Annotated in this window: 51 protein-coding genes and 2 pseudogenes (1 of these 53 running past the window's edge); 29 read left to right on the forward strand and 24 right to left on the reverse strand. The window is 59.8% G+C overall.

The features are described 5' to 3' along the window. A pseudogene (gene rnhA / locus AK821_RS31505) lies at nucleotides 1-138 on the reverse strand (ribonuclease HI); the annotation flags it as partial. 54 nt (nucleotides 139-192) lie between these two features. Continuing rightward, nucleotides 193-447, reverse strand: a pseudogene (locus AK821_RS26795) (type II secretion system protein N); the annotation flags it as partial. A 118-nt stretch (nucleotides 448-565) separates the two neighbouring features. Here AK821_RS26795 and gspH point away from each other — a divergent pair. Next, nucleotides 566-1,012, forward strand: coding sequence for a type II secretion system minor pseudopilin GspH (gspH, locus tag AK821_RS26800; RefSeq protein WP_064392940.1), 447 nt, complete (start codon nucleotides 566-568; stop codon nucleotides 1,010-1,012). Further along, nucleotides 1,009-1,617 (forward strand): prepilin-type N-terminal cleavage/methylation domain-containing protein, encoded by a 609-nt coding sequence (locus AK821_RS26805; RefSeq protein WP_064392941.1) that lies wholly within the window; start codon nucleotides 1,009-1,011, stop codon nucleotides 1,615-1,617. Before gspH ends, AK821_RS26805 begins: the two co-directional genes overlap by 4 nt. Before the next feature lie 195 nt (nucleotides 1,618-1,812). Here AK821_RS26805 and AK821_RS26810 read toward each other — a convergent pair whose 3' ends face one another. The 3 genes from AK821_RS26810 to AK821_RS26820 all read right to left on the reverse strand — a co-directional run bounded on the left by AK821_RS26810 (nucleotide 1,813) and on the right by AK821_RS26820 (nucleotide 5,183). Beyond that, entirely contained in the window at nucleotides 1,813-3,054 is a 1,242-nt protein-coding gene (locus AK821_RS26810) for an MFS transporter (RefSeq protein WP_064392942.1), read from the reverse strand. 111 nt (nucleotides 3,055-3,165) lie between these two features. After that, nucleotides 3,166-4,026, reverse strand: coding sequence for an SDR family NAD(P)-dependent oxidoreductase (locus AK821_RS26815; RefSeq protein WP_064392943.1), 861 nt, complete (start codon nucleotides 4,024-4,026; stop codon nucleotides 3,166-3,168). Further along, on the reverse strand, nucleotides 4,023-5,183 hold the full coding sequence (locus AK821_RS26820; RefSeq protein WP_064392944.1) for a metallophosphoesterase: 1,161 nt from the start codon (nucleotides 5,181-5,183) through the stop codon (nucleotides 4,023-4,025). The genes AK821_RS26815 and AK821_RS26820 overlap by 4 nt, the downstream gene beginning before the upstream one ends. Nucleotides 5,184-5,311: 128 nt before the next feature. On the opposite strand from AK821_RS26820, the gene AK821_RS26825 reads away from it, so the two are divergent. Further along, a complete protein-coding gene (locus AK821_RS26825) occupies nucleotides 5,312-6,232 on the forward strand; it encodes a LysR family transcriptional regulator (RefSeq protein WP_064392945.1) in 921 nt (306 codons plus the stop codon). 681 nt (nucleotides 6,233-6,913) lie between these two features. Here the strand turns inward: AK821_RS26825 and AK821_RS26830 are convergent. The 3 genes from AK821_RS26830 to AK821_RS26840 are packed head-to-tail and all read right to left on the reverse strand — an operon-like array spanning nucleotide 6,914 to nucleotide 9,097. Further along, nucleotides 6,914-7,852, reverse strand: coding sequence for a FecR family protein (locus AK821_RS26830; protein WP_064392946.1), 939 nt, complete (start codon nucleotides 7,850-7,852; stop codon nucleotides 6,914-6,916). A 31-nt stretch (nucleotides 7,853-7,883) separates the two neighbouring features. Continuing rightward, on the reverse strand, nucleotides 7,884-8,435 hold the full coding sequence (locus tag AK821_RS26835; RefSeq protein WP_007913935.1) for an RNA polymerase sigma factor: 552 nt from the start codon (nucleotides 8,433-8,435) through the stop codon (nucleotides 7,884-7,886). Beyond that, complete coding sequence (locus AK821_RS26840; protein WP_064392947.1) at nucleotides 8,432-9,097, reverse strand: secretin and TonB N-terminal domain-containing protein; 666 nt, start codon at nucleotides 9,095-9,097, stop codon at nucleotides 8,432-8,434. The genes AK821_RS26835 and AK821_RS26840 overlap by 4 nt, the downstream gene beginning before the upstream one ends. A 207-nt stretch (nucleotides 9,098-9,304) precedes the next feature. Here AK821_RS26840 and AK821_RS26845 point away from each other — a divergent pair, with 207 nt between their 5' ends. Beyond that, a complete protein-coding gene (locus AK821_RS26845) occupies nucleotides 9,305-9,619 on the forward strand; it encodes a hypothetical protein (RefSeq protein WP_064392948.1) in 315 nt (104 codons plus the stop codon). A gap of 262 nt (nucleotides 9,620-9,881) precedes the next feature. Here AK821_RS26845 and AK821_RS26850 read toward each other — a convergent pair whose 3' ends face one another. Next, nucleotides 9,882-10,322: a carboxymuconolactone decarboxylase family protein gene (locus AK821_RS26850; protein WP_008087990.1), complete on the reverse strand. Its 441-nt coding sequence runs from the start codon at nucleotides 10,320-10,322 to the stop codon at nucleotides 9,882-9,884. 311 nt (nucleotides 10,323-10,633) lie between these two features. Here AK821_RS26850 and pdxR point away from each other — a divergent pair, with 311 nt between their 5' ends. From pdxR to AK821_RS26870, 4 genes are all read left to right on the forward strand, one after another. Further along, the gene (gene pdxR / locus AK821_RS26855) at nucleotides 10,634-12,067 is read left to right on the forward strand and encodes a MocR-like pyridoxine biosynthesis transcription factor PdxR (protein WP_064392949.1); all 1,434 of its coding nucleotides are present in this window, start codon (nucleotides 10,634-10,636) and stop codon (nucleotides 12,065-12,067) included. 123 nt (nucleotides 12,068-12,190) lie between these two features. Next, entirely contained in the window at nucleotides 12,191-12,484 is a 294-nt protein-coding gene (locus AK821_RS26860) for a putative quinol monooxygenase (protein WP_016984406.1), read from the forward strand. Nucleotides 12,485-12,707: 223 nt separating this feature from the next. Beyond that, complete coding sequence (locus AK821_RS26865) at nucleotides 12,708-13,112, forward strand: cupin domain-containing protein (protein WP_064392950.1); 405 nt, start codon at nucleotides 12,708-12,710, stop codon at nucleotides 13,110-13,112. Between the two features lie 218 nt (nucleotides 13,113-13,330). Then, on the forward strand, nucleotides 13,331-14,044 hold the full coding sequence (locus AK821_RS26870; RefSeq protein WP_064392951.1) for a hypothetical protein: 714 nt from the start codon (nucleotides 13,331-13,333) through the stop codon (nucleotides 14,042-14,044). A 165-nt stretch (nucleotides 14,045-14,209) separates the two neighbouring features. Here the strand turns inward: AK821_RS26870 and AK821_RS26875 are convergent, their stop codons facing one another. Further along, on the reverse strand, nucleotides 14,210-19,105 hold the full coding sequence (locus AK821_RS26875; protein WP_064392952.1) for an NAD-glutamate dehydrogenase: 4,896 nt from the start codon (nucleotides 19,103-19,105) through the stop codon (nucleotides 14,210-14,212). A gap of 504 nt (nucleotides 19,106-19,609) precedes the next feature. Here AK821_RS26875 and AK821_RS26880 point away from each other — a divergent pair. The 7 genes from AK821_RS26880 (at nucleotide 19,610) to AK821_RS26910 (ending at nucleotide 27,126) form a co-directional block, all read left to right on the forward strand. Then, nucleotides 19,610-19,963: a hypothetical protein gene (locus AK821_RS26880; protein WP_064392953.1), complete on the forward strand. Its 354-nt coding sequence runs from the start codon at nucleotides 19,610-19,612 to the stop codon at nucleotides 19,961-19,963. A gap of 320 nt (nucleotides 19,964-20,283) precedes the next feature. Beyond that, complete coding sequence (locus AK821_RS26885) at nucleotides 20,284-21,243, forward strand: AAA family ATPase (RefSeq protein WP_003218556.1); 960 nt, start codon at nucleotides 20,284-20,286, stop codon at nucleotides 21,241-21,243. Between the two features lie 5 nt (nucleotides 21,244-21,248). Continuing rightward, on the forward strand, nucleotides 21,249-22,193 hold the full coding sequence (locus AK821_RS26890) for a DUF58 domain-containing protein (protein ID WP_064392954.1): 945 nt from the start codon (nucleotides 21,249-21,251) through the stop codon (nucleotides 22,191-22,193). Next, nucleotides 22,190-22,687 (forward strand): DUF4381 domain-containing protein, encoded by a 498-nt coding sequence (locus tag AK821_RS26895; protein WP_064392955.1) that lies wholly within the window; start codon nucleotides 22,190-22,192, stop codon nucleotides 22,685-22,687. Before AK821_RS26890 ends, AK821_RS26895 begins: the two co-directional genes overlap by 4 nt. Next, nucleotides 22,680-23,759, forward strand: coding sequence for a vWA domain-containing protein (locus AK821_RS26900; protein ID WP_064392956.1), 1,080 nt, complete (start codon nucleotides 22,680-22,682; stop codon nucleotides 23,757-23,759). Before AK821_RS26895 ends, AK821_RS26900 begins: the two co-directional genes overlap by 8 nt. Further along, nucleotides 23,756-25,492 (forward strand): tetratricopeptide repeat protein, encoded by a 1,737-nt coding sequence (locus AK821_RS26905; protein WP_064392957.1) that lies wholly within the window; start codon nucleotides 23,756-23,758, stop codon nucleotides 25,490-25,492. Before AK821_RS26900 ends, AK821_RS26905 begins: the two co-directional genes overlap by 4 nt. After that, nucleotides 25,489-27,126, forward strand: a complete 1,638-nt coding sequence (locus AK821_RS26910; protein ID WP_064392958.1) for a BatD family protein — start codon at nucleotides 25,489-25,491, stop codon at nucleotides 27,124-27,126. The genes AK821_RS26905 and AK821_RS26910 overlap by 4 nt, the downstream gene beginning before the upstream one ends. A gap of 180 nt (nucleotides 27,127-27,306) precedes the next feature. On the opposite strand, the gene AK821_RS30660 is transcribed toward AK821_RS26910, so the two are convergent. After that, on the reverse strand, nucleotides 27,307-27,699 hold the full coding sequence (locus tag AK821_RS30660; RefSeq protein ID WP_152974197.1) for a hypothetical protein: 393 nt from the start codon (nucleotides 27,697-27,699) through the stop codon (nucleotides 27,307-27,309). Between the two features lie 73 nt (nucleotides 27,700-27,772). Then, nucleotides 27,773-28,153 carry a hypothetical protein gene (locus tag AK821_RS26915; protein WP_064392959.1) on the reverse strand — a complete coding sequence of 127 codons (381 nt, stop codon included), beginning with the start codon at nucleotides 28,151-28,153 and terminating at the stop codon, nucleotides 27,773-27,775. Nucleotides 28,154-28,382: 229 nt separating this feature from the next. Between AK821_RS26915 and AK821_RS26920 the strand changes: the two genes are divergently transcribed. Genes AK821_RS26920 through AK821_RS26930 form a run of 3 tightly spaced genes read left to right on the forward strand, consistent with a single transcriptional unit; the run spans nucleotide 28,383 to nucleotide 33,846 of the window. Further along, nucleotides 28,383-29,627, forward strand: a complete 1,245-nt coding sequence (locus AK821_RS26920; protein ID WP_064392960.1) for an exonuclease SbcCD subunit D C-terminal domain-containing protein — start codon at nucleotides 28,383-28,385, stop codon at nucleotides 29,625-29,627. Further along, nucleotides 29,624-33,265 carry an AAA family ATPase gene (locus AK821_RS26925; RefSeq protein WP_064392961.1) on the forward strand — a complete coding sequence of 1,214 codons (3,642 nt, stop codon included), beginning with the start codon at nucleotides 29,624-29,626 and terminating at the stop codon, nucleotides 33,263-33,265. Before AK821_RS26920 ends, AK821_RS26925 begins: the two co-directional genes overlap by 4 nt. Further along, nucleotides 33,262-33,846, forward strand: coding sequence for a glutathione S-transferase (locus AK821_RS26930; protein ID WP_064392962.1), 585 nt, complete (start codon nucleotides 33,262-33,264; stop codon nucleotides 33,844-33,846). Before AK821_RS26925 ends, AK821_RS26930 begins: the two co-directional genes overlap by 4 nt. 134 nt (nucleotides 33,847-33,980) lie before the next feature. On the opposite strand, the gene AK821_RS26935 is transcribed toward AK821_RS26930, so the two are convergent. The 8 genes from AK821_RS26935 to AK821_RS26970 all read right to left on the reverse strand — a co-directional run bounded on the left by AK821_RS26935 (nucleotide 33,981) and on the right by AK821_RS26970 (nucleotide 40,857). Continuing rightward, nucleotides 33,981-34,238 (reverse strand): hypothetical protein, encoded by a 258-nt coding sequence (locus AK821_RS26935; protein ID WP_064392963.1) that lies wholly within the window; start codon nucleotides 34,236-34,238, stop codon nucleotides 33,981-33,983. Next, nucleotides 34,235-34,447: a hypothetical protein gene (locus AK821_RS26940; protein WP_064392964.1), complete on the reverse strand. Its 213-nt coding sequence runs from the start codon at nucleotides 34,445-34,447 to the stop codon at nucleotides 34,235-34,237. Before AK821_RS26940 ends, AK821_RS26935 begins: the two co-directional genes overlap by 4 nt. 369 nt (nucleotides 34,448-34,816) lie before the next feature. Then, nucleotides 34,817-34,996 (reverse strand): hypothetical protein, encoded by a 180-nt coding sequence (locus AK821_RS26945; protein ID WP_026000548.1) that lies wholly within the window; start codon nucleotides 34,994-34,996, stop codon nucleotides 34,817-34,819. A gap of 156 nt (nucleotides 34,997-35,152) precedes the next feature. Beyond that, entirely contained in the window at nucleotides 35,153-36,328 is a 1,176-nt protein-coding gene (locus AK821_RS26950) for a lactonase family protein (RefSeq protein ID WP_064392965.1), read from the reverse strand. Next, nucleotides 36,315-36,626 carry a DUF5629 family protein gene (locus tag AK821_RS26955; RefSeq protein WP_064392966.1) on the reverse strand — a complete coding sequence of 104 codons (312 nt, stop codon included), beginning with the start codon at nucleotides 36,624-36,626 and terminating at the stop codon, nucleotides 36,315-36,317. The genes AK821_RS26950 and AK821_RS26955 overlap by 14 nt, the downstream gene beginning before the upstream one ends. 166 nt (nucleotides 36,627-36,792) lie before the next feature. Beyond that, nucleotides 36,793-38,373, reverse strand: coding sequence for an aldehyde dehydrogenase (NADP(+)) (locus AK821_RS26960; RefSeq protein ID WP_064392967.1), 1,581 nt, complete (start codon nucleotides 38,371-38,373; stop codon nucleotides 36,793-36,795). A gap of 9 nt (nucleotides 38,374-38,382) precedes the next feature. After that, a complete protein-coding gene (gene araD1 / locus AK821_RS26965; protein ID WP_064392968.1) occupies nucleotides 38,383-39,375 on the reverse strand; it encodes an AraD1 family protein in 993 nt (330 codons plus the stop codon). Between the two features lie 159 nt (nucleotides 39,376-39,534). Continuing rightward, complete coding sequence (locus AK821_RS26970; protein WP_008088041.1) at nucleotides 39,535-40,857, reverse strand: MFS transporter; 1,323 nt, start codon at nucleotides 40,855-40,857, stop codon at nucleotides 39,535-39,537. Nucleotides 40,858-41,050: 193 nt separating this feature from the next. Between AK821_RS26970 and AK821_RS26975 the strand changes: the two genes are divergently transcribed. Together AK821_RS26975 and AK821_RS26980 are read left to right on the forward strand one after the other, a co-directional pair. Beyond that, entirely contained in the window at nucleotides 41,051-42,787 is a 1,737-nt protein-coding gene (locus AK821_RS26975; protein WP_007917984.1) for an IlvD/Edd family dehydratase, read from the forward strand. Nucleotides 42,788-42,972: 185 nt separating this feature from the next. Beyond that, on the forward strand, nucleotides 42,973-43,692 hold the full coding sequence (locus AK821_RS26980) for a FadR/GntR family transcriptional regulator (RefSeq protein ID WP_064392969.1): 720 nt from the start codon (nucleotides 42,973-42,975) through the stop codon (nucleotides 43,690-43,692). Between the two features lie 409 nt (nucleotides 43,693-44,101). On the opposite strand, the gene AK821_RS26985 is transcribed toward AK821_RS26980, so the two are convergent. From AK821_RS26985 to AK821_RS26995, 3 genes are all read right to left on the reverse strand, one after another. Continuing rightward, nucleotides 44,102-46,486 carry an efflux RND transporter permease subunit gene (locus tag AK821_RS26985; RefSeq protein WP_064392970.1) on the reverse strand — a complete coding sequence of 795 codons (2,385 nt, stop codon included), beginning with the start codon at nucleotides 46,484-46,486 and terminating at the stop codon, nucleotides 44,102-44,104. After that, nucleotides 46,483-47,526, reverse strand: a complete 1,044-nt coding sequence (locus tag AK821_RS26990) for a WD40/YVTN/BNR-like repeat-containing protein (protein ID WP_064392971.1) — start codon at nucleotides 47,524-47,526, stop codon at nucleotides 46,483-46,485. The genes AK821_RS26985 and AK821_RS26990 overlap by 4 nt, the downstream gene beginning before the upstream one ends. 267 nt (nucleotides 47,527-47,793) lie before the next feature. Next, on the reverse strand, nucleotides 47,794-48,762 hold the full coding sequence (locus AK821_RS26995) for a hypothetical protein (protein ID WP_064392972.1): 969 nt from the start codon (nucleotides 48,760-48,762) through the stop codon (nucleotides 47,794-47,796). 237 nt (nucleotides 48,763-48,999) lie between these two features. On the opposite strand from AK821_RS26995, the gene AK821_RS27000 reads away from it, so the two are divergent. The 7 genes from AK821_RS27000 to AK821_RS27030 all read left to right on the forward strand — a co-directional run bounded on the left by AK821_RS27000 (nucleotide 49,000) and on the right by AK821_RS27030 (nucleotide 54,331). After that, entirely contained in the window at nucleotides 49,000-49,590 is a 591-nt protein-coding gene (locus tag AK821_RS27000; protein WP_007917992.1) for an amino acid synthesis family protein, read from the forward strand. A 31-nt stretch (nucleotides 49,591-49,621) separates the two neighbouring features. Then, on the forward strand, nucleotides 49,622-50,455 hold the full coding sequence (locus AK821_RS27005; protein ID WP_008088048.1) for an alpha/beta fold hydrolase: 834 nt from the start codon (nucleotides 49,622-49,624) through the stop codon (nucleotides 50,453-50,455). Further along, on the forward strand, nucleotides 50,452-51,933 hold the full coding sequence (locus tag AK821_RS27010; RefSeq protein ID WP_008088056.1) for an aldehyde dehydrogenase: 1,482 nt from the start codon (nucleotides 50,452-50,454) through the stop codon (nucleotides 51,931-51,933). The genes AK821_RS27005 and AK821_RS27010 overlap by 4 nt, the downstream gene beginning before the upstream one ends. Before the next feature lie 12 nt (nucleotides 51,934-51,945). Continuing rightward, nucleotides 51,946-52,431, forward strand: a complete 486-nt coding sequence (locus AK821_RS27015; RefSeq protein ID WP_016984497.1) for a flavin reductase family protein — start codon at nucleotides 51,946-51,948, stop codon at nucleotides 52,429-52,431. 135 nt (nucleotides 52,432-52,566) lie between these two features. Further along, the gene (locus AK821_RS27020) at nucleotides 52,567-52,971 is read left to right on the forward strand and encodes a carboxymuconolactone decarboxylase family protein (protein WP_064392973.1); all 405 of its coding nucleotides are present in this window, start codon (nucleotides 52,567-52,569) and stop codon (nucleotides 52,969-52,971) included. Between the two features lie 42 nt (nucleotides 52,972-53,013). Further along, nucleotides 53,014-53,766, forward strand: coding sequence for a GntR family transcriptional regulator (locus AK821_RS27025; RefSeq protein WP_064392974.1), 753 nt, complete (start codon nucleotides 53,014-53,016; stop codon nucleotides 53,764-53,766). 1 nt (nucleotide 53,767) lies between these two features. Continuing rightward, entirely contained in the window at nucleotides 53,768-54,331 is a 564-nt protein-coding gene (locus AK821_RS27030; RefSeq protein ID WP_064392975.1) for an NUDIX hydrolase, read from the forward strand. A 144-nt stretch (nucleotides 54,332-54,475) separates the two neighbouring features. Here the strand turns inward: AK821_RS27030 and AK821_RS27035 are convergent, their stop codons facing one another. After that, on the reverse strand, nucleotides 54,476-54,772 hold the full coding sequence (locus AK821_RS27035; RefSeq protein WP_064392976.1) for a DUF1330 domain-containing protein: 297 nt from the start codon (nucleotides 54,770-54,772) through the stop codon (nucleotides 54,476-54,478). A gap of 68 nt (nucleotides 54,773-54,840) precedes the next feature. Between AK821_RS27035 and ribBA the strand changes: the two genes are divergently transcribed. Together ribBA and AK821_RS27045 are read left to right on the forward strand one after the other, a co-directional pair. Beyond that, nucleotides 54,841-55,950, forward strand: a complete 1,110-nt coding sequence (gene ribBA, locus AK821_RS27040) for a bifunctional 3,4-dihydroxy-2-butanone-4-phosphate synthase/GTP cyclohydrolase II (protein ID WP_064392977.1) — start codon at nucleotides 54,841-54,843, stop codon at nucleotides 55,948-55,950. 320 nt (nucleotides 55,951-56,270) lie between these two features. Continuing rightward, nucleotides 56,271-57,011 carry the 5' portion of an ABC transporter substrate-binding protein gene (locus AK821_RS27045; protein ID WP_064392978.1) on the forward strand. 285 nt of this gene lie beyond the right edge of the window, so 741 of the gene's 1,026 nt are visible here — the first part of the coding sequence; its start codon is at nucleotides 56,271-56,273; the stop codon falls past the right edge of the window.

The raw sequence follows: 57,011 nt of genomic DNA on the forward strand, positions 1-57,011 counted from the left end.
TTTCCAGGTGACCTTGTGGCGGTTGACCTGCTCAACCCGCTCCTTCCACAGAACCGCGGTTTTCCCCCGGTCTTTTGCCGCGGGTTTTCCGCCCCGTTTCTTCCTCCTGGCCATCCCCGCGGTGATGCCCTTCCTCACCTACCGCGGGGCGGTGCCCAGCAACCCCTCCCCCGGCCGCCTCCACGCCTCCCGCAATATAGCCACCGCCCCCCGACTCCCCGCCATCACCCCGCTCACCTTGATATCCATCGGCGCCGTTTGATTGGAAAACCACTGCAACGCCGGGCTATCACTGCGAGCGGCCAGCAACTGCGGGGCCGCTGCTGGGGTGTGGGATTCGGCGGAGGTCAGGAGCAGCGACGACCATGTCGCCACGCCGACCAGCGCGGCGAGCACTGCGAGGGCCTGGACCATATGGGGTGGGGAAATGCGTGCGGTGAAGGTCATGGGTTGAATCTCCTTTTTATCCCTGCTGTCAGCCTACGCGGCAATTCTCTCCGTTTTATTTCACACGCCTTACATGTTGGCCGTGCACGATGGCGCAGGACGCAAAGGAGCGCGCGCGATGAACAGGCAAGAGGGTTTTACGCTGATCGAGTTGATGGTGGTGCTGGTGATCATCGGCATCGCCAGTGCGGCGATCAGCTTGAGTATCAAGCCCGATCCGTTGCAGTTGCTGCGCAAGGATGCCGAGCGTGTGGCGCAGTTGCTGCAGGTCGCGCAGGCCGAGGCCCGGGCGGATGGCCGGCCGATTGTGTGGGTGAGTGATGCCAAGGGGTTTCGCTTTAGTCGACGCAGTGACAGTGGCAAGGGGTTTGATCATTTCGCGCAGGATCCGCAGTTGCGGCCGCGTGCCTGGCAGAGTCCGAAGATGGAGGTGCGGGTGGAGCCGAAACAGAGGGTCGTGCTGAACGCTGAGTGGATCAATCCGCCGCTGCAATTGACGTTGTCGGATGGCTTGAATCGCTTGAGTGTGCTGCGTGATGGCAGTGGAAGGATCAGCCTGCAATGAAGCGCCAGCAAGGGTTTACGTTGATTGAGGTGATGGTCGCGATTTTGTTGATGGCGGTGGTGAGTCTGATTGCCTGGCGGGGGCTGGACAGTGTGACGCGGGCGGACAGTCATTTGCAGGCGAGCAGTGAGCAGAGTGACGGTTTGTTGCGGGTGCTGAATCAGTTGCAGCGGGATGTGGAGATGCGGGCGGGGATTGAGTTGACGGAGCCGAAGAAGGTTGGCGTGGATGATGAGCCGCCGAGCGCCCCGCCCGCTTTGACTGTGCGCAGTAGCGACAGTAAGGGTTTTCGGCTGGACATTATTCGGAGTGCGGCGGATCAGCCGGGGGCGTTGCAGCGGGTGCGGTGGTGGGTCAAGGGCGACACTTTGTACCGCGCGGTGGCCCCGGCGCGCAGTCAATATCCACTGCCCGCGCCAACGGCTGGGGTGGCGGTGTTGAACGAAGTCAGCGATGCGCAAGTACGCGTTTGGGAAATCGATAAAGGCTGGCGACAACTGAGCGGCAACCGGCAGGAGGATCCACAAGGGCTGGAGATTCGGTTGACTCGGCAGACGCCACAGGGGGTGGAGAAATATCGGCAGGTGATTGGCCCACTTAATTGAGCCGTTCCGCCTACGGCAACTTCAACGAGATCTGTGCTCATCAGGACAAACTGCCCGGCTGTCAGGCCGCCATCGCTGGTAAACCAGTTCGCTGTGCGTCAGATAGTTGAATGGTCATCTGTGGCTTTACCGTGAATCAATCTCCTGTTCGGACGATGGCTCGACGCAATGGACTCACCGCATAAGATCCGGCCTTCACGTTGACGATGTTGCAGCGCTGGTCGCCATGGAACGCTTTTCAACACCAATCGAAACAGCGAAAAACATGATGCCGAGAACGGCCAGGCCTGCGCCAACCCAGCCCGTTGATGCCCAGCCGAGTCCGCCGGCAATGGCGAGGCCACCAAGCGAGGCACCGACCGCGTTGGATATGTTGAATGCGCTGTGGTTGAGGGCCGCGGCAAGTGTTTGAGCTTCACCGGCAACATTCATCAGACGTACCTGGAGTGCGGGTACCAGTGCGAAGCCGCATCCGATTAAAAACAGTACAGCCAGAGTGCCGATCCCAGAGGATGCGAAAACGGAGAAGCTCGCCAGGAACACCGCGTTCCAGATCATGATGTAGAAGATCGCAGGAACCAGCGCGCGGTCAGCCAGCCAGCCGCCAATCAGGTTGCCAACAATCATGCCTATGCCCCAGACCGCCAAGACCATTGGCACCTGGCCGGATGTAAAACCAGTCACTTCAGTCAAGGTCGGGGTAATGTAGCTATACACCGAAAACATCCCGCCGAAACCGATTGAAGCTGTAGCCAGCGTTAGCCAAAGCTGAGGCTTTTTGAGACCAGCGAGTTCGGATTTCGGACTCGCAGACTCGTCGCGGGGGATGGTCGGGATAAATATCCAAAACAGAACGATGGCAATGACTCCACCCGCAGCGAGCAGCGCAAACGCGCCCCGCCATCCGAAGAGCTGACCGATCCACGTGGCAGTTGGAACACCTACGACATTGGCCGCCGCCAATCCCGCCATAACATAGCCGGCAGCTTGAGCTTTTCGATTTTCAGCGACCATGGTCGCGGCAACCAGGCAGGCGACACCGTAGTAAGCGCCATGCGGCAGACCGGCCAGGAAACGCGCACCTAGCAAAGTTGCATGATTCCAGGCGACGGCGCTTGCCCCATATCCAATCGCAAAAAGCGCAAGTAATGCGATCAATAGAGCCTTGCGAGGGCAGCGTGCGGCGAGGATTGCAATGAGCGGCGCGCCGACCACAACGCCAAGGGCGTAGGCCGTGATGTAACCGCCTGCAACCGGTATGGAAACGTGCGTGCTCGACGCCAGACCGGGAAGCAAACTCATGGACGCAAACTCACCCGTACCGATGAATAGGCCGCCGAGGCCAAGTATGGCGATGGCCGTGCCTGTGCCGTGTGGGACGTCAATGGCCGGACGGGACTGTGAAGTGCTCGTATCGATACTGGATTGACTGGTCATGAACAATGCCTCCGATGAAGCGATACCGAAGGCACGCTTTAAAAATGCAACGCAGTGGCACCTGTCTGGATGAGGTGCCAAGAATGGGCTTACCGGGTCGTAGTCGCCGGCCTACTTGTGGACGATATCCGCGATGTAATCGGTGAATTCATCTGCGTAATCTTCGTGCCAGCGAGAAAGCGCTGGACGGTTCTGGATCATGTCATCTGCTGCCCACTGCATGCGGCGCTGATCCAGTTCCCAGCTGGCTTCGTTGTCTTCACAGAAAATATAGAAGTCGCCCTCAGCCATTTTCTCGACCATGCGATCTGCGACTTGATCGGCTGTCCATGGACTGTCCGGCTTTTGCGTATCACGGGTCATACCTGGGAAATTCATAGGTGTGAACGTGTATCCAGGTATCAGAAGGTGAGCGGTTACACGGTCACCCACCTTCTCGCGTAGCTCATGGGCTAACTGCTCGGTAAGGACTTTGACCGCAGCTTTTGAAAGCGAGTACGCCGCGTTTCCAGGACGAGTAGTGATGCCTTCCTTCGAGCCAAGGTTGACGATGGCGGCTGCGCCGCTTTGGGAAAACATCGTATCTACGAAAAGCTGCTGTAGCGTCAACACACTCCAGAAATTGATTTCCATCAACATTCGCCATTGGGCCAGGCCTTCCCATGGCCCCGCCCCCGTGTTGATGGCTGCGTTATTCACCAGTAGGGATACTTCACCGAATTCACATGACCTTTCGTAGAGATGGTGAAGATCGCTTTCGGACGTGACATCGCCCTTGATCACCAGCAGGTTCACGTCAGGAAATTGATTGCGTAATGTCTTGATCGCAACGTCCAATGCAGACGCATCGCGATCAAAAAGAACGACGTTCATTCCCTCGCTGGCAACCCGCCGCGCAATGGCGTAACCAATGCCAACTGCAGCCCCGGTAATGACCGCAACGGCACCGCTACGAATGGCTGGATGATTCACAAGAATGTTCTCCTGACTGGATGTTCGTTAAGCGTCGGACTGGCCCGCAGGACAATCTCAGTAATTTCGGCGGGCACACCGAGGCGGATTGGAAAACCGTTCCACAAGGCAGTGCCATTGCTGACGTAAAGCCTCATCTTGCCGACGTCATAATGGCCGGAGATAAAACCCTGATTGGCATATCCGGCTACCAAGTCCAAGCCGGTGATCATGCCCCCATGGGTGTGTCCGGACAGTTGCAAACCGACGCTAGCAGCCGCCGAATCCGGTGCACCTTGGGGGCGATGTTTTAGAAGAATCGTGGGCACATCTTTTGGAGCGCCGGCGAGGGCTTCAGCCAAGTCCGGGCCTTTATGGCCATAAGCTGGAGCAGCCTCGTCAGTTACGCCTGCGACGATTAACTGGTCTGCGCCTTTACGCAGGATGACGTGCTCATTCACCAGAACCTGCATGCCCAAACGCTTGAACTCCGCGATCCATTGGTCTGCGTCGAAGTAGTATTCGTGGTTGCCAGGAATGGCAATTACACCCAGTGGAGCAGTGAGCTTGCTCAGCGGTGCGACGTCGTTCTTACGAGCTTCGACGGTGCCGTCTATGAGATCACCGGTGATCAGAATGGCATCGGCATTCAGTGCATTGGCGCGAGACACGACTCCTTCAACCCAATCAGCCTGGAATAGGCGGCTGATGTGCAAGTCAGTCAACTGGACGATCCGTAAGCCATCCAGTGATCGAGGCAGGTGCTGCACCGTTACTTCAACGCGATGAACGCCAGGCACCTGCACTGCTTGATAAACACCCACGGCTGAAAGCAGCAGCGCTGCTAGTGCGATTGCGGAACGGAGTCGTCCATCAAACACGTCTTTCATAACCACCGTGCGCCTGATCGCAAGGGCTGCACAGATCAAATCGGTGACCAGCGTCAGCACCATCACCAGTACAAACGCACAGAACAGCCAGCCTGCAACCAAGACCGCTGCACGAGGCACCTCAGGGGAAAACATCGTTCCGTAAACGGCGATGAGAATAAGGTGGTACTTCGAAATGATGAGCAGCCCTACCGCCAACAGCGCACGCCAACCACGACCGACAGGTAGCGGGACGATGAAGCGCCAAAGAACATAGAGGTAAGCAACGGTCAGGTAGATATGGAACACAGTACGGACACCACCCTTAGGGTTGACGAAGCGATCGTTGAGTGAAATTAATAGTAACCGAGATGAATCGCGCAATTGATTAGCGAGATTGCATCAGCCTTTGAATTCAGCTCAACCATGGACACGTCATGCCTGTACTGCCTACCGCACGGCTTTCTCGTGCAGACCTCGCCGATCTGAATTCCTTTCTCGCCGTTGAAAGGATGCGAAGCTTTACCCATGCGGCGGTCGAACTCGGTATCACGACCTCAGCGCTGAGTCATGCCATCCGCAATCTGGAAAGTCGGCTCGGCGTTCGGCTGCTGAATCGGACGAGCAGGACGGTGTCTCCAACCGACGCAGGAGCCGCGCTTGCAAAGCGATTGACCGTGGGTTTTACCGAGATAAGCGGCGCTCTGGCAGCGCTGGATCGCCACAGAGACAGACCTTCCGGCCGACTTCGGCTCAACGTCTTGGCTGACGGCGCACGCCTACTGTTCACGAAGTTTCTTCCGTTATTTCTGGAGGCCTATCCTGAGGTCTCAGTAGAAGTCGCAGTTGACGACAGGATGGTGGACATCGTTTCGGCAGGCTTCGACGCCGGCATCCGTTTCGGCAACACGATTCCCGAAGACTACATTGCCGTGCGACTTAGCGAAGAGTTGCGATGGGTAGCGGTGGCCTCGCCTAGATACCTGAACGCTAATGCTCGTATCGTGATTCCCGAGGACTTGAAGAACCACAACTGCATCCAGATTCGAACGGGTAACGGTGTCATCTACCGGTGGGATTTTGAAAAGGATGGCGACCATCAGGCCATCGATGTTCCTGGACAGCTATGCGTGAACGAAACCACTTTCGGAATTGAGATGGCACTAGCCGATCGAGGCATCACCTACTGCCTCGACGAACGTGTCAGTGCTTACCTCGCTCGCGGCGAGCTACAAATTGTGCTCCCGGACTGGGCTCCCATCGAACCCGCATTTTATATTTACTACCCTGGACGTCGACAAATGCCGCCAGGTCTTCGAGAGCTGGTAGATCTGTTTCGGGCTAACCTGTCCTCCTGACCAGATTATCGAAGGCCGCGTCCATCACGCTGAATGACGACAGCCCCCAAGAGAGATGGGCTGGCTGGCCGCCATCGCTGGCAAGCCAGCTCCCGCAGGTATTCGGGGCAGGCAGTTGGGGATTGGTTAGCTGTTAGGCCGTCATCGCGAGCAGGCTCGCTCCTACAGGGATTGGGTGAGGTCAGTGGGGGATTGGTTGGTTGGCAGGCCGCCTTCGCGAGCAGGCTCGCTCCCACAGTGGGAATGGGTGGAGTCAGTTGGGGATAGGTTGGCTGGCAGGCCCCTTCGCGAGCAAGCTCGCTCCCACCGTTTTAATGTGCGTACAACCCAAGCGGCAAAGCCGCCCCACTCGACAGGATGAGCGTTAGCTCGGCTGCAGCTCTTGATCTTGATCCACGGGCGACGTCGGAAGGCTGAGTGGAGGGATTCATCCGGGGGTGGGAGCGCAGCGACCGTTTGGCGCAGCCAAATGCATCGAGAGGAGGTGCAGCGAAGCAAACCGTAGGCGATGCGCCCGGATGGATCCCGGAGCGAAGGAACCCCGAGCTTTAGCGAGCGGGCCGGACGTAGGAGCAAGCGTTTTTGGTTACTTTTGAGGCGTTTGTCAAAAGTGACCCGCCGTAAGGGCGGAACCCTAAGCCGCCGTTACCGCAGCAACGGATATGTACCCAATCAACCCCACTAACTCAAAACAACGACGCCACCCGGCAACTCAGTGCACTTAACGCCATAAGCATCCCGAATCAGCAATGCAACGCCAGCAAGTTGATCAAGGCTAAAGCGCGCCTGCACCCGCCGCTGCCCAAGCTCACGATTAAGCAGCAACAACATCCCCGGCCGATACCGATTGATCTCATCAATCATCTGGCTCAGCGTAGCGCCGTTAAACACCAACACTTGCTGACGCCAATTCATCACCGCCGCCGTGTCGACACTCTGCACACTGCCAACCTGCCGCGCGTCGTAAGTCACCTGCTGCCCCGGTTCAAGACGCAGACTACGCCCCTCAACATCCACTTCAACCGCACCATCAAGGCAAGTCACACAGACTTGCTGATCAGTGTTGCGCAAGTTGAACCGCCCCTGACTGGCCCGCAACCACCCTCCCCCAGCCTGCATCGCCAACGGCAACCGCGCGGTCTGCACTTCAACTTCACCACTGACCAGCTCAAAACCCTGCACACCCTCAGACACTGCACGCTGATTAATCCGCGTCTGAGTATTCAGCTCCAGGCTCACACCCTGCACCGGTTCGAAACGACGCTGCTGGCCAACTTCAGTGATGTAGTCAGCACCCAGCCCTTCAAAACCACCAGGAATCGTCCCGCGCACCAGCAAAAACCCCGCCGACGCAGCAATCGCCCCACCGAGAAAAGCACGACGGCCAAACCCACGCGGTGCTTGTATGCCTTGCGCGGCGGGTTGCAAGTTGTGCCACAACACCTTGGCCTCTTCGAACGCGCGGGCATGCTCGGCACTCCGGGCGCACCATTCGCGCAGGGCTCGGGCGTCGGCCACGGTAGCGCGGCCGGAGGTCAGCAGGACCAGCCAGTCGCGGGCTTCGCTGTGCAGATGGTCGGCCGCCGATGGCTCGGCAGGTGTCAGTCGAAAGATGTTCAAACGCGCAGATTCTCAACGAATTGATCGGGCACTATTCAGAAGACGGTTTTCCGGCCCCGCGACCGAACCGCTGAAACACTTTTCTTTCCAGTTTCGCGGCGCAGAAGCCCAACGCGGCTTTGATTTCCTTCTCGACCATGCGCGTGGAAATGCCGAAGCGCTGCGAGATTTCCAGATGCGGCGCCTCCTCCAGACGCGCCGCGATGAAGATCTTCCGGCGCCGTGCGGGCAGCTCGTACAACGCACTGAGCAGCGACTGGATTTCCTTCTGCCCACCGACTACTCGCGCGGGATCGAGGGCTTCGTCGCCGATTTGCAGCAGCTCTTCGACTTCCTCGCCGGTGAGCAGGCGCGCGTCGGCCTGACGGCGGTCGGCGGCGATGTTCAGGGCCATGCGATAGAGGTAGGCATTCGGCCGCAGGACGTTCGGCGGCGTCTCCATGCGATCGACGCGCAGATAGGTTTCGTGCAGCACGTCGTTGGCCAGATCTTCCGAACCGAGACGCCTGCGCAGGCGCACCCGAAAGTCCTCGTAGGACGTCAGGAACAGTTGGACCATCGAACCTTGTCCGGTGTCTTTCATCCCCCGGAAACTCCTTCCCATTTGGTGCATTCCATGCGTTTTCCTGACGACTCCGGTAACAACAGCAACGTGACCGGCTGACGCAAGGCGCTGGGCGTCGGCCGGTCGATTTTGAGGTTGCGAAAGCTTTCCACCAGCGCGTTGTCGCGCCGTACATCACCGGTCGAAGTGACCAACCGGTTGTGCTGCACCAAGCCGTCGCGGCCGACCCAGACCTGCAACACCGCGCGATAACTGCCCGGCCGGGTCAGCGGCGAGCGGCACAGATTGCGCTCGATCGCCGCTTGCACGGCCGTGGCGTAACTGCGGTTGACCGCGACGCTTTCCGGCGTCTGTTTTTGCGATGGTGCCGGTACGTCTTCGACCTGCGCCACTTGCAACGTAAACGCATCGTCGCGGGCATACCGCGCCATCAAACCGCTGCCGCCGAGCAATCGACGCAGGGCATCGGCGGCGGTGTATTCACCATCCACCGCCAGCGAGCGACGACCGCGACTCAACTGACTGTCGACCAGCACCGCAACGCCCGTGGCGTGGCTGTACTGATCCAGCGCGCGGGCCAGATCCTGTGCCGGAATGTGCAGCGTCATCCGCAGGTCCGCCGGCACCGCATCGGCCATGGCATGGCCCGCCGCACAGCCAAGCAGCCACCCCAGACACATCCGGCGCACAAGCCTCGTTGAACGCTGAAAACCGTCCGTGGAATTGCCTCGCTGCACGGCTGACGAATCCTTGGAAATCGTCATCCTGAGGGCTGTTTATGAATCTGGTGTGACGGGCGGTGCAAAAAAACCATCACGGGAATTGCGCACGGCTTGCACTAGACTCAAGCCATAGCGCGGCCCCATCGGGCCGGCCAGGAGGCGAGCATGAACACACTGTGGCGATTAAGCCTTGGCGGGCTGTTGTTGATGGCGCTGTCGAGCGCTTATGCCGAACAGCCGCTGGGCTGTGTGGAAGTGACGGTCGGCGGCTACAAGGCACCGAATTACGATTGTCTGAGCCAGCAGATGGGCAATAACCCGGAAGGCGCTGCGGCGGCGGAGAAGAATCAAGAGGCGCTGAATGTGCCGTTGAACAAGCGGCCGCCGAATCAGGTTGGCCTCGCGACGCCGGCGGCGACCAGTACGCGGATGGGCAATACCTTTGGCACCTCAGTGAAACCGCAACGCCCACCGCAATGACACGCCACCGATCGTTCCCACGCTCCGCGTGGGAATACAGCCCGGGACGCTCCGCGTCCCATCCAGAGCCGAACGCAGAGCGTCCGCTGAGGCATTCCCACGCAGAGCGTGGGAACGATCCTGTGGTCTTCAGTCGCTTACCGATCGTTCCTACGCTCCGCGTGGGAATGCAGCCCGGGACGCTCTGCGTCCCATCCAGAGCCGAACGCAGAGCGTCCGTTGAGGCATTCCCACGCAGAGCGTGGGAACGATCATCGGGGGCTCAATCGCTTGGCGTTTGGCGAAAGCTCACCGCGAGGCGGTTCCAGCTGTTGATGGTGGTGACGGCCATGGTCAGGTCGACCAGCTCCCCTTCGCTGAATTGCTCGCGCGCCTGCTGATACACCTCATCGGGCACACGGCTTTCCGCCAACAACGTCACCGCCTCGGCCCAAGCCAACGCCGCACGCTCGCGCGGGTTGAAGAAATTGCTATCGCGCCACACCGCAATCGCATACAAACGCCGATCACTCTCCCCGGCCCGTCGCGCATCCACCGAGTGCATGTCGGTGCAAAAGGCGCAGCCGTTGAGCTGTGAGGCGCGGATGCGGATCAGTTGCAGCAGCGGCTGCTCGATACTGAGGTTGGCGGTCAGCGCCTCCATGGCAATCATCGCTTTCATCGCCTTGGGCGAAGCGTTGTAGTAATCCAGGCGCGGGGACATGGGCGGGTCTCGGTAGACGGAATAATGAGTTCACCGTAAACCCCGGCAGCGGCGCATTACAGCCCCAATTGCACGGAAAACCGCTACACCACTGAATCCCCGCCAAACACAAATCCCTGTAGGAGTGAGCCTGCTCGCGATAGCGGTGTGTCAGGCAACATTGATGTCGGATGTGCCACCGTCATCGCGAGCAGGCTCACTCCTACAGGGATCTAGGCCAATTTTGGGTTTTTCGGGTAGGCAACTATTGCCGATCACGTAACAACGGTAATCTGGCGCGCACGCCAATTAGCCTCGGGAGCCTCGTCGGTATGGAACTTCACGTCGTGATCAACGGCCGCAAGGATCTTGCCGGTCAGTTGTATCAGCAGTTGCGCGGCGCCATCGAATCCGGGCGTCTGGCCGCTGGCACGCAATTGCCACCCAGCCGCCTGCTCGCCGAGCAACTGGGCATCTCGCGCAAGACCATTTCCGACACCTACGCGCAACTGACCTACGAAAACTTCCTCACCGGGGTGATCGGCAAAGGCACTTACGTCAACGCGCGCCCGGCGCAGGTCCAGCGCAAACAAAGTCACACCGAACTGGCCAGTGCCGAGGTGATCGAGAGCTGGCGCAATCTGCCGGTGTTTCTCCGTCACCCGACGCTGGAAGGCTCGTTGCGTTACGACTTTATCGGCGGCGCCACCAGCCAGGGCCAGTTTCCGCAGGATGACTGGCGCCGCTGCGTCGCCCATGCGATGCGCCAGATGAGTCAGTCCAAGGGTTTCTACAGCGTCGCCGAAGGCCTGCCGGCGCTGCGCAATGCGATTGCCCGGCACATCGCGTTTTCCCGGGGGATCAACTGTCAGGACGAAGACATCGTCGTGTGCAACGGCGCGCAACAGGCGCTGGACCTGATCACCCGCGTGCTGATCAGCCCCGGCAGTCGGGTGGCGATGGAGGATCCGGGTTATCCGCCGGCACGCCTGTTGTTCGGCACCCATGGCGCCGAGGTGGTCGGGATTCCGGTGGATGCCGAGGGCATTCAGGTCGAGCACATCCCCGATGGCACGCGCCTCATCTATGTCACGCCGTCGCATCAGTTTCCGCTGGGCATGCCGATGAGTCAGGCGCGCCGTGAAGCCTTGCTGGCCCGCGCTCATGAGTTGGGCGCGATTATCATTGAGGACGACTATGACAGCGAGTTTCGCTACGAAGGCCGGCCGACCGATTCGCTGTACAACCTCGATCAGCGCGGCATCGTCGCCTACGTCGGCACGTTCTCGAAAACCCTGCTGCCGGAGTTGCGCCTGGGTTATGCGATCCTGCCGCCGGCGATTCTCGAGGCGGTGATCCGCGCCAAGCAGCTCACCGATCTGCACGCCTCGACCCTGCCGCAATGGGCGCTGGCCAAGTTCATCGCCGAGGGCTGTCTGCTCAAGCATATCCGCCGCTGTCATGCGATTTATGCGCAGCGCCGTGAGCGGATTCTGGCGCGCATGGCGGATGATTTGTCGCCATGGCTTGAGGCGGTGCCGGCCAGCGCCGGGTTTCATATGGCGGTGTTCTGCAAGGTGCCGATCGACTTGCCGCTGGTGATCGAACTGGCGAAAAAGGTCGAAGTCGGGCTGTACTCGATCAACGGTTTCTATCATCAGCAACCGGCGAAGAACGGCCTGTATTTCGGCTTCGGCGCCATCGAAACGCTGGACATCGATATCGCTCTGGATCGCCTGCGTGACATCCTCGAACAGCTGTCATGAGCCTTTGGTATAACGCATTTACTGCCGATTGGTTATTGGTGATTCACGACGGCAGGCCTATCCTGCACAGGCGTTATCCCTCAATGAGCAGGATTCGTCCGGCCTGATTCAGGAGTGTGAGCAATGTCCAACGAAGTGATCAATACGGTCCAGGTGCAGGCTGCGGCCGGCCGCTCGGATGAGCTGGGCAGGCAACTGCAGAAGATCGTCGAAACCCTGCGCGAGACGCCGGGCTGCGATTCCTACCTGGTCGACCGCTGCCCCGAGGACAGCCACCGCTGGACGGTCAGTGCCCGCTGGCAGTCGGAAGCGGCGATGCAGGCGCATTTCAACCGGCCCGAGGCGCAGGGGTTTATTGACCTGATCGATAGCCGGTTGGCCAATAGCGTGGATTTCAACAGTTTCCCTATCGTCTGATCTGACGCTATCGCTGGCAAGCCAGCTCCCACAGGGTTCAGCGTCGTTCGATAATTTAATGAACGACACAAAACCTGTGGGAGCTGGCTTGCCAGCGATGGCGTACTCAAACACGCTGAATAACCGCCGATTGGTCACCTGATCTTCCTGAATATTGGCCGTTTGAATGCGCCACCCTGCGGACTACTGTGATTGCACCCCCAATCATCACAGGTAACCCGCCATGAAAGCCCTGCCCTGCTTCGCCGCCGCCCTCGCCTTCAGCCTTTGCACCTCGGCCGCCTTCGCTCACGATCCCTCGGAAAAAGTCACCGTCCTCCAAGACCAGATGCTGAAAAACGCCCCCGGCAAAAAAGCCATGATGATCGAGGTCGACTACAAACCCGGCCAGTCCTCCATCGCCCATAAACACGATGGCACGGCGATGGCTTATGTGCTGGAAGGCGAAGTGATTTCCCAGGTGAAGGGCGAACAGGCGATCACCTACAAAAAGGGCCAGTTCTGGTACGAACCGGCCGGCTCCGAGCATCTGGTGTCAAAAAATGCCAGCCAAAGCAAGCCGGCGAAGTTGCTGGTGTTCATGGTCCTGGCCCCGGATGAGCAAGTGCTGATCCCGCTGAAAAACTGATGGCTGTTTAACCAGCCATAAATAAAAAGGCGCAAATCATCGTTTCGCGCCTTTTTATTTCCCGGCGCAATTAACCGCGCCGGGTTACAGCAAATGAAACTATCTAACACGTTTTAACTCAGCAAATTGTCAGGTTGGCGGGTTTAGTCTGAATTAACTGTCGTCGCCGACGGCATTTCCAAACTTTCCGACTGATGTTGTTTCACGGGAGAAACACCATGAAACTTGCGCTCACCAGTGTACTGGCAATATCGGTTTTAGCTCTGTCAGCCTGTTCAGTCCCCACCGCGCCGAAAGCAGTTTCCTCGCTCGACACCTTGCTCCCTCATCCCACCGGCCGCAGCAGCGCCACCCAGGTAAAAAGCGGTCCCGGCGTGTCGTTGGGCGTGGTCTACAGCCCAAGCACCCAGACCAACCGAGAATACCTGCGCGACTACCAGGCCAACGCCGGCACCGGTTTCGGCCAGAGCCTGCTGGTGCAGCCGATCCACGACGCCTATGTCGCCAGCTCAAAACCGGACATGGCGGTGGACTGGGTCAACGCCTCCCTGCAACGCCAGTTTGGCTCAGTGACGGTGTATCCGGACATGCAAAGCCTGCGTGCGGCCAAGCCGGATGTGGTGGCGATCGTCGATACCCATAGCCAGTTGATCACCTCGCGCAGTTCCGACATCAAAGCCGATGTCAGTGCCGATTTCTATGATGCACGGTTGAACTACATTGGTACGGCGAAAGGTTCAGAGGCGCGAGAGTTGACGCCAGTATGGGCGGACTTCAAGCGGTCAGAAGAGATAGTTGCCGATATTAATCAGCAGCAGGATGTGCAAGTTCGGGCGCTGCAGAAGTTTGACCAGTCGCTCAACAATTTGGTCGCAAGGCCTGCGGATAAAGTGTCGATGCTGGATAGTAAACAAGGTCAGAAGTTGTATTGATATAAAGAACGCCATCGCGAGCAGGCTCACTCCTACAGTTGGAATGCGCTCCCCCTGTAGGAGTGAGCCTGCTCGCGATGACGCCATAACAGCCAGCAAAAAACCCTAAGACATAAAAAAGCCCCGGCATCTCACGACACCGGGGCTTTTTCATTCAGCCACTACTTACGCCAGTTCAAGCTCAGCATTCGCAGCCACAGCAGGCACGACCGCCTGCCCGCTCAACGCCAGGTCCAGCAGTTCACGGTTGGCCACTGCATACATGGCGTAGTCCGTGCCGCTCGCAGCACGGATTTCCACCAGCATGGCGCGCCAGCGCGAGATCATGCTTTCGTGCTGTTCCATCCACAGCGCCAGACGTGCTTCCACGTCCAGCGTGCCGTCGCCCTGTTGCAGGACGGAGATGGTGATTGCACGTTGCTGCCAGTCGACATCGTCACGGAACGCTTCACGGGCCAGGGCTTGCCAGTTGTTTTCAACCGGCAGCGCGCTGATCTGTTGCAGGTACCAGGTGATGTCCAGCGCACTGCCCACGGCGAAGTAAGCCTTGGCCACTTCGGCCGGATCCTGGCCAGTCACGTCGGACGCTTCGATGATCGGCAGCAGGGTGTACAGGTGCGAGGTGCCCGCGACCATACGCGCCAGCAATTCCGGTACACCGGCCTCGACGTACGCCTGATAACGCGCCTGCCAGTTTTCACGGATTTCGCCGCTCAGCAGTTCGTCGAGCTTCAGACCCAGCTCTTTCAGGTGTGGACCGAAGTGCGCGGTATCACGGGCAGCGTTCTGCTCGTTGCGGCGGGCACGCAGGAACCAGCGCGTGGCGCGGCGACCCAGACGCATCAGCTCGTCCATCAGCTCCAGCTGCACGTCAGCGCTGACTTGGTAGTCCAGCGCTTCGATCTGACGGAACCAGTGCGGGAGGTGGAAGATGTCGCGCACGATCACGTAAGCACCGGCCACGTTCGCCGGGCTCATGCCGGTCGACTCTTTGAGTCGCTGAACGAAGGTGATGCCCATGTGGTTGACCAGGTCGTTGGCGATCTGGGTGCTGACGATCTCGCGCTTCAGACGGTGACGACGCATGGCTTCGGAGAACTTGCTGACCAGAGACGGCGGGAACGCCGTTTCCATGTCGCGGGTCAGGTAATCGTCGTCCGGCACCAACGAGCCCAACAGCTGCTCTTTGAGGTCAATCTTGCTGTAGGAGATCAGTACCGACAGCTCAGGACGGGTCAGACCGTGGCCTTCAGCAATACGCTCGGCCAGTTGCTCTTCGGTCGGCAGGAACTCGATGGCACGGTCCAGCTTGCCACGGCCTTCCAGATCGCCCATCAGACGCTTGTACTCAGCGATGCGCGCATAAGCGCGGCGCGCCGCCAGGGACAGGGCCTGAGTCTGCTTGTAGTTGTTGCCCAGCACCAGATTGCCGACTTCGTCGGTCATGCTCGCCAGCAACTGGTTGCGTTGCTTGTCGGTCATGTCACCGGCCTGAACCACTTCGTTCAGCAGGATCTTGATGTTCACTTCGTGGTCGGAGCAGTCCACGCCACCGGCGTTGTCGATGAAGTCGGTGTTGGAACCGCCGCCATTCAGACCAAATTCCACACGACCCAGTTGGGTCATGCCGAGGTTACCGCCCTCGCCCACGACTTTGCAGCGCAGCTCGTTACCGTTCACGCGCAGTGCGTCGTTGGCCTTGTCGCCGACATCGGCGTGGCTTTCGGTGCTGGCCTTGACGTAAGTACCGATACCGCCGTTCCACAACAAATCCACTGGCGCCTTGAGCAAGGCATTCAGCAGTTCGGTCGGGGTCAGCTTGTCAGCCTTGATGTCGAAGCGTTCCTGCATCTGCGGGGAGATCGCGATGCTCTTCGCGCTGCGCGAGAAGATACCGCCACCTTCGGACATGATGCTGGTGTCGTAGTCGGTCCAGGCCGAACGCGGCAGGTCGAACATGCGCTGACGCTCGACGAAGCTGGTCGCCGGATTCGGGTTCGGGTCGATGAAGATGTGCATGTGGTTGAAGGCAGCGACCAGTTGCAGCTTGTCGGACATCAACAGGCCGTTACCGAACACGTCACCGGCCATGTCGCCGACGCCGACAACAGTGATGCTGTCTTCCTGAACATTGATGCCGCGCTCGCGGAAGTGACGTTGTACGCCAACCCACGCGCCTTTGGCGGTAATGCCCATTTTCTTGTGGTCGTAACCGGCCGAACCACCGGACGCAAACGCGTCACCCAGCCAGAAGCCGTAGTCGATGGCGATGCCGTTGGCGATGTCGGAGAAGGTTGCAGTGCCCTTGTCCGCTGCGACCACCAAGTACGGGTCGTCATCGTCGTGGCGAACCACGTTCAATGGCGGCACCAGTGCGCCGTCTTTCAGGTTGTCGGTAATGTCCAACAGACCGGAAATGAAGATGCGGTAGCAGGCGATGCCCTCGGCCGCGATCTCGTCACGGCTGCCGCCCAGTGGCAGGCGACGCGGCAGGAAGCCGCCCTTCGCGCCGACTGGCACGATGACCGAGTTCTTCACTTGTTGAGCTTTCACCAACCCGAGGACTTCGGTACGGAAGTCTTCTTCACGGTCGGACCAACGCAGACCACCACGCGCGACGTTACCGAAGCGCAGGTGCACGCCTTCAACGCGTGGCGAGTAAACGAAGATTTCGAACTTCGGCACTGGCTTCGGCAGTTCAGGGATCGCGTGCGGGTTGAACTTGAAGCTGAAGTACGACTTGTTCTGGCCGTTGGCGTCAGTCTGGTAGAAGTTGGTCCGCAGGGTGGCTTTGATCAGGTCGAGGTAACGACGCAGGATGCGGTCTTCGTTGAGCACCTGGACATCGTCCAGTGCGGTCAGAATCGCTTGTTCCAGACGCAGTTGCTTGTCTTCCAGATCGTCGTCGCTGAGTTTGCGCGCCAGATAGAAGCGCGTCTTGAACAACCGGGTCAGCTCGCGAGCGATGTCGGTGTGGTTGTTCAGGGTGCTGGCGATGTAACCCAGATCGAAGCCCAGACGAATCTGCTTCAGGTAACGCGCGTAAGCACGCAGCAGCGCCACGTCGCGCCAAGGCAGGCCGGCGGTCAGTACCAGTCGGTTGAACGCATCGTTTTCGGCGTCGCCCCGAACGATGTGGACGAAGGCGTCCTGCAGGGTGTCGTTGAGTTGCTGGATGTCGAGGTCCAGGCCTTCAGCGGCAGTGAACGCGAAGTCGTGAATCCAGAACTCGCGGCCATTGGTGTGACGCAGACGGTACGGGAATTCACCCAGTACGCGCAGACCGAGGTTTTCCAGAATCGGCAAGACGTCGGACAGTGCCAGCGGCGTGTCGGCGTGATACAGCTTGCAATGCAGCTCGCGCTGGCCGGAGACCTGACCGAGCGGCTGATAGAAGCTCATCACCAGCGGATTTTTTTCGTTGAGGCTCAGCAGGTGCTGCATGTCGACCACGGCCGAATGCGCTGCGAAACGCTCGCGGTAGCCGGCCGGGAAGCCTTTCGGGAAGTCAGCCAGCACGTTGGTGCCGTGGGCTTCGCCGAAGCTTTCGACGGTCAGTGCGGCGTAGTCGTCCTGCCAGCTGCGGCAGGCTTGCACGACTTCTTTTTCCAGCAGCACCGGGTCGATGTCGAGACGGTTTTTCGGGTCGACACGCAGGATCAACTGCACGCGCGCCAGCACGGACTCGGAGAAGAACGTCCAGAACTCGCAATCGGAAGCCTTCAGACGCTCCATCAATACTTGCTGGATCTTCTGGCGAACTTCGGTGGAGTAGATGTCGCGCGGCACGTAGGCCAGGCAGTAGCAGAAACGACCGTACGGATCTTTGCGCAGGAACACGCGGATCTTGTTGCGTTCCTGGATCTGCACGATCGACATCACGGTGGTGAACAGTTCGTCGACCGGGGTCTGGAACAGGTCATCACGCGGCAATACTTCAAGCACCTGCGCCAGTTCCTTGCCCAGGTGAGCCTTGGACTGGAAGCCGGAGCGGGTTTCGATTTCTTCGACCTTGCGGCGGATGAACGGGATGACCCGCACGCTCTCGCCATACACCGAGGAGGTGTACAGGCCCATGAAGCGGTGTTCCTTGATGACTTTGCCGTCGGCGTCGATTTCACGGATCGATACGTAGTCCGGGTACGCCGGACGGTGAACACGGCTCGGGTGCGCAGCCTTGGCGAACGACAGCAGGGTCGGTTCGCGCAGGTAGGCAACAGCGTAGTCTTCGATGCGCAGGTCTTCGTAGGTCAGGCCGGTGCGCAGCAGTTTGGTCAGGCCGAGGAAGGAGTTCTGGTCGTACTCGATATGGCCACCATCGGCCTGATCGGTGACCACGAATTCTTCGTAGCCGAGGAAGGTGAAGTGGTTGCCCACCAGCCATTCCAGGAAGCTCTTGATTTCGTTCTTTTCGTCGGCATCGACGGCGAACGCGCTGTTGTCGAGCTTGGTGAGGATTTCCTGCACCTTGGCTTTCATTGGCTCGAAATCGGCGACCGCGACGCGGACTTCACCGAGAACCTGTTCCAGCTCTTTGCTCAGCACATTCAGTTCGGCCGCGTTGGCGCAGCGGTCGATTTCCAGGTACATCAGCGATTCGTGCAGAACGCCTTCGCCGGTGCTGCCCTTCGGCAGGATTTCCAGCAACTCGCCCTTGCTGCCACGACGCACGCTAAGCACGGTGGTTTGCAGGGTGTGGATGCTGTAGCCGCGACGGTTCAGTTCGGTACGGACCGAGTCGACGAGGAATGGCAGGTCATGGTGCAGGACTTCGACCGCGGTGTGGGTCGACTGCCAGCCATGACGCTCGTAATCGGGGTTGTAGACGCGCACTTGCGGTTGCGCGTGATCGAAGCGCTCAAGCAGGCGCCACGCAGAAAGAGTACAGCCAGCGAGGTCGGAGAGGCGACGTTGAGTCAGCTCGTCCAGGGAAATGATGCCGAAGAATTGTTCAGCGAACAGCGCCACTTGTGGCAGTGCCTGTTCACTGATGTGCTGCGCCAGTGCCGCTTGCAGTTGGTGCTGGAAGTCGGCTTTGCTGGCTGCGGTGAAGAACGCCATCTGTGGTACTCCGCTTAAGCTTGTTATTGATGGAAAGCGTCGCGTGCAACACCCCTTTCGGGGCTTGTGTCGCCCTGTTCCTGATTCTCGGGCAGAGGAAACAGGGGGACAGGTGGGTGAAGCTGGACGGGACACTGAGGTCACATTCACCTTCCATTGAATGAGCATCTGCAAAAGCGACTGTCAGCGTCGCCGACAATGCCTTTACGGGTGCTCATCCGTTGCGCAGCTTAAAGGGTGCGACAATGTGTCTGCTTGCGGTGCTGCGACATATTCGGTCATTGGCACGTAAACCGAGGGTTTGACACCGGTAAACACTAGCACTCATGGCGCAAAACGCTGGTCTGAATGCCCGTTTTTACGGTACATGCGTGCCAGAAATGACCATTGACCCACGTCGCGTTCACGACACATCCTCTGACACTCTCACATGCAGAAATTCCCGAGGACTGGCAGAATCGCGCCCATTAGCGACCAACACGCCCCTCGAGGCAGGAATTGACCATGCAAATGACCACCGCCCTACTGATCGTCAACCCGTGCGATGACGAAGAAGACAACATGGCCATGCTCTGCTGCCACAGCGACAAGGGCGACATGTTCCTGATGAGCCGTTATCCGGATGAGGATGAGCTGGAAATCACCCTGGATGGCGAGCCTTCGACGCTCGACGGGGTGAAAGTCACATTGACTTCGACGCTGCTGAAGATCGAGATCGCGGCGGCGGATGCTGATGCGTTGAATGGGGATGATGTGCTGGAGATCAGCTTTAACCCGGATATGGTGGATATGGATGAGGTGGTCGAGACCTTGACGAACATCCTTGATGGGACGGGTACCTTCATTAACGAGATTTGATGGCGTCCGTTCTGGCCTCATCGCTGGCAAGCCAGCTCCCACAGTGATTGATGTGTTGCACAAATCGCATGCACACCGCCGATACCTGTGGGAGCTGGCTTGCCAGCGATGAGGCCTTCACAGACAGCCAAAAGATCGCAGCCTGCGGCAGCTCCTACATTGGAATGCAATCACCTGTAGGAGCTGCCGCAGGCTGCGATCTTTTGCCCTTTTCTACAAAATGCCGTTAGTCGCCACCCCCTGCGATGGATTAAAGTAACGCCCCCAGCCCCGGCGTTATCCGAACGCCTGTGGCCACCCCTTTCCAGGAACAGTCACCGATGGAACATCGTGAAGCGCTGCTGGCGCTGCGAACCTTTCTTTCAACGCAGATTCTCGGCCAGGAAAAACTCATCGAGCGTTTGCTCATCGCCCTGCTCGCCGACGGCCATATGCTGGTCGAGGGCGCGCCGGGTCTGGCCAAGACCAAAGCGATCAAAGAACTCGCCGAGGGCATCGAAGCCCAGTTCCATCGCATTCAGTTCACCCCTGACCTGCTGCCGGCCGACATCACCGGCACCGAGATCTATCGCCCGGAAACCGGCAGTTTCGTGTTCCAGCAAGGGCCGATCTTCCACAACCTGGTGCTGGCGGACGAAATCAACCGTGCGCCGGCCAAGGTGCAATCGGCGCTGCTCGAAGCCATGGCCGAGCGTCAGGTCAGTGTCGGTCGCAGCACCTATGAACTGTCGCCACTGTTTCTGGTGATGGCCACGCAAAACCCGATCGAACAGGAAGGCACCTACCCGCTGCCGGAAGCCCAGCTCGACCGTTTCCTGATGCACGTGAAAATCGGTTTCCCGGACGCTGCCGTCGAACGCCGCATCCTCCAGCAGGCCCGTGGCGAAGCGCTGAACGGCGAAACCAAGCCTGAACGCCGCGTGAGCCAGCAGGCAATCTTTGCCGCGCGCAAGGAAATCCTTGGTCTGTACATGGCCGATGCCGTGGAGGAATACCTCGTGCAACTGGTCATGGCCACCCGTACGCCGGCCAAGTTCGACCCGGAAATGGCCGAGTGGATCGCCTATGGCGCCAGCCCGCGCGGTTCCATCGCCCTCGACCGCTGCGCCCGTGCCCACGCCTGGCTGGCCGGTCGCGACTTCGTCAGCCCGGAAGACATTCAAGCGGTGCTGTTCGACGTGTTGCGCCACCGCATCATTCTGTCGTTTGAAGCCGAAGCCGCCGGCATCGATCAGGATCGGGTGGTGCAGCGGATTCTCGACGTCGTAGCCGTCGCTTGACCCCCATGAACGCCCCTTTGCCGTCCGAACCGGGCATCCGCGTCAGCCTCGCCGAGCTGATCGAGATGCGTCATCGGGTGCGCGAAGTGCAATTGTTTTCCACGCCGAGTCAGCGCAGCCCGCTGATCGGCCTGCATCACTCGAAATTCCGTGGTCGCGGCGTCGACTTCGATCAGGTGCGGGTCTATCAGGCCGGCGACGACGTGCGCACCATCGACTGGCGCGTGACGGCGCGCACGCAAGAGCCGCACACCAAACTTTTCCATGAAGAACGCGAACGGCCGATTTTCATCATGGTCGAGCAAAGCACGCGGCTGTTTTTCGGTTCCGGGCTGATGTTCAAATCGGTACTGGCGGCGCAAGCGGCGGCGCTGATCGGCTGGGCCGCGCTGGGCCACAACGATCGGGTCGGCGGACTGGTATTCGGTGACAACGAGCATTACGAAATCAAGCCACGACGCAGCAAGCAAAGCCTGCTGCAACTGCTCAACCGTCTGGTGAAGGTCAATCAGTCGCTGCACACCGAGCGTGAGCCGGATCGCGATGCCTTTGGCGTAGCCCTGCGCCGCGCCCGCGAAGTGCTGCGCCCCGGCAGCCTGGCCATCGTGATCTGCGATGAACGCGCGTTGTCCGACAGCGCCGAGCAACAGCTGAGCCTGCTGGCGCGCCATTGCGATCTGCTGATGCTGCCCATCTCTGATCCGCTGGATCATGCCCTCCCCGCTGCCGGCCTGCTGAGGTTTGCCGAGCGCGGCGCACAACTGGAACTCGACACGCTGAATTTCGACCTGCGCCAGACTTATCGCGCCCAAGCCGAAGCACGCATCGCCCGCTGGGAACTGCTCGCGCAAAAGTTGCGGGTGTTGCTGATGCCGCTGAGCACGCAAAGTGAAATGGTCGAGCAGATGCGCGCGTTCCTCAATCCGCAGCGTCCGGGGAAAGGTCGATGAACGGCCTCGAACAACTGCACCCGCTGATCTCGCCGCCCCCGATTGCCTTCTGGCCACCGGCGCCGGGTTGGTGGCTGCTGCTTCTGTTGCTGCCGCTGCTGGGTTTCGCCGTAAGGCGCCTGCGCCGTTTCATTCCCATGAAGAAACGCCCGATCGTACGCGCCGAACAGCCGCTCGACCCGGTGCGCATCGCCGCCCTCGCCGAACTCGCGCAAATGCCCAAGCCCTACGACGGCGCCCCGGCCGGTGCCTGGTTGCAACAACTCAATGGCCTGCTCAAACGCCTGTGCCGCAACCACTACCCGTACAGCCAGAGCCACACCCTCAACGGGCGTAAATGGCTGGCATTCCTCGATAACCGCTGCCCGGCGGCGGGCCTGACGCGCTGGATGGTGCTGGTCGAAGGCGCGTACAAACCGGAATGCAAACTCGACGACAAGGCCATCGCCGGCCTGACCCAAGCCGTCGACACGTGGATTCGCAAACATGTTTGAGTTCGCCTGGCCGTGGATCTTTGCGCTGTTGCCGCTGCCGTGGTTGATGCGCCTTGTGCTGCCGGTGGCCGACAGCGGCGAACCGGCGCCGCAAGTCAGCTTTCTGTCCGACCGCGCAGGCCTCGCCCGCCGTCGCGCCCGGGCGAATCTGCCGGCGTGGCGTCAACAGGCGCCGTTCATGCTGCTGTGGCTGTTGCTGCTGACTGCCGCCGCTCGCCCGCAATGGCTCGGCGAGCCGTTGCCGATTGCCGCCAGTGGCCGCGATCTGCTGGTGGCGGTGGACGTGTCCGGCTCCATGGATTTCCCCGATATGCAGTGGCAGGACGAAGAAGTCAGTCGCCTGACCCTGGTGCAACATCTGCTCGGCGATTTCCTTGAAAGCCGCGACGGCGACCGCGTCGGTTTGATCCTGTTCGGCAGTCAAGCGTACCTGCAAGCGCCATTGACCTTCGACCGCCACACCGTGCGCGTCTGGCTCGACGAAGCGCGGATCGGCATTGCCGGCAAGAACACCGCCATCGGCGATGCCATCGGTCTGGCCCTGAAACGCCTGCGCATGCGCCCGGCGCAAAGCCGCGTGCTGATTCTGGTGACTGACGGCGCCAACAATGGCGGTGAAATCGATCCATTGACCGCAGCCAGATTAGCCGCCAGCGAAGGCGTGAAAATCTATCCAATCGGCATCGGCGCCAATCCGGAAGACAGCGGTTCGACCGGTCTGCTCGGCGTCAATCCGAGCCTGGACCTCGACGAACCGGCGCTCAAGGCCATCGCCGAAGTCACCGGTGGCCAATACTTCCGTGCGCACGACGGCAAAGAACTGCAAGCGATCAAGGACACCCTCGACCAGCTCGAACCGGTGACCCAGCAACCGACTCAGGCACGCCCGGCTCAGGCGTTGTATCACTGGCCTCTGGCACTGGCGCTGTGGTTGAGCCTGCTGCTGGTCGCCCGCGAATTGTGGCCGGATAACCCGCTGCAACGCCTGTTCAGCAAGGAGCTGTATCTGCAAAGCCCGCTGCCTGACTGGCGCGAGCGTCTCAAGCGCCTGCGTCTGCGGAGGCGCCGATGATCGCGCTCTGGCCGCACTGGTTCCGTCCTTGGTGGCTGTTGCTGCTGCCGCTGCTCGGCTGGTTGATCTGGCAGCTCTGGCACCGGCAGAAACGCGCCGGGCGCTGGCAGATGATTCTGCCGCCGGCATTCCACGCCACTTTGCTCAGCGGCGGCAACGGACGTGACAGCAAACTGCCGTGGATCGCCCTCGGCGCGGCGTGGTTGCTGACCGTTCTGGCGCTGCTCGGGCCGAGTTGGGAGCGTGTCGAACAGACCAGCCAGAAACCTGCCGACCCTTTAGTGGTGGTGCTCGAACTGACCCCGGAAATGCTCGCCACCGATTCGCCGCCGACACGACTGGAACAGGCGCGGCGCAAGCTGTTCGACCTGTTGCAGGCGCGCAGCGATGCGCAGACCGCCATCGTCGTTTACGCCGGCAGCGCGCACACGCTGGTGCCGTTGTCGGATGACCTGGCCACCAGTCGCAACCTGCTTGATGCGCTCAAGCCATCGCTGATGCCGCAGAGCGGTCATCGCGCCGATCTGGCGGTGAGCAAAGCGCTGGCCTTGTTGAAGCAAGGCGCACTGGGTCAGGGGCGGATTCTGTTGATCGGCTCGTCACTTGATGAACAGGAACGCCAAGGCATTCGTCGTGCGCTCAGTGGTGAATCCGCACAATTGTTGATGCTTGGCGTCGGCACTGCTGAAGGTGCGCCGATTGCTCAAGAGGACGGCAGCTTCCTTAAAGACGAGCAAGGCGCAATCCGTGTGCCGCAGCTCGACAGCCCCGGCCTGAGCGCCTTCCTCAACAGTGTCGGCGGCGACTACCACCCGGCACGACTGGACGAAGCCGACCTCGGCGCCCTCGGCCTGCTCAATGGCCCGCGCAGCTTGCGAGACGATGGCCAGACCGTGCGCCTGGACACTTGGGCCGATCAGGGTTACTGGCTGCTGCTGCCACTATTGTTGCTCGCTGCGTGCGCCGGGCGTCGCGGCTGGTTGTTCTGCCTGCCGTTGCTGCTGTGCCTGCCACAGCCGAGCTACGCTTTCGACTTCGAAGATTTGTGGCTGCGCCCGGACCAACAGGGCCTGCATTTGCTCAAGCAAAAGCGCCCGGCCGAAGCCGCGCAGCATTTCGACGATCATCAGTGGCAAGGGGTGGCGTTGTACGAGGCTGGCGACTACAGTGGCGCCGCCCAGCGCTTTGCCGAGGGCAGCGACGCCCGCGCCCACTACAATCGTGGCAACGCCTTGGCGAAAAGCGGTGAGCTGGAAGCAGCCATCGATGCGTACGAGCAGGCGCTGGAACTGCAACCGGATCTGCGCCCGGCACAGACCAACAAGGCACTGGTGGAGAACCTGCTGAAGCAGAAAAACACCCCGCCGCCCGTTGAGCCGGAACAGAAACCGACCGAGCAAAGTCTGCCCGGCGATGAACCGCCACCCGCTACCGCGCCGCCGCCTGCGGTGAAAAGCGAAACCCAGGGCGACACGCAGCCCGCCGAACCGGCCAGCGAACCACCGCCGACCACGCCGCCGCAACCGGGCCCCAATGAGATTCCGGGCAGCGACGAGGAAGAAGAAACCGACACCGTGCCCACCCTGCGCCCCACCGAGGACAACCTCGAAGGCGAACAACGCCAGGCACTGGAGCAATGGCTGGGCAAGATCCCGGATGACCCGGGCGAACTGTTGCGACGCAAATTCTGGTACGAACAGCAACAACATCAGGATCAGGAAAACACTCGATGACCCGTTTCACCGCTCTCTTGCTGCCCTTGCTGATCTGCACGGCCACCGCCCAGGCGACCGAGTTGACCGCCAGCGTGGATCGCAGTCGCCTGAACTCCGGCGAGACGGTCGAACTCACGCTCGAAACCAGCGACGTCACCCAGTTCGGCAAACCTGACCTGACCCCTCTGGAGCCGCTGTTCGAAGTGCGTGGCACGCGCCAGGTCAACCAGTTGAACACGCTCAATGGCGACAACCGCGCGACCACCCGCTGGATCATCACGCTGTTGCCGAAAGAGAACGGCAGCGTGGTGATTCCGCCGTTGCAGATGGGCGATGTGCAGAGCCAGCCAATCACCGTGCAAGTGGTTGAAAGCGCTACCCGCGAAGACAACAACGGCCTCGATCCGGTGTTCATCGAAGCCAGTCTCGATCAGTCCAGCGTCTATGTGCAGGCCCAGGCGATCCTGACGTTGCGCATCTACCATTCAGTGTCGCTGTACGACGACAGCAGCCTGACCCCGTTGCAGATCACCGATGCGCGCATCGAGCAACTGGGCGATACGCGAACGTACGAGAAAGACATCAACGGTGTGCGCCACGGCGTGATCGAAATGCGTTATGCGATCTACCCGCAGCACAGCGGCTTGCTGACCATTGCCCCGCAAACGTTCAGCGCCACGCTGGTCGATCCTCAACCGTCCCCGGACGTCAGCGCACAAGGGCCGAAGCCGGGCAAACTGATGCGTGTCAGTTCCGCCGACATCCCGTTGACGGTCAAACCCAAACCCCTGACCTACCCCGTCGACGCGCCATGGCTGCCCGCGCGCAGTCTGACGTTGAGCGAAAGCTGGAATCCGGAACCGGAGCACACGCAGGTGGGCGACTCGCTGACCCGCAGCCTGACCCTGAAAGTCGAAGGTCTCGCCAGTTCGCAACTGCCAGTGCTGCCCGCCACCGACGTCAACGGTTTGCGCCGCTACCCCGATCAACCGGTGCTGAGCAATCAAAGCACCGACCGCGGCCTGGTCGGCACGCGCGAAGAACGCGAAGCGCTGGTGCCCAGCCGTAGCGGCGCAATCGACCTGCCGACGGTCGACGTGGTGTGGTGGAACACCTTCGAAGATCACCTGGAACACAGCAGCTTGCCCGCACGCACCCTGCAAGTGGCGAACAACCCGAGCCTGCAGGTCGATACGCCGGCCGGTACGCTGCAACCGAGTGTCGTCGATAACGATGTGTTGTGGTGGTGGAAGCTCAGCACGCTGATTCTCGCCTGCACCACCCTGCTCGGCTTCGGCCTCTGGTGGCGCGCGCGCTGGCAACCGGCGGTACATCGCGCCGCCCAAACCGGCCCGAGCCCGCGCACCTTGATGGATGACATCAAGCGCGCGAGCCAGGCCAACGATCCGCAAGCAACGCGGCAGGCGCTGGATGCGTGGGCGCGTCAACAGCCGGAAACCCTGGCGGACATGGCGGCGCGGTTTGTGCCCTTGTCGGACGCCCTCGACGGGCTCAACGGCGCGCTTTACAGCGAAACCGGCCAGCATTGGCAAGGTGAAGATTTGTGGCGAGCGATCCGCACGATTCCGACCGCTGAGCGCGTACACGACCCAGTGGGCGACAGTGGCCTGCCACCGCTTTATCCGAAGTAAAAGATCAAAAGATCGCAGCCTTCGGCAGCTCCTACAGGAGTTATGTGTAGGAGCTGCCGAAGGCTGCGATCTTTTGATTTTGCTAAAGATCAAAAAAGACCAAAGGCAATCGGCGGCACGCAGATTGATGCGCAGGTTTAAAGTCTACCTGTCATTTCCAGAGGACAGACGATTACATTCTTATAAATAATCCAACCAGTCATTTGAATTAACCGAACGCCCCTTTTCACAAAAATCCTCATATCGCTCTCTGTATCTATCTAGAGAAGCAGCTGCAACATCTATGCAAATATATCCACGCCCTCTCTCCTCAACAGACAGAGACACGGGATTTATTTTGATCGGAGAGTCGCTTACCACGATTCCCGACAATTTCGACCTGTGAAATATAAAGCTCTTCCCTCCACCGAGTGGAAGAACCAGCTCTGCAACTGCAAATATTATCTCCGGCCTTGAAATCTCGTAGCGATCACCCTCCGCATAGTTTTCGCAGTAGTTCTCCGGAACGAGGAACAATCTATGATTTATAATTACCAGCCACCCTTGCAAGTCAACACAAGCGCCAACTTTCATTACCACTCCCCAATCACAGTAGCGTCACATAGCATTAGCCAACGCTTTTTCTGTTCAAGCGCTGTCTTTTGACTCACCGTAGCTCTTGAGAAAGAAACACATTGCGCACGGTGTCCATGTCCGACCGAATGGCTTTCAGTTCTTCGTCATCGGCCCCGGCTTCGGCCAGACTCTCAACGCTGCACTGCCCGTACGTATCGATCAAAATACCCAACATATCAACCGCGTAGGGGCTGTCTTTCGATAACTTCAGGCCTCGCCGGAGACCTTCCATATAAATCGCCGTCTGCAGGATTGCATTGGGGCCAGGTGCGTCTTTGCGCATCAGGCGCTCCAGCTCGTCCTGAGCATAGGCAAATGCTTGCTCGGGACGAAACCCGAGCTCATCCATCGCGTGAGAATAAAGCCCTTTGACCATCCCTCTGGCCTGATTGAACAAGCTTTCAACACGCATTTCTCTTCTACTCCGGTTCAACCAGCGGCGATTCGCACCAGCGAAAACGATGTCAATATAGTGGCTCGATGGTAGGCAGCGGATATCAGGGCGTCAATTTTTTGAAATCGACGTGATACGCGCGTCCTCCTCCCGGACAAGCCCTCCCAGCGCAATAATCTGTAAACTCTCCCCTTTTCGCCGCGCGCTCCATCCGTGGCCATCAACTCATTCTGTAGCGGAGTCCACCTTGCGTCTGTTCCACACCTCCGACTGGCACCTTGGGCAAAACCTGCACGGCCAGGAGCGCGATTTCGAGCATGCGTGCTTCCTCGAATGGCTGCTGCGCCAATTGCAATTGGCGCAGCCGGATGTGCTGCTGATTGCCGGGGACATCTTTGACACGGTCAATCCGCCGGTCAAAGCCCAGGAACGCCTTTACGATTTCATCGTCAGCGCCCACGAGCAGCAGCCGTTGCTGACCATCGTGATGATCGCCGGCAACCACGATTCCGGCTCGCGGATCGAACTGCCCGCGCCGTTGATGCGCCGTTTGCGCACCCATGCGCCGGGCCGGGTGTTGTGGCTGGACGATGGCCAGCTCGATGCCGAACGTCTACTGCTGCCGCTGCCCAATGCACAAGGCGAGATTGCCGCGTGGTGCCTGGCGCTGCCGTTCCTGCGCCCGGCGGAAGTGACGGGCGCGCATTTGGGCGACAACTATTTGCGTGGCATCGGTCAGGTGCACGAATGGCTGATCGAAGCGGCCAACGCCAAGCGCAAACCCGGCCAGGCGCTGATTGCCATCAGCCACGCGCACATGGCCGGCGGCTCGGTATCGGAAGACTCCGAGCGCAGTCTGATCATCGGTAATGCCGAAGCCCTGCCCGCCAGTCTCTTCGGGCCAAGCATCAGCTATGTCGCCCTCGGCCATTTGCACAAGCCGCAGAAGGTCAACGGTGAAGAACGCATTCGCTACAGCGGTTCGCCGATTCCGTTGTCGTTCTCTGAGATCGGCTATCAGCATCAGATTCTCGATATCAGCCTCGATGGCGAAACGCTGGTCAGCGTCGAACCGAAACTGATCCCGCGTTCGGTCAATCTGCAACGTATCGGCCCGGCACCGCTGGCCGAGATCCTGCTGCAACTGGCAGACCTGCCGAACATCGATCTGCTTGCCGAAACCCAGCGTCAGCCGTGGCTGGAAGTGCGGGTGATCCTCGACGAGCCGCAGCCAGACCTGCGCCATCAAGTGGAAAATGCCCTGCAAGGCAAAGCCGTGCGGCTGGTGCGCATTGCCGCCGAATACGCCGGTAAACGTGGCGCTGACGGCGAGGAGGAAGGCACCACACTGATCGAACTCGACCAACTGACGCCGCAGGAACTGTTCAGCCGCGCCTGGCTCGACAACTACGGCAACGAGGTCGATGAGCAAACGCTGAAGGACTTCGCCGAACTGCTGCAAGACGTACAACTGGAGGGCGAGCAGCCATGAAGATTCTCGCCATTCGCTTGAAGAACCTCGCCTCGCTGGCCGGTCCGTTCGAAATCGATTTCACCGCTGAACCGTTGGCCAGCGCTGGGCTGTTTGCGATTACCGGCCCGACCGGCGCCGGCAAAAGTACCCTGCTCGATGCTTTGTGTCTGGCGCTGTTCGGTGCCGTGCCGCGCCTGAACAACACCGGGCGTGACGCCAAAGTCCCCGATGCCGACGGCGAAATCGCCACCGGTGACCCGCGCACTTTGCTGCGTCGCGGCACCGGCGAAGGTTATGCCGAAGTGGATTTTGTCGGTGTCGATGGCCGACGCTATCGGGCGCGCTGGGAAGCCAATCGTGCGCGTGAGAAGGCAGGCGGCAAGCTGCAAGCCAGTCGTCAGAGCCTGCGCGACATCGATCAGGATCAACTGCTCGCCAGCCAGAAAGGCGAATACAAAACCCAGCTGGAAGCGGCACTGGGCCTGAACTTCGAACAGTTCACCCGCGCCGTGCTGCTGGCGCAGAGCGAGTTCAGCGCGTTCCTCAAAGCGGACGACAACGATCGCAGCGAACTGCTGGAGAAACTCACCGACACCGCGCTGTATACCCGCCTCGGCCGTCGCGCCTTCGACAAGACCAAAGAGGCTCGCGAAGCACACAAGCTACTGCAGGATCAAGCCACCGGCGTCACCCCGTTGCCACCCGAGGCGCGAGCGGAACTGGATGAGCGCTTCAACGCCGCGCAGCAACAACTGAAGTTGCAGCAGGCGCAGCTCAAACAACTTGAGCAACAGCACGGCTGGCTCAAGGATTTGCGCGTATTGCAGGACGCGCAACAGGCCGCCACCGAGCAACTGCACAGTGCACGGCAGCAATCGGAAAGTCTGGCCGGCGAGCGGGTGAAACTGACACGACTCGAACAGCTCGGCCCGCAGCGGCACCAGTTCGCGCGTAAAACCGAGCTCGATGCGCTGCTGACGCCACTGGCTGCGCAAATAGCCGCGCACACGCAGCAACACACAGAACTGACTGAGCGCCAGACGCAACTTGAACAAGCCCTCGAAGCGGCAAAAGTCACTCTGAGCCAAGCGCAGCAACGGCAAGGGGAGAACGCGCCGCTGTTGCGTCAGGCCTTTGAAGAGCAAAGCACCCTCGCCCGCCTGAGCAAGGATGTGGCGGCTGCCGCTGAAGCCCGAGACAGTGCAAAAACCGGCTGCACCGAAGGCCAGAAAACCATACAGGTTTTGCAGGAAAAACAGACTCAGGTCGGCGAACGTCTGCAACGCATCGCCGCTGAGCTTGAGCAAAGTGCCCATCTGGCGCCGTTGAGCGACGCGTGGAATGCCTACCGTGATCGTCTGCAACAACTGATGCTGATCGGCAATCGCCTGAACAAGGGTCAGGCCGAGCTGGCGAGCCTGGAAGATAACGCCGCCCGTAGCGCCGATACATTGACCACGCAGAAACAGCAACTGGAAGTGTTGTTCAAGGAAGCCGGCGCCGAACCCGACGCCGTCGCCGAACAGATCGGCCTCCTCGGCACGCTGCTGCAGGACAACCGCAAACAACTGCGCGCCTTTGAAGACTTGTCACGCCTGTGGGCCACGCAACAGGATCTGGACAAGCGCAGCAGCGAACTGCAACAGCGTCAGCTCAGCGCCCAGCAGGAGCGCGAACGCCTGACCCAGGACGGGGTGAAAAGCAAAGCCGAACTGACCGTCGCCGAACAAACCCTCAACGTCACCCGCGAGCTGCTCGAGCGCCAGCGGCTGGCGCGCAGTGCCAGTGTCGAAGAGTTGCGCGCGCAGTTGCAGGATGATCAGCCGTGCCCGGTGTGTGGCAGCAATGAGCATCCGTATCACCAGCCGGAAGCACTGCTGCAAAGCCTTGGTCGTCATGATGAAAGCGAACAGGCCAACGCGCAGCAAGTGGTCGATCAGCTCAAGGAAAAACTCAGCGAATTGCGGGCCGACGTGGGGGCGGTCATTGCTCAGCAGAAAGAGCTGCTGCAACAGCAGGAACAACTGACGACTCAGCAGCAAGCACTCGCGCCAAGCCTCGACGCGCATCCGCTGGCCGCGCAGTTGTTCAATCAGGACGCCGACAAGCGCGATGCCTGGGTGAGCCGGCAACATGAGCAACTGAACCAGAGCATCGCTCAGGACGAACAACGCCAGAGCGCCCTGCTCACCCTGCAACAGGATGCCGCGCGTCTGACCCAGCAATTGCGTCAGGCCGAAACGGCGCATCAGCAGGCCGCGCAACAGCTGAGCAACCAGCAACGCGAACTGAGCAGCGACCACCAGCGCCTTGACGAAGAACTGACGGCATTCGCCACCCTGCTCCCGGCCGACACCCTTGAAGCCCTGCGCCAGGAGCCGGCGGCTACCTTCATGCAGCTCGACCGGCAGATCGCCGAGCGCCTGGCGCAAGTCGATCAGCAAAAGGAAGAGTTGAGCGAGCAGCAACAACGCCAGCAGACCCTGGAAAAAGAACAGGATCGTCAGCAGACCCGAGTCGTGCAAGCGCAGACGGCGCAGCAGCAGTTCACCGCGTTGGCCGATCAGCAGCAAATCTGCCAGCAGAAACTCACGCAATTGCTTGGCGAGCACAGCAGCGCCGAACAGTGGCAGCAGCAGCTTGAGCAGCGGGTGGAACAGGCACGCAACGCAGAAGCCAACACCGCGCAGGAGCTGCAAAGCGTGCGCACGCAACTTGTGCAGATCGCCGCTGAACTCAAGGCGCAGCAAGAACGCTTGCAGGCGCTGGAAAGCGAAGAACAGGATCTGGCGAGCAAGATTGCCGACTGGCGTGCGCGTCACCCCGAGCTGGATGACGGAGGCCTCGAAGACTTGCTGCGGGTCGATGACACGCAACTCGGCGAACTGCGTCAACGCTTGCAACAGAACGAAAAAGCCATTGAGCAGGCCACGGTCCTGTTGCAGGAGCGTGAGCGGTTACTGCTCGACCATCAGGCACAAAGCAACGGCAATCTCGACGCCGAACAACTCGCTACAGCTCTGGCTGACCTGCAAAACCAATTCACTGTCAGCGAACAGCAGTGCGCCGAACTGCGCGCCGAGCAAGTCGAGGATCAACGTCGGCAGAACGCCAATCAGGCGCTGGCCCAGCAAATCGCCGACGCCTACGCCGAGTATCAACGCTGGGCGCGGCTGAGTGCCTTGATCGGTTCGGCGACTGGCGACACTTTCCGCAAGATTGCCCAGGCCTACAACCTCGACCTGTTGGTGCATCACGCCAACGTGCAACTGCGCCAACTGGTCAAACGCTATCGTCTCAAGCGCGGCGGCAGCATGCTTGGCCTGCTGGTGATGGACACGGAAATGGGTGACGAACTGCGCTCGGTGCATTCGTTGTCCGGCGGCGAAACCTTTCTGGTGTCGCTGGCGCTGGCCTTGGGCTTGGCATCGATGGCCTCGAGCACGCTGAAAATCGAATCGCTGTTTATCGATGAAGGCTTCGGCAGCCTCGATCCGGAGTCGTTGCAACTGGCGATGGATGCGCTCGATGGCTTGCAGGCCCAGGGTCGAAAAGTCGCAGTGATTTCCCACGTGCAGGAAATGCACGAACGGATTCCCGTGCAGATTCAGGTGCAGCGTCAGGGCAACGGTTTGAGCACACTGGAGGTGAAATGAACACGTTGTATTCCTTCCGCCGCTGCCCGTATGCGATGCGGGCGCGGATGGCCCTGCGCTATTCGGGCGTGCCGGTGGACATCGTTGAAGTCAGCCTCAAGGCCAAACCGGCGGAGATGCTGGCGATCTCGCCCAAAGGTACGGTGCCGGTGCTGGATGCCGGTGGGCGGGTGATCGATGAGAGTCTGGAGATCATGCACTGGGCACTGGCGCAGAATGATCCGCAGGACTGGTTGCTTGATGGCGATTCGCGAATTGCCGAGTTGATCGAGGCGAATGATCAGGGGTTCAAGGTTGATTTGAATCGCTACAAGTATGCCGAGCGTTATCCGGAGCAACCGATGGAGTTTTATCGGGCTGAGGGCGCGGTGTATTTGCAGCGGTTGGAGGGGTTGCTGCAGGATCGCGATTATTTGCTGGCGGATCATCCGAGCCTGGCGGATATCGCCCTGCTGCCGTTTGTTCGGCAGTTTGCGCATGTCGATCGTGAGTGGTTTGCCCAGACGCCTTATGTTCGCTTACAAGCCTGGTTGCAGCGTTTCCTCGAATCCGACCTCTTCACCTCGATCATGAAGAAATAACCCTTACCTTCCTGCGTTGATCGTTCCCACGCTCTGCGTGGGAATACCTCAAGGGACGCCCTGCGTTCCAATCGGACGCGGAGCGTCCGGGGCTGCATTCCCACGCGGAGCGTGGGAACGATCAGTCAAGCGCTTTACGCCAGCGCGTTGCACATGCCGAGTGCCATGCAATCCACTTCGAATGGCCCGAGAAAATCGGCCGAAGCCTTTACCGGTGGATTCCCCGCCATCAGCCCCAGCGTATTCGCCCGTTCAATGTTGTGCGCGATGTTGTGGTTGGCCTCTATGGCCCGGGCCAGTGCGCCTACCGAGCCTTGGCCGATACCCAATAATGAAGCGCCGTTGGTGAAGAACGCCAAACCGGCAACTACCCAAAGTCTGTAGCCCTTCATGCGCCGCCGACTCCCGCGAGTTCGGCCCGGTCGACCATCACGCTCTGCGAGCGGACTTCGAACTGGATGCCGGGGTGGGCGACGTCGATCGGTGCGTCGAACGTGTGTTCCATCTGCGAGGCGATGCTGACGACCAGCACCACGGCCAGGTACAGACCGATGGCCAGGTAGGCGCCGCGTTTGGCTGAAGTGATGATTGCGCTGGCCATGGTGTTCTCCCGTGGGCATGTTTCGATGCCCACAGAATCAATCAAATAAGCCGCGCTAACCACTCAGGGTTTGCCATAGTGAACATCAGCTTCGTTGATTATTTAGCCAGTCTATCTGCGTGTTTGAAGAACCCTATCGTGCTGCGAAAAACACACGCAAACGCGTAGGAGCTGCCGAAGGCTGCGATCTTTTGATTTTGCTTTTGCCGATCGTTCCCACGCTCTGCGTGGGAATGTAGCCCGTGACGCTCCGCGTCACTGGACGCAGAGCGTCCCTAGAGGCATTCCCACGCAAAGCGTGGGAACGATCAGGGCAAGATCAAGATCGCAGCCTTCGGCAGCTCCTACAGGGGAGTTCGGTGCAGGCGTTCAGTGCTGGGCTTTGTGATCCAGTGCGGCGTAGAAGTTGGCGCTTTGTTGCAGGTATTTCTGGGTGTAGCTCTGGGTGTGGGATTTTTTGCTGGCGATTTCAACGTTGGCACCGGCTGGCAGTACCACGGTGGCAGAGATGGCGGAAGCGGCAATCACGGAGAAGAGATTGAAGTTCATGGCGGTAACCCTCGTGTTCGGTTGGCTTGCTTGCCCGGTTGGGCCGTGAAGCAAACTTAACGCTCGAGGGTTGATTGCCTGAAATGCTTTGTAACGTTAGCCGATATCAGTGCAATTAATACAAGCAGACAGGCCCCGTAAACCGGGGCCTGTGGCTTATTGTCGCAGCAAAAACTTCAGGTCGCTCGGCGCGTCCATCGGCAGTTTCTGCACGGTTTTACCGAGCAGACCGGTCTTGGCATCGCGCTCGACGACGACAATCTGGTTGCTCTTCTGGTTGGCGATCAGCAGGAATTTGCCACTTGGATCGAGGCTGAACTCACGCGGGTGATCACCCTCAACCGAACGCTTTTGCAGCTCTTTGAGCTGCGCGGTCGCCGGATCGATGCTGAACACCACCAGCTGATTGGCGGTGCCACGGTTGCTGACGTAGAGGAACTTGCCATCGGCAGACGTGTGCAATGCCGCCCCGGCCTTGTCCGATGTCGGCTGACCGGTGGCCAGATCGACCAGTTGGGTTTGCGTCAGTACGCCGTCGTGGTAGTCGAACACCGCGACCTGCGCGCTCATTTCCATGGTCAGCCAGGCGTGCTTGCCGTCAGCACTGAACAGCAGATGACGCGGGCCGCTGCCGGCCGGCAAGGGCACTGCGGCGGTCATCGCCGGCGTCAGCGGCAAGTCCGGGTTGGCCTTCGGATCGAACAGGTAGACGAAAACCTTGTCCGCGCCCAGATCGTTGGAGAATACGTAGCGGCCGTCAGGCGAAGAAACCGTCGAGTGCACGTGGTTGGAGGCCTGGCGCTCAAGATTGATCCGGCTGGCCGGGTGCGCGCTCATCTGCACGACAGGTTTGAGTTTGCCGTCGGCACCGACCGGCAATACCGCCAGCGTTCCACCCGGATCTTCCATCACTGAATAATTGCTGACGAACAAGTGGCTGGCGTCAGCGCTGAGGCTTGAATGGGTCGGCTCGTTGCCCAGGCTTTGCACTTGATTGATCAGGGTCAGCGTGTGGGTTTTCGGATCGATCGAATAGCTGCTGACGCGACCGACCGGGTCTTCCTGGCCCGGGCCGTTCTCGTTGACCACAAACAGGCGCTGCTGGTCTTTGGACAGGGTCAGCCAGGACGGGTTTTCACTTTTGACCACTTGCAGCGGTTTCGCGTCGATCTGGCCCGTAGCGCTGTCGAAGTTCATTCGATAGATGCCCTGGCTGGTGCCGGCGGTGTAGGAACCGACCAGCAATTGGAAGCTTTCTGCGGAGGCCGTGGACAGGCCCATGGCACCGACGCTGCCGGCCATCAGCAGCGGCCAGAATTTACGCATTTTCATCAGTGTCATCCTCATCGTCGCTGCTGCTGACTACATCGCCGTGGCAGACCAGGCGGTGTTCGCCGACCGCTTTGGTTTCATTGAAATAACCGACGATCAGCCAGCTTTGCAGGGAGTCATCAAACGTTGCCGCTGCAACCTGAGCCGGGGTGAACTCCCAATGCTTGGCCGCTCGGCCATCGATGCATTCGATGTGCAGGTTATCGTCCTCGTCGAGGGCGAATTCGAAGGCATGCAGGCCGTCGATTTCGACCATACCGCAGTGTTCGAGGGCGTTGAGAAGGGTTTGGGCAGTCATGGCAAACAGTCTTTCTAAGGGGGGAAAGGGCCAATGATAGCTCATTGTCGTACCTGCCCCTTGTAGGAGTGAGCCTGCTCGCGATGGCGGTGTGTCATCCAACAGATATGTTGAATGCGAAACCACTATCGCGAGCAGGCTCACTCCTACAGGGGATTGGGGGGTGTCAGAGGGCTTCGCGGCTAGGTTTGCCGTCGACCAGGCGCTGGATGCGCAGCGGGTTGGCATTTTTCAGCGGCTCGGGCAGCAAGCTGTCCGGGTAATTCTGGAAGCACACCGGGCGCAGAAAGCGGTCGATGGCCAGCGTACCGACCGAGGTGCCGCGTGCGTCGGATGTCGCCGGATACGGCCCGCCATGGACCATCGAATCGCACACCTCGACACCGGTCGGATAGCCGTTGAGCAGGATCCGCCCGACCTTCTGTTCCAGCAGCGGTGTCAGTTCTGCGAAGCGCTCGAAGTCCGCCAGCTCACCAATAATAGTCGCAGTGAGTTGCCCGTGCAGGCCATGCAATGCCGCACTGAGTTGCGCCTGATCCGCCACTTCGACAATCACCGTGGTCGGGCCGAACACTTCTTCCTGCAGCACTTCATCGCCATTGATCAGCAGACTGACGTCGGCCTTGAACAACTGTGGCTGCGCCTGATTGCCCTGCTGTGGATTACCCGCAAGATGTTCAATACCGGCGTGTGCCAACAGCTTCTGCAAGCCTTTGCCGTAGCTGCCGAGAGTGCCGGCGTTGAGCATGGTTTGTGCCGGTTGATCACCGATCAGACCCGCAACCTGCTGCACGAACGCGCTGAACTCTGGCGAACGAATGCCGATCACCAGACCCGGATTGGTACAGAACTGACCGCAGCCCTGCACCACCGAAGCGGTCAGGTCGCGGGCGACGGTTTCCGAACGCTCGGCAAGGGCCTGCGGCAGGATGATCACCGGGTTGATGCTCGACATCTCTGCAAACACCGGAATCGGTTGCGGGCGCGCAGCGGCCATGTCGCACAGTGCCCGACCGCCCTTGAGCGAACCGGTGAAGCCGACTGCCTGAATCGCCGGATGCTTGACCAGCCACTCACCGACGCCACCACCGTAAATCATGTTGAACACGCCCGCCGGCATGGCGGTTTTTTCAGCGGCGCGGATCAGTGCATCGGCGACCAGTTCAGCCGTGGCCATGTGACCGCTGTGAGCCTTGAACACTACCGGGCAACCGGCGGCCAGCGCCGAAGCGGTATCGCCGCCAGCGGTGGAAAAAGCCAGCGGAAAGTTGCTTGCGCCGAACACCGCCACCGGGCCGAGGCCGATGCGGTATTGGCGCAGATCCGGGCGTGGCAATGGCTGCCGATCCGGCAGCGCCTGATCAATCCGCGCCCCGTAGAAATCGCCCCGGCGCAGCACTTTGGCGAACAGACGCATCTGCCCGCTGGTACGCCCGCGCTCGCCTTGAATCCGTCCGGCCGGCAATGCGGTTTCGCGGCATACCACGGCAACGAAGTCATCGCCGAGGGCATCCAGCTCATCGGCAATCGCATCGAGAAACTGCGCGCGACGTTCGGCGCTGAGGCTGCGATAGGCCGGGTATGCGGCAGCGGCAGCTTTGGCAGCGGCGTCGACTTCTTCAGCCGTGGCCTGGATGAAATCGTGTGGCAGCTGTTCGCCCGTCGTGGCGTCGACCGATTGCAGTTTGACGTTGCCAGCGGCGCTGCGCTGACCGCCGATGTAGTTGTGACCGAGAATCTGAGTCATGGGATCTCCTTAAAGGGTGCCGATGCTGTCCGGTTCATAAGCCGCTGGGACCGGGACGATGCCATTGACCAGCGGCGCACCGAATTCGGCCTGGCTGATTTCAAACACGTCACCCGGTTGGGTGCGGATGCCATCGGCGAACGACAGGGTCGCGGTGCCGAAGAAGTGAATGTGTACGTCACCGGGACGGAGGAACTGGCTGTACTTGAAGTGGTGGTATTCGAGGTTGGCGAGGCTGTGGCACATGTTCGCCTCGCCGCTGAGAAACTCGTTCTGCCAAAGCACTTCGCCGTCACGCAGGATGCGGCTGCTGCCTGCCAGATGTTGAGGCAATTCACCTGTGCGAAGTTCCGGCCCATAGCTGCAACTGCGCAGTTTCGAGTGTGCGAGGTACAGGTAATTCTTGCGTTCCATGACGTGGTCGGAGAACTCGTTGCCAACCGCAAAGCCCAGTCGATAGGGCTTGCCGTCGTTGCCGATGAGGTACAGGCCGGCCATTTCCGGCTCCTCGCCGGCGTCTTCGGCAAACGGCGGTACTGGGAACGGCTGGCCTGGACGGACAACAATGCTGCCGTCGCCCTTGTAGAACCATTCTGGTTGCACACCGGCCTGCCCCGCCGCCGGTTTGCCGCCCTCCACGCCCCATTTGAAGATACGCATGGTGTCAGTCATCGTCGCTTCGTCGCCGCCCTGCTGATGCATTTTGTCCCGCGCCGAGGCGCTGCCCAGATGGGTCAGGCCGGTGCCGCTGATCAACATGTGCGCCGGATCCGGGTGATCGAGTGGCGGCAGGATGCGCAGTTGCGACAGCAGTTCGGCGTAGTCATGGCTGATGCCGAGGCCGAGGGTTTGCACTTGCTGCTCAAGGGTGTTGCCGGCCTCGATGGCGGCGAGTGCCAGATCGCGCACTGTGCGGGCGTCCTGCACTTCGCGCACCAGACCGTTGTCGACCACGCCGACGCGGCGTTCGCGGTTGCTTAATTCGAATTGAACCAGATGCATATGTCCTCTCCTGTCTACAAAACTTCGAAACACTGCAAAACCCTGTGGGAGCTGGCTTGCCAGCGATGGCAATCTGTCTGACACATTGATGTTGGATGTGCCGCCGTCATCGCTGGCAAGCCAGCTCCCACAGGTTTAGTGGTGATTGGTGGTTGGGTTTCAGGTTCGGGTGGCGCCGCGGGCGCTGGCGGCAAATTGGTCAACCGGCAGGACGTGTTTGCGTTCCAGTACACGGTAGACGATGCCGGTCAGGATCAAGCCGAACACCATCACCCCCGAGAGGAAGTACAGCCCTGACGCCAGATTGCCGGTGTATTCCTTCAACGCGCCAATCACAAACGGCCCGATGTACCCACCCAGATTCCCCACCGAGTTGATCAAGGCAATCCCCGCCGCCGCACTCGCGCCAGCAAAGAACCGCCCCGGCAAGGTCCAGAACACCGCCGTGCAGGAAAACAGCGCGAACGCCACCAGGCACAATGCCGCCAGTTGCGCCACCGGCAACGACAGCCAGGCGCTCATGAACAGGCCAATCGCGCCCAGCACATAAAGCACGGCGAGGTGCCCGTAGCGATCATTCAAGCGGTCAGAACTGCGCGGCACGATGAGCAAACCGATGATCCCGAAGATGTACGGCACCGACGAGACGAAACCGGTGACCAGATCGCTGCCACCGAATTGCTTGATCAGCGTCGGCAACCACAAACCCAAGCCATAAATGCTCAACGTCACCGGCAGGTAAAACAGCGCCAGCAGCAACACACGTTTGTCTTTCAGCGCATGCAGCGGATTGCCGTGACGGGTCTGGCCGTATTCCTGCAGATCTTTTTTCAGCTCGCCGGTGAGCCAGTCTTTCTCGGCCTGATCCATCCATTTCACTTGCTGTGGGCCGTCCGGCAACCAGCGCAGCACCGGCCAGGTCAGCAGGATCGCCGGGGTGCCAATGACAATGAACAGCCACTGCCAGCCATGCAGACCGAGAACGCCGTCCATGCCAAGCAAACCGCCGGAAACGGGACCTGTGATCATCATCGCAATCGGTTGCGAGAGGATGAACAGCCCAAGGATCTTGCCGCGATGGCGCACCGGGAACCATTGGGTGATGTAGTAGAGAACGCCGGGGAAGAACCCCGCCTCGGCCGCGCCGAGCAGAAAGCGCATCACGTAGAAACTGTGCGGGCCTTGGACGAAGGCCATGCCGATAGTGATGGCGCCCCAGGTGATCATGATCCGCGCGAACCAGCGTCGTGCGCCGAAGCGTTCGAGCATCAGGTTGCTGGGAATTTCGAGGAGGAAGTAGCCAATGAAGAACAGCCCGGCGCCGAGGCCGTAAGCCGCATCGCCGATGCCGATGTCGGCGCCCATGTGCAGCTTGGCGAAGCCGACGGCGGAGCGATCCACATAGGCGATCAGGTACAGCAGGATCAGGAAGGGAATCAGTTTCAGCGTTATGCGCCGTATCAGCCGCAGTTCCTGGCTCATGAGATCGGTCTCCGATTGTTGTTTTTATAGAACCTCGGGGGACGCCTCTCACGGAAAACCGTCAGGGCCATCCCTCCGTCAAAAACGACTATATAGTAATACTAATTCACCAACAACACTTCCAAACGCAGGATTTTGCGCTTAGATTAGGCCGTAGCTGGAACACTATAGTCATACAATAAGAGAATCGATCATGTCTGATAAGAAACCCACCCTGCGCTCCGCCCAATGGTTTGGCACGGCCGACAAGAACGGCTTCATGTACCGCAGCTGGATGAAGAATCAGGGCATCGCCGACCACCAGTTCCATGGCAAGCCGATCATCGGCATCTGCAACACCTGGTCGGAACTGACCCCGTGCAACGCGCACTTCCGCCAGATCGCGGAGCACGTCAAACGCGGGGTGATCGAGGCCGGTGGTTTTCCAGTGGAATTCCCGGTGTTCTCCAACGGCGAATCGAACCTGCGCCCGACCGCCATGCTTACCCGCAACCTGGCGAGCATGGACGTTGAAGAAGCGATTCGCGGTAACCCGATTGACGGCGTGGTGCTGTTGACCGGGTGCGACAAAACCACCCCGGCGCTGCTGATGGGCGCGGCCAGTTGCGACGTGCCGGCCATCGTCGTCACCGGCGGGCCGATGCTCAACGGCAAGCACAAGGGCAAGGACATCGGCTCCGGCACTGTGGTCTGGCAGCTCAGCGAACAGGTCAAGGCTGGCACCATCACCATCGACGATTTCCTCGCGGCCGAGGGCGGCATGTCGCGTTCGGCAGGCACTTGCAACACCATGGGCACCGCATCGACCATGGCCTGCATGGCGGAAGCACTCGGCACTTCGCTGCCGCACAACGCAGCAATTCCAGCGGTGGACGCGCGGCGTTATGTGCTGGCACACATGTCCGGCATGCGCGCGGTGGAGATGGTTCGCGAAGATCTGAAACTGTCGAAGATCCTGACCAAGGAAGCCTTCGAAAACGCTATCCGCGTGAACGCCGCCATCGGTGGTTCGACCAACGCGGTGATTCACTTGAAAGCCATCGCCGGGCGCATTGGCGTCGAGTTGGATCTGGACGATTGGACGCGCATCGGTCGCGGCATGCCAACCATCGTCGACCTGCAACCGTCCGGGCGTTTCCTGATGGAAGAGTTCTATTACGCCGGTGGTTTGCCAGCGGTGCTGCGTCGTCTCGGTGAAGCCAATCTGATTCCCAACCCGAATGCGCTGACGGTCAACGGCAAGTCCATCGGCGAGAACACCAAGGATGCGCCGATTTATGGCGAAGACGAGGTGATCCGCACCCTCGACAATCCGATTCGCGCCGACGGTGGCATCTGTGTGTTGCGCGGCAATCTGGCGCCACTGGGTGCGGTGCTCAAGCCGTCCGCCGCGACGCCGGAATTGATGCAGCATCGTGGGCGCGCGGTGGTGTTCGAGAACTTCGACATGTACAAGGCGCGGATCAACGATCCGGAGCTGGATGTCGATAAAGATTCGATTCTGGTGATGAAGAACTGCGGGCCGAAGGGTTATCCGGGCATGGCTGAAGTCGGCAACATGGGCTTGCCGGCCAAGTTGCTGGCGCAGGGTGTGACCGACATGGTGCGCATTTCCGATGCGCGGATGAGCGGCACGGCGTACGGCACAGTGGTGTTGCACGTGGCGCCGGAAGCGGCGGCTGGCGGACCTTTGGCCACGGTGAAGGAAGGCGACTGGATCGAGCTGGATTGCGCCACCGGGCGTTTGCATCTGGATATTCCGGATGCCGAACTGGCCGCGCGCATGGCCGATCTGCAGCCACCGCAGCAGTTGCTGGTGGGTGGCTATCGTCAGCTGTACATCGATCATGTGCTGCAGGCGGATCAGGGTTGTGACTTTGATTTCCTGGTCGGTTGCCGAGGAGCTGAAGTCCCACGCCATTCTCACTAAGCCCACCGCCCCCTGTAGGAGTGAGCCTGCTCGCGATAGCAATCTGTCAGTTGATAACTCTGGTAACTGACACACCGCAATCGCGAGCAGGCTCACTCCTACATTTGCTATGCATCAGCCTCAAGAATGCCGCACGCCTGCTATGATGCGCGGCATCTCCATCGCTCAGGATCGCGCCGTTCCCCATGGATTACCGCAAACCCTCCGACCGCAAAAGCATGCACTCGCGCATCGTCCAGGAACTGGGCATGCAGATCGTCTCCGGACGCTTTTTGCCCGACGACAAACTGCCCGCCGAAGCCTTGCTCTGCGAGGAGTACGCGGTTAGCCGGCCGGTCTTGCGCGAAGCCACGCGGGTGTTGGTGGCCAAGGGTCTGGTGTATTCCAAACCGCGCGTCGGCACGGTGGTCAAGGCGCGCCGCGAATGGCACATGCTCGACCCGGACGTGCTGCACTGGCTGATGCAAAGCAGCCCGCAGAATGAGTTCTTCAATGTGCTGACCAGTGTGCGCAGCATTATTGAACCCGCTGCTGCCGCCCTCGCCGCTCAACATGCGACAGAGGCGGATATTGCCGCGATTGGTGAGGCCTATCAGCGCATGGAAGCGGCGCCGACGCCGGAGGCGCTGTTGCAGCCGGATCTGGATTTCCATAGCCGGATTGCCGATGCGACGCACAATGATTTGCTGGCGAATCTGTGCAACATGTTGTCGGTGGCGATTGCCGAGGCGTTGAAGCATTCGAATCAGCGGCCGAATCTGCATGAGCTTGCATTGCCGAGGCATAAGGCGATTTTGACCGCCATTGAAAATCGTGATGCCCTGGGTGCTCGGCATGCGACGTTGGTGCAGCTGGATGATGCGCGTAGTGCTTTGAGTGTTGTGCTTGGCGCTGAACTCACTTAAGGCTTGAGACTGCTTGCCCTCACCCTAGCCCTCCCGAAACGTCGGACCGCCCAGAGGTAGAGGGGACCGACCGGGGGATATTCGAGATTTACGCCGACTTGAACGATTTGTAGTGAATCCATAACCGACTCGACATCTCCAGTCGAACGATTTGCTGTGAATCCATAACCGACTCGACATCTCCAGTCGAACGATTTGCTGTGAATCCATAATCGACTCGGTATCTCAAGTCGAATGATTTGCTTTAAAGCCATAATCAACTCGGTATCTCAGGTCGATGGATCAAGCCGCACACCTCGGTCAGTCCCCTCTCCCTCGGGGAGAGGGTTAGGGTGAGGGGCTCTTGATCTTCAGCCACAAAAAAAGCCGCAACCCAAAGGTTGCGGCTTTGTCGTTTCAGCCCTTCAGATCAATGCGCAAACAGCGAGTTACCCTTCTGCCCCGCCAGTTTCTCCGGCTTGATCAGGAACTTCGCCAGTGCCGGCAGCAGCCACAGCGCACCGAACATGTTCCACAGCAACATGAAGGTCAGCATCAGGCCCATGTCAGCCTGGAACTTGATCGCCGAGAAGATCCAGGTGCACACGCCAATCGCCAGGCACAGGCCGGTGAACAGCACGGCTTTACCGGTGGACTTCAGCGTCTGGTAATAGGCTTCCTGCAACGGCAACCCCGCGCGCAGGAAACTCTCCAGACGGCTGTAGATGTAGATGCCGTAGTCGACACCGATGCCCACACCCAACGCCACCACCGGCAAGGTCGCAACCTTCACGCCGATGCCCATGAACGCCATCAGTGCGTTGCCGAGTACCGAGGTCAGTACCAGCGGCAGGACGATGCACAGGGTCGCCGCCCACGAACGGAAGGTGATCATGCACATCACCGCCACGCAGATGTACACCAGAATCAGGATGGTCAGCTCAGCCTGTTTGATGACTTCGTTGGTGGCCGCTTCGATCCCGGCGTTACCGGCCGCGAGGATGAATTCCAGACCGTCCTTGTTGTTGTCCTTGGCGAATTCCTGCACCGCGTGAACTGCCCGATCGAGGGTTTCTGCCTTGTGATCGTTGAGGAACACCAGCACCGGCGCCAGCGAGCAACTGTTGTTGTACAGACCGTCAGCACGGGCAATCGAGTTGTTCAGCACGTCCGGGTTGCGCGACAGCGTTTCCCATTTCAGGTTGCCCTCGTTCATGCCCTTGATCATCTGCTTGGACACGGTCACCAGCGAGATCGCCGACTGCACGCCCTCGGTGTTCTGCATCTTCCACATCAACTGATCGATCGGCGCCATGGCTTCATAACGCGAGCAACCTTCAGCCTTGGTCTTGACCATTACCACCAATACGTCAGAGCTGGTGGAGTAATTGCTGATGATGAAATTGTTGTCCTTGTTGTAGCGCGAGTCCGGACGCAGTTCCGGTGCGCCCTGGTCGAGGTCACCGATTTTCAGGTTCTGGCTGTACCAGAGACCGCCACCAAAGGCGATCAGCGCCAGCAGCACCGAGATGCGTGCAACTTTCGGGTTGGCGAAGTTCGACAGCAGGCGCCAGAACGGGTGTTCGCGATTAGCATCCTTCTTGCTCTTGGCGATCGCGCGCTTGCTGATGCCGACATAGGAAATCGCCACCGGCAGCAGGATCAGGTTGGTAAACACGATCACCGCCACGCCGATCGACGCGCCGATGGCCAGTTCACGGATCACGCCGATGTCGATGATCAGCAGCGTGATGAAGCCCACCGCGTCGGCGAGAATCGCGATCATCCCCGGCAGGAACAGTTGCCGGAAGGTGCGCCGCGCAGCGGTCAATGCGTTGTCGGCCTCGCTGGATTGCAGGGCGATACCGTTGATCTTCTGCACGCCGTGGGAAATACCGATGGCGAAGATCAGGAACGGCACCAGCATCGAATACGGATCGAGCCCGAAACCGAAGAAGTGCATCAAGCCGAGCTGCCAGACCACCGCCACCAGCGTCGTACTCAACACCGCAATGGTGCTGCGCACGCAGTTGGTGAACCACAGCAGCAGGATCAGGGTGATGACGAAGGCGATGCCGAAGAACAGCACCACCATCACCAGACCGTCGATCAGGTCGCCGACCTTCTTGGCGAAACCGACGATGTGGATTTTGACGTTAGGGTTCTGCGCTTCGAACTTGTTGCGGATCTTGTCTTCGAGTTCGTGGGAGAACTTGCGATAGTCCAGCGCGAGCAACTTGCCCTGGTCTTCCGGGTCCGGGTAGGACTCCAGCAGCGGGATGTCGACGATGCTCGACTTGAAGTCGTTGGCCACCAGCCGCCCGACCTGGCCGGACTTGAGCACGTTGTTGCGCAGAAGGTCGAGGCTGTCCTGCGAGCCGTTGTAGCTCTGCGGGATCACTTCACCGCCGGCAAAACCCTCTTCGGTCACTTCGGTCCAGCGCACGCTCGGACTCCACAGCGACTTCAGGCCGGAACGGTCAACGCCGGAGATGTAGAACACCTCGTCGTTGATCTGGCGCAGGGTCTCCATGTACTCCTTGGAGAAGATGTCACCGTCCTTGGCTTCCACCGAAATGCGCACGGTGTTACCGAGGTTGGCCAGATCGTTGCGGTGCTCCATCATCTTCTCGATGAACGGATGCTTGAGCGGGATCATTTTTTCGAAACTGGTCGACGGCCGAATCAGCGTGGCCTGCCAGAACAGGAAAATGCTCACCACCAGACAGATCAGGATCACGGCCGGGCGGTTGTTGAAGATCAGGCGCTCAAGAAACGTCGCCTTGTCCTGCTGAGGAGTGATCAAGGAAGTCATAGCCCCGCCTTCTTGTTATTAACTTCGGCGCCGTTTGGCTGTGTGGTGTGAACGCCACCCTGCCCGGTCAGAATCAGGTTGCCGTCGCCGGCAGCAGTGACGGAAGACAGCGAGATGCGATCCGGGCGGTTGAACACGCTGAACGTTTCGCCGTTGTCGCTGCTGCTGATCACTGAACCGCCGTTGCCGACGATGACGATCGAACCGTCTTCAAGCAGGGTCGCGCCGGACAGGCCGAACTCCAGCGCACCGCGCGCGGCTTTCAGCTCGACCTGCTCCCAGTTGCTGCCAAAATCCGTGGAGCGATAAAGATTGCCGCGCAAGCCGTAAGCCAGCAAGGTCTGCGGTTGTGCCGTGCCGATCACGCCGAACAGCGAGCCTTCGTACGGGCCTTCGAGTTTTTCCCAGGTCTGGCCGTCGTCGGCGGAGCGGAACATGCTGCCCGACTCGCCGACGATAAACAGACCGGCATCCTTCACCGCCGCGATGGCGTTGAGGTGGAATTGATCTTCGTTGTCGAGGCGGTCGCTGACGTCTTCCCAGTTCTTGCCGCCATCGGTGGTTTCCAGCAGCGCGCCGTACGCGCCCACGGCGAGGCCGCTGTTGACGTCCTTGAACCAGACGTCGAGCAGCGGCGATTCACGTTTGAGGTCTTCGAATTGTTTGGTCCAGGTCAGACCGCCGTCTGCGCTGGCGAGGATTTGTGCGTCGTGACCGACCGCCCAGCCGTGCTTGTCATCGACGAAATACACCGCGGTCAGCAGTTGCCGGCTCGGCACCTTGGCCTGGGTCCAGGTCTTGCCCTGGTCATCGGAATAGAGAATGTGCCCGCGATCCCCGACCGCGACCAGACGCGCACCGGCGTGGACGACATCGAGAATCAGGCTTTTCGCCGCTTTGCTGGATTCGGTGGCATAGACCACGTCGGCAGGCGCCTCGGCGGCCATCAACGGTGCCGATAACGTGGCCAGGCCCAGCATCGAGAGTGCTGTGGCCAGCAACGCGGTGTTGCGTAACGCCGGCGGGCGGCAACGACTCATAGACCTTCCCCTATTTATTATTGTTAGGCCATCTGGCCTTCAAGGGCGCCGCAAGTGTGCTCCGCTGATGGCTGCTCAGGAGCATAGTCCTGAAACCCGCAATCCAGAGCCACTTCGGAAGCTGGCTCATCCTATCGGGCTTTCGAAACGTCTGACAATCGGCGCCACGTTATCTTTTGTTAACCGCGCGGGATCAAGGTTCAGGGTGAATGTCCGGTCATTCGCCGAGGTAATGACGCGCCGAGAACTCGGGTTTGGCAACAACCGTCAAAAGTAGTCATCCTGCTTCAGTCTTTTGGCAGCCTCTTCTTCGAGAACCCGCGTTGACTGGACATCGCAGGGCATGGTCTCGAAGACATAACCCTTGGCCTCAGGAATGGCGATAACCGCTTGTTTTTCGCTGATCAATGCCGCTCTGGCGCCTTGTGGCATGCCGGGAATGGCGCAGTCTCGGGGATGAAGATGGAATGAGGAGAACACTAGTGTTTCTTGCAGCCCCTCATCCGCATGCGTGAGCGGAAACTCCCACATATATAGAAGGCTCAAGAACGTAAAAAAAGGCCCGCCCAGTACGATCATGCGCAAACTCCTGAATCTTATTTCGCTACGGCCCGGTTTGTATCCTCTTCCAAACTGAGGAGGTAAACGTAAATGCTTCAGCGGATCAACAGAGCTCTGCGCCAAAATGTTCAAAATCACGAACGCGCCAAAGGCCAGAATACCAAGTATCAGGGATGCAAAAAATGTCCATAAAAATACCGATATCACCACTCCTATAGCTTTCTGTGCGGCAGGGAACTGTCCAGCATCGGTTCGGGTGTAACTGACAATAAAGTTATCAGCCAAAATGCTCGAATATTGCCCGATACCGATAGCTATCAACGCAGTCAACAAGGTGAGCCACCAGATATTGGCCAGAAGTTTGGGAATCAGTTTGAAATATCTGATGAATAAAACTGACGAGCTGATAGAGATAATCGCCCATAACCCCCATCCGACCAGTTTGCTGATTGAACTACCGAAGGCTACCCAAAAGGTGAAGACGATCAGCAACAGGAAGGATCCAGCAGTCACGGCAGCCAGGTATTCATCAGTTCCCCACCAACCAAGGCTGTAGTTGAGCTTCCACGGAAAATGTTTGAGCCTTGTTCGGATAAACAGCGGAGCCTTCATGTTGCGCCTGATTACTTCGAGAATCAGAGCGGCAATCAAATAGGTTGAAATGTAAACAAGCATCTTCCGTGAACACCCTTTCCTGAAAAAATGCCGACTTTATCTCACGGTCGGCGGTGATGTTCGATCAGATTTTCAGGTTCCCCGCAGCCTCTCTCTACAGCCAGAGGCCACCCGCCGTGGTCGTTTCACACCTCGCCCATCCATTGATCCATAAATTCTCTACGGGGACTTGCACGATCGGTATTATGGTATACCATCAGACGCACAGACACTCTCAATCCCTCAACGGAGCAGCTCATGAGTTTCGAAATTCGCAAGATCGTCAGCTATGTCGAAGAAACCTTCATCGAAGGCGGCAAAGCCACTGACAAGCCGGTGACCATGGTCGGCCTCGCCGTGGTGATGAAAAACCCTTGGGTGGGCAACGGTTTCGTCGAAGACCTCAAGCCGCAGATCCGCGCCAATTGCTCCGACCTCGGTGCACTGATGGTTGAACGCCTGGTCGGCATCATCGGCGGCGCCGAGAAGATCGAGGCTTACGGCAAAGCGGCTGTGGTCGGTGCTGATGGCGAGATCGAACACGCCTCCGCCGTGATCCACACCCTGCGCTTCGGCAACCACTACCGCGAAGCCGTCAACGCCAAGAGCTACCTGAGCTTCACCAACAAGCGCGGCGGTCCGGGCACTTCGATCCAGATCCCGATGATGCACAAGGACGACGAAGGCCAGCGTTCGCACTACATCACTCTGGAAATGCAGATCGAAGACGCGCCGCGTGCCGACGAAATCGTCGTCGTGCTGGGTTGCGCCGACGGTGGTCGCCTGCACCCGCGCATCGGCAACCGCTACATCGATCTGGAAGAACTGGCCGCCGAAAAAGCCCAGTAACCACAATAAAAAGGCATTGCAGGAGCGCTCCATGATTCGGCTCACCGCTGAACTCACCCCGGCTGGCACCAGTTACCTGGCGACCGGCCAAGGCCAGCCCGTGGTTTTGATCCACGGCGTGGGCCTGAACAAAGAAATGTGGGGCGGGCAGATTGTCGGCCTGTCCAGCCAATATCAAGTGATCGCCTACGACATGCTCGGCCATGGCGCCAGCCCGCGACCGGCCAGCGGCACCAACCTGCTCGGTTACGCCGATCAGTTGCTGGAGCTGCTCGATCACCTGAATTTGCCACAGGCCGCAGTGATCGGTTTCTCCATGGGCGGTCTGGTCGCGCGGGCCTTTGCCCTGCATTACCCGCAGCGCCTGCAAAGCCTGGTGGTGTTGAACAGCGTGTTCAACCGCAGTGAAGAACAGCGTGCCGGTGTCATCGCTCGTACCGCGCAAGCGGCCGAACACGGCCCGGACGCCAATGCCGAAGCGGCGCTGTCACGCTGGTTCAGCCGCGAGTATCAGGCGGCCAATCCGGCGCAGATCGCCGCATTGCGCCAGACCCTTGCCAATAATGATCCGCAGGGTTACCTGACCACCTACGAATTGTTCGCCACCCAAGACATGTACCGCGCCGACGACCTGGGCAGCATTCAGGCGCCGACGCTGATCGCCACGGGCGAACTCGACCCCGGTTCGACCCCGGAAATGGCCGAGCAACTGGCCCGACGCATCCCCGGTGCGAAGGTTGCCGTGCTGCCCGAGCAACGGCATATGATGCCCGTAGAGTCGCCGCGTCTGGTCAATCAGACGCTGCTGGAATTTCTCCAATTCGCACACTCCCGACAAAACCATATAAAGGGGATCGTTGCATGACACTCGCACGCTTCCAGATGTGCATCGGCGGAGAATGGGTCGACGCCCTCTCCGGGAAAACCTTCGAAAGCCTCAATCCGGCCACGGCGCAAGCCTGGGCCGAACTGCCTGACGCCGATGAGGCGGACGTCGAACGCGCCGTGCAATCGGCACAGACTGCTTTCGACAGCCCGGCGTGGCGCGGCCTGACCGCCACCGCACGCGGCAAGTTACTGCGCCGTCTCGGTGATTTGATCGCAGAGAACAAGGAACAACTGGCGCAGCTGGAAAGCCGCGACAACGGCAAGCTGATCCGCGAGACCCGTGGCCAGGTCAGTTATCTGCCGGAGTTTTTCCACTACACCGCCGGCCTTGCCGACAAGCTCGAAGGCGGCACGCTGCCACTGGATAAGCCTGATCTGTTCGCCTATACCGTGCACGAAGCGATGGGTGTGGTCGCGGCGATCATTCCGTGGAACAGCCCGCTGTACCTGACCGCGATCAAACTCGCCCCGGCCCTGGCCGCCGGCAACACGATTGTGATCAAGCCGTCCGAACACGCCTCGGCAACCATACTTGAGCTGGCGCGGCTGGCCCTCGAAGCGGGGATTCCGCCGGGTGTGGTCAACGTCGTCACCGGTTACGGCCCGAGCACTGGCGCCGCCCTCACCCGCCATCCGCTGATTCGCAAGATCGCCTTCACCGGCGGCGCGGCGACGGCGCGGCATGTGGTGCGCAGCAGCGCGGAGAACTTCGCCAAGCTGTCGCTGGAACTGGGCGGCAAGTCGCCGAACATCATCTTCGCCGACGCCGATCTGGACAGCGCGATCAACGGCGCGATTGCCGGGATCTATGCCGCCTCCGGGCAGAGTTGCGTGTCCGGTTCGCGCTTGCTGGTGCAGGATGAAATCTACGACGAATTCGTCAACCGACTGGTCGAGCGCGCCCAGCGCATTCGCATCGGTAATCCGCAGGAAGACAACAGCGAAATGGGCCCGATGGCCACCGCGCAGCAACTGGCGGTGGTCGAAGGTCTGGTTGCCGATGCTATCGCCGAGGGCGCGCGTTTGCGTACCGGCGGCAAGCGCCCAACGGATCTCGGCGAAGGCTGGTTCTACGAGCCAACGCTGTTCGAATGCGACCGCAATTCGATGAAGATCATGCAGGAAGAAGTCTTCGGCCCGGTGGCTTCGGTGATTCGTTTCAAGGATGAAGCCGAAGCGCTGGCGATTGCCAACGACTCGCAGTTCGGCCTGGCGGCCGGCATCTGGACCCGCGATCTCGGTCGCGCCCATCGCCTCGCTCGCGATGTGCGCTCGGGGATTATCTGGGTCAACACTTACCGCGCGGTGTCAGCGATGGCACCGATCGGCGGCTTCAAGAACAGTGGCTATGGACGCGAAAGCGGCATCGATTCGGTGCTGGCCTACACCGAACTGAAAACGGTGTGGATCAACCTCTCTCAGGCACCGATGCCTGATCCGTTTGTGATGCGCTAGGAGTCCTGCGAAATGATCGAACCCGGCATTTACAAAGACGTCATGAGCTCGTTCCCGTCCGGCGTCACGGTGGTTACTACCGTTGACCCGGAAGGCGGCATTGTCGGCATCACCGCCAGCGCCTTCAGCGCGCTATCGATTGACCCGGCGCTGGTGTTGTTCTGTCCCAACTATGCTTCCGACACGTATCCGGTGTTGCGCGACAGCAAGAAGTTCGCGATCCATTTGCTGTCAGCTGACCAGACTGCCGAGGCCTACGCCTTCGCCGGTAAGGGCAAGGACAAGGCCAAGGACATCGAGTGGCATCTGAGCGAGCTCGGTAACCCGATTCTGGCCAAGGCGACGGCGATCATCGAGTGCGAGTTGTGGCGGGAATACGATGGTGGTGATCACGCGATTATCGTTGGCGCGGTGAAGAACCTGATCCTGCCCGCGCAACCGGTGACGCCGATGATTTACCACAAAGGCAAGCTCGGGCCGTTGCCGACACTGGCCTGACGGATTCACACCACCCCCTGTAGGAGTGAGCCTGCTCGCGATTGGCGGACTGACATTCAACATTGATGTCGACTGATCCACCGCTATCGCGAGCAGGCTCACTCCTACAAGGGATTTGTGGTGACTGGAGGATTTATGAGTAACGAAAAGTACGAAAAAGGCCTGAAAATCCGCACTCAGGTACTCGGTGAAACCTACGTGCAGCGCTCAATCGATAACGCCGACGACTTCACCCGCCCCCTGCAGGAAATGGTCACCGAATACTGTTGGGGCCACGTCTGGGGACGCGAAGGCCTGTCGCTCAAGGAGCGCAGCATGATCAACCTGGCGATGATCTCGGCGCTCAACCGCCCGCACGAACTGAAACTGCATGTACGCGGCGCCTTGCGTAACGGCCTGAGTCGTGAGCAAATACGCGAAATTCTGCTTCAGGTCGGCATTTATTGCGGCGTTCCGGCAGCCGTGGACAGTTTCCGGCTGGCCCGTGAAGCCTTTGCCGAAGCCGACGCCGAAGCCTCAGTTAACCCCTCGGCTGTTTAGATGCCCGTCTGGCATGGACAGCCAACTTAAAGAGCGGACCCCATGAAACGCCAGCCCCTCGACGACAGCTTCAAGGTCAATCGCAACCCCGTTACCCTGCGCGAAATCGTGCTGGACAAACTGCGTAGCGCGATCATGAATTTTCAGCTCATGCCCGGTGATCGTCTGGTCGAGCGCGATCTGTGCGATCGCCTGGGCGTCAGCCGCACCTCCGTGCGTGAAGCCTTGCGTCACCTGGAATCCGAAGGACTGGTCGAGTTCGCCGATGCCAAAGGTCCGCGTGTCGCCATCATCACATTGGCCGACGCCGTCGATATCTACGAATTGCGCTGCGTGCTCGAAGGTTTGATCGTGCAGCTGTTCACCCTGCGCGCCAAGGCCAAGGACATCAAAGCCCTGGAAAAAGCCCTCGACGACAATCGCAAAGCGTTGAAGGACGGCGAGTTGCAACAGGTCATCGACTCGGTGCAAGGCTTCTACGATGTGCTGCTCGAAGGCTCGGGCAACCATGTTGCGGCCACTCAGTTGCGTCAGTTGCAGGCGCGCATCAGCTACTTGCGCGCGACCTCGGTGTCCCAGGAAAACCGTCGCGGCGCGAGCAATCAGGAAATGGAAAAAATGGTCGCGGCGATCAAGAGCGGCGATCCGCTGGCGGCGCATCAGGCCTGTGTCGATCACGTTCGCGCAGCGGCTGCCGTGGCCCTCGACTATCTCAAGCGCAAACAGGAAGAAACCGGCGCTACGCCCGCGATCACCCTGCCGATCGCGCTGAAAGAACCACGCATAGGTCAATGACATGTTCAGCCCGAGCTTTTGCCCGAAATGCGGTGGCCCTGACCTCGGTCAGCAGATACCGCCGGGCGATACGCACGAGCGCCTGATGTGCCGCGGTTGCGGCTACATCCACTATGTAAACCCGAAGATCATCGCCGGCTGCATCATCGAGCAGGACGGCAAATACCTCTTGTGCCAACGGGCGATTCCCCCGCGCCCGGGCACTTGGACGCTGCCGGCCGGCTTCATGGAAAGCGGCGAGCCCACCGAGCAAGCGGCGATCCGCGAAGTCTGGGAAGAAAGCGGCGTGCGGGCGGAAATCGTCTCGCCGTACTCGATTTTCAGCGTGCCGAAGATCAGCGAGGTGTACATCATCTTTCGGGCCCTCGCGCTGGAGATTACCGGGCAGTACGGGCCTGAGACCATGGATTACAAGTTCTTCGCGCCTGAAGACATTCCGTGGGAACAGATCTATTACCCGGCGATCCGGCAGATTCTTGAGCGCTATATCGAAGAGCGCCAGGCTGGGGTGTATGGGATTTACATGGGCAATGACGACAGCGGCAAGATCCACTTTATCCGCTGATCACGATCTGATCGTTCCCACGCTCCGCGTGGGAATGCCTCTTCGGACGCTCCGCGTTCGGCGTTGAAAGGGACGCGGAGCGTCCCGGGCTGCATTCCCACGCGGAGCGTGGGAACGATCAATACGCGGGGTTTGTGGTGTTGCTTAAGCTGGGGCGATACCTTCGACGATGATGATCTCCGCCCTCGCCCATTCCTCGCGATAACTTTTCGCTTCCTGATACGCCGCCGAGCGATAGCACGCCACCGCCTGCTCATAACTGTCGAATTCAATCACCACGCTGCGTTGCGGCGTCTCGCGCCCTTCCATCGCCTCGCTGCGCCCGCCTCTTGCCAGAAACTTTGCGCCAAATTCGGCGAACGCCGCCGGCGCGCGCTGGGTGTATTGGCCGTAGTGATCGGCATCGGCTATATCCACATGAGCAATCCAGTACGCCTTCATAGTGACCTCTTTGTTGATTTTGTATTATGGTATACCAATATATTTCCAACGAACCCTGAGAGTCCAGCATGGCCTTCAACAGCATTGAAGAAATCATCGAAGATTATCGCCTCGGCAAAATGGTTTTGCTGGTCGATGACGAAGACCGCGAAAACGAAGGAGACCTGTTGCTGGCCGCCGACCGTTGCACGCCTGAGGCGATCAGCTTCATGGCCCGTGAAGCGCGCGGGCTGATTTGCCTGACGCTCACCGACGCCCACTGCCAGCGTCTGGGCCTGGAGCAAATGGTGCCGGCCAATGGCAGCGTGTTCAGCACCGCGTTCACCGTGTCGATTGAAGCGGCGGTTGGCGTGACCACCGGCATCTCGGCGGCTGATCGCGCCTGCACCGTGGCCGCCGCCGTCGCGCCAAATGCTCGCGCTGAAGACCTGGTGCAGCCGGGCCATATCTTTCCGCTACGCGCCAAGGAAGGTGGCGTGCTGACGCGTGCTGGGCATACCGAAGCGGGTTGCGATCTGGCGCGTTTGGCCGGTTTTACCCCGGCCTCGGTGATTGTCGAGGTGATGAACGACGACGGCACCATGGCCCGTCGCCCGGATCTGGAGGTGTTTGCGTGCAAGCACGGGATCAAGATCGGCACCATCGCCGACCTCATCCATTATCGGCTGAGCACCGAACACACCATCGAGCGGATTGGCGAACGCGAGCTGCCGACGGTGCATGGCACGTTCCGCTTGATCACCTTTGAGGATCGCATCGAGGGCGGCGTGCACATGGCGATGGTCATGGGCGATCTGCGCCGTGAAGAGCCGACGCTGGTGCGCGTGCACGTGATCGATCCGCTGCGTGATCTGGTCGGCGCCGAGTACAGCGGGCCGAGCAACTGGACGCTGTGGGCGGCGTTGCAACGGGTCGCGGCTGAGGGGCATGGGGTTGTTGTGGTGCTGGCCAATCATGAGTCTTCGCAGGCGTTGCTGGAGCGCGTGCCGCAATTGACCCAGCCGCCGCGGCAGTTCAGCCGTTCGCAATCGCGGATTTATTCGGAGGTGGGGACTGGGGCGCAGATTTTGCAGAATCTGGGGGTGGGTAAGCTGCGGCATCTTGGGCCGCCACTCAAATACGCCGGGTTGACCGGGTATGACCTGGAAGTGGTCGAGAGCATCCCCTTCACCGAATAACCCACGACGAACACAAATCCAAATGTAGGAGTGAGCCTGCTCGCGATAGCGGTGTGTCAGTCAACATTATTGCTGAATGTCACACCGCTATCGCGAGCAGGCTCACTCCTACAGGGGGTTTGCATTTCAGATCCATTTCTTCGAACCACGAAAAAGGACAGCCGCCAGATAACCGGTAAGGCAAAGTGCTTGCACAAAGTTTGGAATACCATAATATGATATTCCATAGACCGGACACTCCAACGAACGTCCATCTACTGCTCCCGATAGGCGGGCAACAACGCAAGCCCGCTCAAAAACACAACAATGAGGGCGTGAACATGGTGTTGAACAAAGCTGCAACCGCGATCTTTTTTGCGGGACTGCTCAGCGTCACCGGCCAGGCTGCAATGGCTGCCGAAAGCGTGAACTTCGTCAGCTGGGGCGGAAGCACCCAGGACGCGCAGAAACAGGCCTGGGCCGATCCGTTCAGCAAGGCCAGCGGCATCACCGTCGTGCAGGATGGCCCGACCGACTACGGCAAACTGAAAGCCATGGTCGAGAGCGGCAACGTTCAGTGGGACGTGGTCGATGTCGAAGCCGACTTTGCCCTGCGCGCCGCCGCTGAAGGCCTGCTCGAACCCCTCGATTTCAAAGTCATCCAGCGCGACAAGATCGACCCGCGATTCGTTAGCGATCACGGTGTCGGCTCGTTCTTCTTCTCCTTCGTCCTCGGCTACAACGAGGGCAAACTCGGCGCCAACAAACCGCAGGACTGGAGCGCCCTGTTCGACACCAAAACCTGGCCCGGCAAACGCGCCCTGTACAAATGGCCAAGCCCCGGCGTGCTCGAATTGGCGCTGCTGGCCGACGGCGTGGCCGCCGACAAGCTCTACCCGCTGGATCTGGATCGCGCCTTCAAGAAACTCGACACCATCAAGAAAGACATCGTCTGGTGGGGCGGCGGCGCGCAGTCGCAGCAACTGCTGGCGTCCGGTGAAGCGAGCATGGGCCAGTTCTGGAACGGCCGCATTCATGCCCTGCAAGAAGACGGCGCACCGGTCGGTGTGAGCTGGAAACAG

This window comes from Pseudomonas sp. RIT-PI-r, from assembly GCF_001297015.1.
Classification (GTDB): Bacteria; Pseudomonadota; Gammaproteobacteria; order Pseudomonadales; family Pseudomonadaceae; genus Aquipseudomonas.

Excerpts from the sequence above, each read along its gene's own strand:
- AK821_RS27035 (WP_064392976.1), bottom strand. The coding sequence starts at position 54,772 with ATGAAGGCGTACTGGATTGCTCATGTGGATATAGCCGATGCCGATCAC.
- AK821_RS27000 (WP_007917992.1), top strand. The coding sequence starts at position 49,000 with ATGAGTTTCGAAATTCGCAAGATCGTCAGCTATGTCGAAGAAACCTTC.
- gspH (WP_064392940.1), top strand. The coding sequence starts at position 566 with ATGAACAGGCAAGAGGGTTTTACGCTGATCGAGTTGATGGTGGTGCTG.
- AK821_RS26955 (WP_064392966.1), bottom strand. The coding sequence starts at position 36,626 with ATGACTGCCCAAACCCTTCTCAACGCCCTCGAACACTGCGGTATGGTC.
- AK821_RS26980 (WP_064392969.1), top strand. The coding sequence starts at position 42,973 with ATGGATTACCGCAAACCCTCCGACCGCAAAAGCATGCACTCGCGCATC.
- AK821_RS26905 (WP_064392957.1), top strand. The coding sequence starts at position 23,756 with ATGATCGCGCTCTGGCCGCACTGGTTCCGTCCTTGGTGGCTGTTGCTG.
- AK821_RS27015 (WP_016984497.1), top strand. The coding sequence starts at position 51,946 with ATGATCGAACCCGGCATTTACAAAGACGTCATGAGCTCGTTCCCGTCC.
- AK821_RS26930 (WP_064392962.1), top strand. The coding sequence starts at position 33,262 with ATGAACACGTTGTATTCCTTCCGCCGCTGCCCGTATGCGATGCGGGCG.
- AK821_RS26935 (WP_064392963.1), bottom strand. The coding sequence starts at position 34,238 with ATGAAGGGCTACAGACTTTGGGTAGTTGCCGGTTTGGCGTTCTTCACC.
- pdxR (WP_064392949.1), top strand. The coding sequence starts at position 10,634 with ATGGAACTTCACGTCGTGATCAACGGCCGCAAGGATCTTGCCGGTCAG.
- AK821_RS26810 (WP_064392942.1), bottom strand. The coding sequence starts at position 3,054 with ATGACCAGTCAATCCAGTATCGATACGAGCACTTCACAGTCCCGTCCG.
- AK821_RS26890 (WP_064392954.1), top strand. The coding sequence starts at position 21,249 with ATGAACGCCCCTTTGCCGTCCGAACCGGGCATCCGCGTCAGCCTCGCC.
- AK821_RS26835 (WP_007913935.1), bottom strand. The coding sequence starts at position 8,435 with ATGAAAGACACCGGACAAGGTTCGATGGTCCAACTGTTCCTGACGTCC.
- AK821_RS26845 (WP_064392948.1), top strand. The coding sequence starts at position 9,305 with ATGAACACACTGTGGCGATTAAGCCTTGGCGGGCTGTTGTTGATGGCG.
- AK821_RS26805 (WP_064392941.1), top strand. The coding sequence starts at position 1,009 with ATGAAGCGCCAGCAAGGGTTTACGTTGATTGAGGTGATGGTCGCGATT.
- AK821_RS26895 (WP_064392955.1), top strand. The coding sequence starts at position 22,190 with ATGAACGGCCTCGAACAACTGCACCCGCTGATCTCGCCGCCCCCGATT.
- AK821_RS26865 (WP_064392950.1), top strand. The coding sequence starts at position 12,708 with ATGAAAGCCCTGCCCTGCTTCGCCGCCGCCCTCGCCTTCAGCCTTTGC.
- AK821_RS26950 (WP_064392965.1), bottom strand. The coding sequence starts at position 36,328 with ATGAAAATGCGTAAATTCTGGCCGCTGCTGATGGCCGGCAGCGTCGGT.
- AK821_RS27020 (WP_064392973.1), top strand. The coding sequence starts at position 52,567 with ATGAGTAACGAAAAGTACGAAAAAGGCCTGAAAATCCGCACTCAGGTA.
- AK821_RS27030 (WP_064392975.1), top strand. The coding sequence starts at position 53,768 with ATGTTCAGCCCGAGCTTTTGCCCGAAATGCGGTGGCCCTGACCTCGGT.
- AK821_RS27025 (WP_064392974.1), top strand. The coding sequence starts at position 53,014 with ATGAAACGCCAGCCCCTCGACGACAGCTTCAAGGTCAATCGCAACCCC.
- AK821_RS26910 (WP_064392958.1), top strand. The coding sequence starts at position 25,489 with ATGACCCGTTTCACCGCTCTCTTGCTGCCCTTGCTGATCTGCACGGCC.
- AK821_RS26880 (WP_064392953.1), top strand. The coding sequence starts at position 19,610 with ATGCAAATGACCACCGCCCTACTGATCGTCAACCCGTGCGATGACGAA.
- AK821_RS26825 (WP_064392945.1), top strand. The coding sequence starts at position 5,312 with ATGCCTGTACTGCCTACCGCACGGCTTTCTCGTGCAGACCTCGCCGAT.
- AK821_RS26945 (WP_026000548.1), bottom strand. The coding sequence starts at position 34,996 with ATGAACTTCAATCTCTTCTCCGTGATTGCCGCTTCCGCCATCTCTGCC.
- AK821_RS26960 (WP_064392967.1), bottom strand. The coding sequence starts at position 38,373 with ATGACTCAGATTCTCGGTCACAACTACATCGGCGGTCAGCGCAGCGCC.
- AK821_RS26985 (WP_064392970.1), bottom strand. The coding sequence starts at position 46,486 with ATGACTTCCTTGATCACTCCTCAGCAGGACAAGGCGACGTTTCTTGAG.
- ribBA (WP_064392977.1), top strand. The coding sequence starts at position 54,841 with ATGGCCTTCAACAGCATTGAAGAAATCATCGAAGATTATCGCCTCGGC.
- AK821_RS26925 (WP_064392961.1), top strand. The coding sequence starts at position 29,624 with ATGAAGATTCTCGCCATTCGCTTGAAGAACCTCGCCTCGCTGGCCGGT.
- AK821_RS26870 (WP_064392951.1), top strand. The coding sequence starts at position 13,331 with ATGAAACTTGCGCTCACCAGTGTACTGGCAATATCGGTTTTAGCTCTG.
- AK821_RS26970 (WP_008088041.1), bottom strand. The coding sequence starts at position 40,857 with ATGAGCCAGGAACTGCGGCTGATACGGCGCATAACGCTGAAACTGATT.
- AK821_RS27010 (WP_008088056.1), top strand. The coding sequence starts at position 50,452 with ATGACACTCGCACGCTTCCAGATGTGCATCGGCGGAGAATGGGTCGAC.
- AK821_RS26860 (WP_016984406.1), top strand. The coding sequence starts at position 12,191 with ATGTCCAACGAAGTGATCAATACGGTCCAGGTGCAGGCTGCGGCCGGC.
- araD1 (WP_064392968.1), bottom strand. The coding sequence starts at position 39,375 with ATGCATCTGGTTCAATTCGAATTAAGCAACCGCGAACGCCGCGTCGGC.
- AK821_RS26995 (WP_064392972.1), bottom strand. The coding sequence starts at position 48,762 with ATGCTTGTTTACATTTCAACCTATTTGATTGCCGCTCTGATTCTCGAA.
- AK821_RS27005 (WP_008088048.1), top strand. The coding sequence starts at position 49,622 with ATGATTCGGCTCACCGCTGAACTCACCCCGGCTGGCACCAGTTACCTG.
- AK821_RS26900 (WP_064392956.1), top strand. The coding sequence starts at position 22,680 with ATGTTTGAGTTCGCCTGGCCGTGGATCTTTGCGCTGTTGCCGCTGCCG.
- AK821_RS26915 (WP_064392959.1), bottom strand. The coding sequence starts at position 28,153 with ATGCGTGTTGAAAGCTTGTTCAATCAGGCCAGAGGGATGGTCAAAGGG.
- AK821_RS26875 (WP_064392952.1), bottom strand. The coding sequence starts at position 19,105 with ATGGCGTTCTTCACCGCAGCCAGCAAAGCCGACTTCCAGCACCAACTG.
- AK821_RS26990 (WP_064392971.1), bottom strand. The coding sequence starts at position 47,526 with ATGAGTCGTTGCCGCCCGCCGGCGTTACGCAACACCGCGTTGCTGGCC.
- AK821_RS26850 (WP_008087990.1), bottom strand. The coding sequence starts at position 10,322 with ATGTCCCCGCGCCTGGATTACTACAACGCTTCGCCCAAGGCGATGAAA.
- AK821_RS26840 (WP_064392947.1), bottom strand. The coding sequence starts at position 9,097 with ATGTGTCTGGGGTGGCTGCTTGGCTGTGCGGCGGGCCATGCCATGGCC.
- AK821_RS30660 (WP_152974197.1), bottom strand. The coding sequence starts at position 27,699 with ATGAAAGTTGGCGCTTGTGTTGACTTGCAAGGGTGGCTGGTAATTATA.
- AK821_RS26885 (WP_003218556.1), top strand. The coding sequence starts at position 20,284 with ATGGAACATCGTGAAGCGCTGCTGGCGCTGCGAACCTTTCTTTCAACG.
- AK821_RS26975 (WP_007917984.1), top strand. The coding sequence starts at position 41,051 with ATGTCTGATAAGAAACCCACCCTGCGCTCCGCCCAATGGTTTGGCACG.
- AK821_RS26940 (WP_064392964.1), bottom strand. The coding sequence starts at position 34,447 with ATGGCCAGCGCAATCATCACTTCAGCCAAACGCGGCGCCTACCTGGCC.